Here is a 56,079-nt window from a genome sequence, read left to right on the forward strand (position 1 = left end):
AGTGCCCGTCGAGCGTGGTTCCGGGCGCTCTGGTGGCGCCCTCCGGGGCGCGGTGGCGCCCCGCGGGGGCCCCCCCCCGCGGGGGGGCCCGGGCTCGCTGCTGCGAGCCGGGCCCCATCGGCGTGTCCGTCCGGGTGCCTGTCGGCGTGTCCGGGTCCTCTAGGAGACGATGAAGGCCGCCAGCTTCGCCACTCCGTCGATGATCTGGGCCTGCGTCAACGAGCTGATCGAGAGGCGCAGCAGCCGCTCGCCGCCGCCCGCCGGGTAGAACGGCGCCATCGGCGTCCACAGCACCCCGTAGTCGCGCGCGCAGCGCTCCATCGCCGCGTCGTCGGCGGCGAACGGCACGGTCAGCACGGCGAAGAAGCCGCCGTCCGGCCGGTTCCAGGAGACGCCCAGCCGGCGCCGCTCGGAGGCCGGGAAGTGCCGGTCCAGCTCCCGCAGCAGGGTGTCCATGCCGGCCGCGTAGTGGGCCGTGGCGCGGGTGTTGGCGGCGCGCAGGCGGCAGTCGTGCGCGAGCAGCATGCCGCCGATGACGGCCTGGCTGAGCGCGGGCGTGTTGACCGTCGTCATGCTCTTCAGCTTGGCCAGCTCGTCCGCGAGCAGGCCGCGCCGCCCGCCGGGCCCGGTGACCTCCTGGTCGGCGACGACGTAGCCGAGCCGGGCGCCGGGGAAGCAGGTCTTCGCGAAGGAGCCCAGGTGGACGACCCGGCCCCGGCGGTCGAGCGCCTTGAGGGTGGGCCGCAGGCCCGGCGTGCGGGCGAAGAAGCCGTACGGGTTGTCCTCGATGACGAGGAAGCCCTCCTCCTCGGCCACCTCCAGCAGCCGGGTGCGCGCGTCGACCGGCATGCTGGTGCCGGACGGGTTGGCGAAGTCCGGGACGACATAGAGGGCGCGCGGGCGGCGCCCCTCGGCGCGGACGGCCCGGGCGGCGGCGCGGACCGCCTCCGGGTCGGGGCCGCCGTCCGGGCCCTCGGGGACCGGCCGGGTGGTCAGGTCGAGCAGCCGGGCGGCGCCGGTGACGCCGACGTAGCAGGGCGAGCTGACCAGCAGGACGTCGTCCGGACCGGCGCACAGCGCGCGCAGGGTGAGCAGCATGCCCTCCTGGGCGCCGACGGTGAGCACCAGCGCCTCGGGGGCGACGGTCAGGCCCTCGTCGTTGGCGAGGGTGCGGGCGACCAGGTCGGCGATGATGCCCTTGGTGGGGCCGTACTGGAACAGCGCGGTGCGGACGGCGTCCCGGCCGAGGCCGCGGTCCGCGAGGTGGGCCAGGAAGCGGTCCAGGTGGGCCGGGACGTCCTCGGGCTCGAAGAAGCCCTCGTAGGGGCGGCCGGGGGCGAAGGAGACGGCGTCCGGGTAGCGGGTGGTCGCCTCGTTCAGGAAGGTCATCGCGTCCAGCAGCGGATCGGCGAGGGAGGCGTGCAGGTCGTCCAGTGCGAGCATCACCGCAGGGCCTCCCGGAGCCGCGCGGCGGCGTACGCCTGGGCCTCGGCGGCCGCGTCCAGGGTGCCGGTCATGGCGAAGAAGCCGTGCGGTACGCCCTCGAAGCGGCGCAGCTCCACCGGGACCCCGGCCGCGCGCAGCGCCTCGGCGTACTGCTCGCCCTCGTCGCGCAGCGGGTCGTACTCGGCGGTCAGGACGGTCGCGGGCGGCAGGCCGGCCAGGGTGGCGGCGCGCAGCGGGGAGGCGTACGGGCTCTCGCCGTCGGCCGGGTCGGCCAGGTAGTGGCCCCAGTACCAGTCGACCGAGCGGCGGTTGAAGAACGCCGGGTCGTCGTGCTCACGCAGCGAGGGGGTGTCGGCGCCGTGGTCGGTGTTGGGGTAGACGAGCAGCTGGTGGCGCAGGGCCGGGCCGCCGTCGGCGCGCAGCAGCAGGGTCAGGGCGGCGGTGAGGTTGCCGCCGGCGCTGTCGCCGCCGAGCGCGAGCCGGTCCGGGTCGATGCCGAACTCCGCGGCCCGGTCGACGAGCGCCAGGAGGGCGGCGCGGCAGTCGTGCAGGGCGGCGGGGAAGGGGTGTTCGGGGGCCGGGCGGTAGCCGACGGACACGGTGACGCAGCCGACGGTGTTGGTGAGCCGGCGGCAGACCGCGTCGCTGGTGTCGGGCGAGCCGAGGGTCCAGCCGCCGCCGAACAGGTAGAGCAGGGCGGGCAGTCGGCGGCCGGGCGGTTCGGGCCGGTAGAGCCGCAGGGCGAGTTCGCCGCCGGGGCCGGCGACGCGGTGTTCCTCGACGGCGGCGACCGGCTCGGGGGTGCCGGCCGCGGCGCGGATGTCGGCCAGGTCGGCGGCGCGGGCCTCGGCGAGGGTGAGGGTGTAGAGCGGCGGTGCGCCGCTGCTCGCGCGCCGGGCGCGCAGGGCCTCGGCCTGGGGGTGCAGGGGCATGGGTGGTCCCGTTCTGGAGCGGCGGGGTTCAACGGTCGGGCGTGGTGCGGCGGTACGTGGTGCGGTGGCACGTGGCACGCGGTGCGGCGGTGCCGGTGGTGCGTGGTCGGGCGGTCGGGGCGTCAGGCGCTCAGCGGTCGGCCTCGACGTACACGGTCTCGTCGGTGCGGAAGGCCGTGTCGAGGTCGGCGACGTCCGGGCGGACGCCCTGGCGGTAGGCGCAGTGGCGGATCTGCTCGGGCGCGAAGCCGGCCAGGGCGAGGACGTGCCGCAGCTCGTCCAGGTCGTAGATCCACTGGTGGCCGTAGTACCGGAAGATCTGGTTGACCAGGAACGCCGGGCGGTCCGGCATCGGCGGGCCGAAGCCGAGGGTGGTCAGCCGCCGTCTGTGCTTGGCGAGGAAGCCGTCGCCGGTGGCGTAGCCGGCCAGGTAGCGGGCGAGGTCGGGGGTGGTCACGCGCAGGACGCCGCCGGGGCGCAGCACCCGCCGGGCCTCGCGCAGCCAGCCGACCGCGACGGGCATGGTGACGTGCTCGATCAGGTGCTCGGCGTACACCCAGTCGACGCTGGCGTCGGCGAAGGGCAGCGGCTCGGAGATGTCGAGCTGGGTGAACCAGCGGTCGCCGTCGACCCGGTAGAGGGTGCCGGGCTCCGTGACGGCTCCGGGCTCCGTGACGGCTCCGGGGTCGGTGCCGCCACCGGATCCGGTGCCGGCGCCGGGACCGCGCAGGGCGGTGAGGTCGGTGCCGAGGCCTTCCGGGTGGGCGGTCCGGAACGCCGCGAACTCGATGCCGGTCAGGCCGAGTTCGCGGAAGTCCGCGTGGTCGCGGGGCAGTCCGCCGGGGCGTGCTTCGAGCGTGTCGCAGGTGGCGACCTGCGCGCTGAAGCCGTCCAGGCGGGTGGCCAGGTCGTCGGGGTCGTCCCAGTCCCAGCCGGGGAATCTCTCGGTCTGTGCGGTCATCTCGGGTTCTCTTTCTCGGAAGTACGTGCCGCGGGGGCCGCGCGGTTCACCCGCCGGCGCCGGGTGCGCCGGCCGGGCGGTTCAACCGGTGGCGCAGGGCCAGGGGGCGAGGGCCGTACGGTCCAGGTCGGCGAGCCGGGGACGGCCCAACAGGGCCATGGTGTGTTCGAGTTCGTCGCGCAGCAGGTCGAGCACCCGGTGCACCCCGGTCTCGCCGCCGGTGGCGAGGCCCCAGAACACCGGACGGCCGACCAGGACGGCCCGGGCGCCGAGGGCGAGGGCGACGGCGATGTCCGCGCCGGTGCGCACGCCGCCGTCGAGCAGCACCGGCAGTGCGGCCGGGACGGCCTCGACCACCTCGGGCAGCGCGTACAGGGCCGGTACCGCCCCGTCGAGTTGACGGCCGCCGTGGTTGGAGACCACGACGGCGTCGGCGCCGTGCTCGACGGCCAGTCGGGCGTCCTCGGCGGTGAGGATGCCCTTGAGGACCAGCGGGAGCCGGGTGCGTTCGCGCAGCCAGGCGAGGTCGGCCCAGGTCAGCGTGGGGTCGAACTGTTCGCGGGCGTGTTCGGCGATCCCGGAGGCGCCGTCGGTGGAGCGGTGGCTGGCGGACATCAGGGCCGGGTCCAGGTTGACGGCGCGGACGGCGGGCGGGATGGCGAAGCCGTTGCGCAGGTCGCGCAGCCGGCGGCCGATCCTGGGGGCGTCCACGGTCAGGACGAGGGCGCGGAAGCCGGCCGCCTCGGCGCGTTCCACCAGGGCGGCGAGGGCGGCGCGTTGGCGCAGCCAGTAGAGCTGGAGCCAGAGGGGGCCGGCGGAGGCCTCGGCGATCTCCTCCAGGGTGCGGCTGGCGAACATCCCGGCGACCAGCAGGGCGCCGGCCCGGCCGGCCGCGCGCGCGGTGGCGGTCTCGCCCTCCGGGTCGACCAGCCGGTGGTAGGCCATCGGGGCGATGCCGAGCGGGAGGCCGAGCGGTGCACCGAGCAGGGTCAGCGCCGGATCGCAGGCGGATACGTCGACCAGGGTGCGCGGGCGCAACGCATAGCGTCCGAACATCTCCCGGTTCGCCGCCATGGTGCGTTCGGCACCGCTGCCGCCTTCGATGAAATCCCAGATTTCCGGGGAAAGTTGTGCGCGTGCCGCGCGCTCGATCCCGGCCAGCGTGAGGGCTCCCACGGGCATTCCTCGTTCCCGGACGGCCACGCGCGGGCCAGTCCCGGTTCGGCAGCGTAGGAGCAATGACCACATTGGTATAGACCTTGATTTGACCAAACGTCTGTGCCATGGTCTGGCAACGGAATTGACCGTTTTGGTTGAGAACGGCGTTCATGTCAAATCCCTTCACTTGTGTGGAGCCGCGTTGACCGGCTTTTCCCTCCCCTCACTTCCGCCTTCCGCACCGCCGCACTCCGACGCCCCGGACGCCTGGGTCGACCGGCTGCTGCTGGCCGGGCCCGGGGGCGAGGAGTGCCTCCACCTCGGCACGCCGATCGACCGGGACGCCCTGCGCGCCCTGGTCGAGGAGCAGTCCGTACGACTGGCGGCCGCCGGGCTCGGCCCCGGCGGGACGGCCGCACTGCGGCTGCCGCCCTCGGTGGCGTTCGTCGCCGTGCTGCTGGCATGCTGGCGGCTCGGCGCCCAAGTCACCCTGCTCGACCACCGGTTGACCGACCATGAGGTCGACGCGGCGGTGGCGCGGCTCGCCCCGCAGGTGCTGGTAGGCTCCGCCCATCGGCCCGCGGCGGCACTGCGCGGATTCTCCGAGGTGGATCCGGTGGCCGTCCCGCTCGCGGACGGGCGACCGGCCCGCAGCGGACACGCGCTGATCCAGCTCAGCTCCGGATCCACCGGTCCGGCCAAGGTCATCGCCCGAACCGCGACCGACCTGCTGCGCGAACTCGACTGCTACCACAGGCTGGTGGAGTTCCCGGGCGAGGGCGAGCGGGTCGTGCTGCTGTCCTCCGTGGTGCACGTGCTCGGACTGGTCGGCGGGCTGCTCAACGGCCTGTACTCCCGTGCCGCGCTCACCGTGCCGGAGCGGATGACGGCGGCGGGCATCCTCGCCGCGGTCGCCGGCTCCGACCGGCCGACCACGGTCGTCGGGGTGCCGTTCCACGCCGAGCTGCTGGCGGGGACGGTCGCTCCCCCGCCGCTGCCACGACTGCGACGGATGATCGTCGCGGGCGAACTGGTCCGCCCGGGCCTGCCCGCGCTGTTCACCGAACGGTACGGCGTCCCGCTCGGCACCATGTACGGCATGACCGAGACCGGGGTCATCGCCACCGACCTCGACGGCACCCTCCACCCGGCCAAGCGCCCCGTCCACGGGATGCGGATGCGCCTGGTGAAGGGCGAGCTGCAACTCGGCTCGGCGTCCTCCCCGTACCCCGGGCTGGACGACCCGAGCCGCTGGTCGGACGGCTGGCTGCACACCCGCGACGCGGCCGAGCTGGTCGCGGCCACCCCGGACGCCACCGGGCAGGGCGCCACCGGCCCGGACGCCACCGGGCAGGACGGCAGCGAGTCCGACGGCACCGTCGGCCTGGTCACCGTGCTCGGCCGGCTGGACTCCCAGGTCTCGATCGGCGGTCTGAAGGTCGACCTCACCGAGGTCGAGCAGACCCTCACCACGCTTCCCGAGGTCCGCGAGGCCGTGGTCGTCTTCGACGGCGGCGCGATCGAGGCCTACCTGGCCACCGAACCCGACGCCGACCTCGCCCTCCTCCAGGCCGGGCTGACCCGCCGCCTCGCCGCCTACAAGCGGCCCCGCAGGCTCGCCCTGCTCCCCGTCCTCCCCCGCACCGCCACCGGAAAGCTGCTGCGCGACCCGGCCGCCCTGCGCGACTCCGCCGCGGCCGCCACGGTCCCCGCACGCTGACCGCGCGCGCCGGACCGACTCCCCTCGCACCACATCGCGAACACCCCGACAAGGAGCCACCACCATGCACGACCGCATCCGCGTGTTCGTCCTCGCCGCCCTCACCGAGATGCAGTACGACGTCTCCGAGGTCACCGGCGACACCGACCTCGGCCCGGCCGGCCTGGACCTCGAATCGCTCGCGCTGGCCGACCTGTCGGTGCAGGTCGAGGACGAGTTCGGGATCAAGTTCGACCTGGACGAGATGGAGACCACCGCGCTGATGACGCTGGACGAGTTCACCGCGGACGTCGCCCGCCGGGTCGACGCCCTCGCCACCGCCTCCGGCAGCGCCGCGTGACCAGCGCCGCCCCCGGCCCCGGTTCCGCTCCTGGCCCCGAGGACCTGCCCGACCGGGCCGAGGTCCTGACGATGCTGGCGGCGTTCGGGCAGCGCGCCGTCGACACCGTTCCCGAGGAGCTCGGCTCACTCGAACTCACCTGGCTGGTCGCCGAGTTCGAGCAGCGCTACGGGCTTCAGCTGGACCTGGACGACGACAGCTTCGGCGCGGTGCGGACGGTCGACGACGCGACCGTGCTGCTGCGCGGCGCCGTCCTGGCCGAGCGCGCGGGCACCCGGCCGTGACCGCCACCGCCACGGGCGCCGGGCCGCCCGAACCGCCGGGCCCGCCCGGTCGGGTCGGTGCGGTGGTCACCGGTGTCGGCGTGCTCAGCGCCGCCGGGCGCGGGCTCGCCGCGCTCACCGAGGCCGCCGCGCACGGCAAGGCCGCGTTCGGCCCGGTCACCCGCTTCGACGTCAGCGCCCGCCGGACCACCCGGGCCGCCCTGCTGGCGGACTCCCTGCTCACCGACTCCCCGTCCACCGACTCCCTATCGGCCGACTCCCGGCCGGCCGACGCCCTTGTGACCGGAGCGGCACGTACCGCCGGGACGGTCCTCGACGCGATCGCCCAGGCCTGCCTCCAGGCCGGACTGACCGCCGCCGAGGGCGCCGCGCTGCCCGTCCTGCTGGCCCTGCACAGCGACGAGCGCACCCGCGCCGTCACCGACGCGGTGGCCTCCGGCGTCCGCGCGCGGCACGGCGCCCCGGGCGTGACCCGGGTGTACACCGGAGCCTGCGTGGCCGCCGCGACCGCCGTCGCCGACGCCGCCGCCCTGGTGGCCGCCGGACGGCACGAGCGGGTCCTGGTCGCGGCCGGGCACCTGGTCGGACCGGGCGTGTTCGCCGTCTTCGACGCCGGGCGCGCGCTCGCCCGCGACGGCGAGCTGCGCCCGTTCAGCGCCGGCCGCAGCGGCACACTGCTCGGCGACGCGGCCGCCGCCGTCGTGGTCGAGGCCGCCCCGGCCGCCGAGCGGCGCGGTGCGTCCGCGCTGGCCCGGCTGGCCGGCTGGGGCCGCTCCGGGGACGCCCACCACGTCTGCCGCCCCGAACCGGACGGCACCGGGGTGTCCCGGGCGATCGAGGCCGCACTGGCCCGCGCGGGCGTCGCGCCGGCCGAGGTCGGCTACGTCAACGCCAACGGCACCGGCTCCACCCTGTCCGACCACGCCGAGGCACGCGCCCTGCGGCGGGTGTTCGGCCCGCACACCGACCGCCTGCCGGTCAGCTCCAGCAAGTCCGTGCACGGCCACGCCCTGGAGGCCTCCGCGCTGCTCGAACTCGCCGTCACCATCGGCGCGTTGGGTACCGGTCTGCTCCCGGTCAACGCCGGCTGGCTCGGCCCCGACCCGGACCTCGGCCCGGACCTCGCCCTGGACCTCGTCCTGGACGGCCCGCGCGCCGCCCGCCCCGCCTACGCCCTCAGCCTCAACTCCGCCTTCGGCGGCGCCAACACCGCGCTGCTGCTGGCCCCTGGATGACACCGACACCACCATGAGCACCCCTGACGACGACACCCACGGCCTGCGGATCCTCGCCCGGGCCCGCCGCCCCGCCCCCGGCCTGGACGGACCGCCGCCACCGCTGCCCGGCTTCGCCGCCTCCGGCTTCAACCCGCTGGTCGCCGACACCGCCGACCGCTGCCTGCGCGAGCTCCACGGCGAGCCGCCCGCCCCCGGGCGGACCGCCCTGCTGCTGGCCAGCGCGAGCGGCGACCTCGCCACCGCGCGGGCCATCGAGCAGAGCGCCGAACCCGGCCGACGGACCGGACCGCTGCTGTTCTTCCAGTCCAACCCCAACGCCGTCCTCGGGCACATCGCCGCCCGCTGGGGCCTGACCGGCCCCGTCGTGGCGATCCGCCCCGCCGAGGCCGAACCCGGCCGCGTACCGGCGGACGCGTACGGACTCGCCGCACTGCTGCTCGCCGACGGCGACGCCGACCGCGTCCTGGTCATCGCCGCCGAGCAGACGCCCGACGGCGACCACGCGGCCGCCGTCCTGCTCGCGGGCCCCCCGGCCTGACGACCACCGGAAGCCGCCGACCGCGACGCACCCGACCGCGACGTACCCGACCGCGACGCACCCGCCGACCGAGCTGAACCCGCCGACCGCCCCCGGCCGTACCCATCACCGAGGCCCGGCGCCTGACGCAGCCGCACCCGGCACACCAGCCGCCTCCGCCCGCCTCCCACCCGACACCGCCACGCACTGCCACGCACCGCCACGCCGCAAGCCGCGCGGCCGACCGACCCCTGCCACCCGATCAGCCGCCCGGGCCGTCCACCGGCCCCGATGGAGGGATCCACCCCCGTGACCATCCGCAGTCTCCGCACCCTGCTCGCGGACGACCCCGACGTCGGCGCCGGCAACGTCCTGACCGCCCGGATCGCACTCGGGCTGGACGTCGACGAGCCGCTGCTCAGCTTCGACACCCCGGTGGACGACCACCCCGCCTGGCAGCCGCTCACCCTGCGCGAGCTGGACCGCGCCGTCCGGGCCCGCGCCGCCGCCCTGCACGCGCTCGGCGTCACCCGGCGCGACCCGGTCGTGGTCTACGCGAGCGACGCCGCCGACCACGTGCTCGCCTTCCTCGCCCTGGCCCGGCTCGGCGCCGTCCCCGCCCTGCTCAATCCCAACCTGGACGGTGAGCGCGCCGCGCGCTACATCGCCCGCCTGGGCGCGGTCGGCGTCCTCGCCGACCCGGCCCACCTGGCCGCCCTGGCCGGCCACGACCCCGGCGCGCCGCTGCTGCCCGAGATCGCCACCCTCGGCGCGGGCGACCCGGACGACGCGCCGGAGCCCTACCGGCACTGGTCCGGCGACCCGGTGGCGATCACCCACTCCTCCGGCACCACCGGGATGCCCAAGGCCGTCGTCCACTCCCACGCGAGCCTGTACGCGGCGATCCGCCACCGGCTGCGGCTGCCCCGCCCGCAGGGCCAGGACCGGATGCTCAGCGCCCTGCCCGCCCCGCACGCCGCGACCCTGATCGCGCTCAACCTCGCGCTCAGCTCGCACACCCGGCTCGCCTTCCTCTCCCGGCAGTCCGGCGACGGCGTGCTGGCGGCGATCGAGCAGTGGCAGCCCACCGGCGTGGTCGGCTTCGCCGCCACCTGGGCCGACCTCGCCCGCCACGACCTCGCCGCCCGGGACCTCGACTCCGTCGCCCTGTGGTGGAACACCGGCGACTGCGCGCACGAGGTGCACATCCGCCGCCTGATCGCCACCGGCAGCCGGGAGACCGTCACCCGCGCGGGCCGCTCCCGCGTCCCCGGCTCGCTGTTCGTGGACGGCCTCGGCTCCACCGAGATGGGCCACTCGCACTTCTTCATCACCCACGGCCCCGGCACCGAGCGCTACGGCCGCTGCGTCGGCCGCCCGCACGCCTTCGTCGACTGCGAGGTGGTCGGCCCGGACGGCGAGCCGCTCGGCCCCGGCGAGGTCGGCGAACTCGCCACCGCCTCCCCGACCCTGGCACTCGGCTACTGGAACGACTCGGCCACCACCTTCCGCACCCGGATCCGCGGCCGCTTCCTCACCGGGGACCTGATGTACCGGGACGAGGAGGGCTACTACTACCACGTCGACCGGGCCGTCGACTCGGTCGAACTCGGCGGCGGCGCAAGGCTGTTCACCGCGATGTCGGAGGAGCGGGTGCTGGCCGCCTGCCCGGACGTGCTGGACTGCACGGTGGTGGCCGTACGGGACGGCGAGCAGGTGGTCACCGACGTCCTGCTGCTCCTCACCGAGGGCGCCGACCAGGCCGCGGACCGTACCAAGGCGGTCGTCGCCGCGCTGGACGAGGCCGCCGCGGCGACCGTGCGACGGGTCCTGGTGGTCTCCCCCGAGGACATCCCGCTCGGCCCGACCGGCAAGGTCCGCAAGGTCCTGCTGCGCGAACGCCACCTCGCGGCGGTGGGCGCGTGAGCGAGCGAAGCGAGCGAAGCGGACGCGCGCGCCGCGGCGCCGTCGTCACCGGCATCGGCCTGGTCTCCCCGCTCGGCCGCAAGCCCGCCGAGGTGTTCGAGGCGCTGACCGCCGGACGCTCCGGCGTCCGCGCCGTCCCCGAGGACCACGCCGCGCACGGGTGGCTGCCCGCCGCCGGGATCGCCCCCGCCGTGGACGGCCGGGAGGTGCTGCCGCCGACCGAGACCCGCTGCGTGGACCGCTTCGTGCTGCTCGGCCTGGCCGCCGCCGACGACGCGCTGGCCGACGCCGGCCTGGTGGTCGGCCGGGACGCCGACCCGCACCGCACCGCCGTGGTGTTGGCGACCGGCGGCGGCGGGCTGGAGACCTTCGAGCAGCAGTCGCACCGCCGGCTGGACCGCGGGCGCCCGGGCGTCAGCCCGTACCTGCTGCCCGGCATGCTCTCCAACATGGCCGCCGCCCGGGTCGCCATCAAGCACGGCATCCGGGGCTACAGCTCCGCCGTCGTGACGGCCTGCGCGGCCGGCGCCCAGGCGATCGCCGAAGGGCTGCGGCTGATCCGGGCCGGCGACGCGGACGTGGTGGTGTGCGGCGGCACCGAGTCCTCGCTGCACCCCACCATCGCCGCCGCCTTCACCAACGCCCGTGCCCTAGCCCAGGGTTGGGACGAGCCCGAGCAGGCGAGCCGGCCCTTCGACAGCCGGCGCAACGGCTTCGTGCTGGGCGAGGGCAGCGCCGTCCTGGTCCTGGAGAGTGCCGAGCACGCCGAGGCGCGCGGCGCCGCCGGCTACGCCGAGGTCCTCGGCTGGGGCGCCTCCACCGACGCCCACCACCCGACCATGCCCCGGCCCGACGGCACCGGCGCCGCCGACGCGATGCGCTCCGCGCTCGCCAACGCGGGCCTGGCCCCGGCCGACATCGACTACGTGAACGCCCACGGCACCGGCACCAAGCTCGGCGACGTGGCGGAGACCGCGGCCCTGCGCGCCGTGTTCGGCGCGCACCCGCCCGCGGTCAGCTCCACCAAGGGCGCCACCGGCCACCTCCTGGGCGCCGCGGGCGCGTTGGAGGCCGCCGTGACCGCCCTGGCGGTGGCGAGGGGGACGCTGCCGCCCACGCTCAACCTGACCGACCCCGACCCGGCCTGCGACCTGGACCACGTCCGCGGCACCGCCCGGTCCACCCCGGTGCGCGCCGCGCTGAGCAACGCCTTCGCCTTCGGCGGCCACAACCTGAGCCTCATCCTCGGCCCGGCCGGCACCCGGGCCACCAGGTAGCCGTCCGTCCGAGGCCCTCACCGTCCGCCCGGAGCCCCGACCGGCCACCGAAGCCCGACCTGCGGCCCCGGACCAGCGGACACTCCCAGCAGCGCGCCGATCCACGACCTGCCATCCCTCCCGGGGGGAGATCCCGATGTCCATCCAGACCATCACCCACACCGAGCTCCACTGCGCCGACGCCGACAAGACCGCGGCCGGACTCTGCGCCGACTACGGCTTCACCGCCGCCGAACCGGCCACCGCGCCCGACGGCAGCCGCACCATCGAGCTGCGCCAGGGCACCATCCGGCTGCACCTGGCCTCCGCCGCCGACCCCGAGCACCCCGTCGCCGACTACGTCGCCCGGCACGGGGACGGCGTCGCCGTCCTCGCCCTCGGCTGCACCGACCCGCAGGCCGCGCTGGAGCGGGCCGAGCGGCACGGCGCCCGGGTACTGGACCGCGACGGCGCCCTGGTCGCCGGCTTCGGCGACACCGCGCTGCGCTTCGTCCCGCTGCGCACCGCCGAGCCCGTCCCGGAGCCGCGCCTGCTCGACCACCTCGACCACGTCGCGATCTGCCTTCCGGCCGGCGGACTCGCCACCTCTGTACGGTTCTGCGAGGCCGCGCTGGGCTTCCACACCATCTTCGAGGAGTACATCGAGGTCGGTGAGCAGGCCATGGACTCCAAGGTGGTGCAGAGCCCGTCCGGCGGGGTCACCTTCACCCTGATCGAGCCCGACACCAGCCGCCGGCCCGGCCAGATCGACGACTTCCTCACCGCCCACGGCGGCGCCGGCGTGCAGCACCTCGCCTTCAGCACCGGCGACATCGCCACCGCCGTCCGGACCATCCGGGCCCGCGGCGTGGAGTTCCTGACCACCCCGGGCGCCTACTTCGACGTCCTGGCCGAGCGCTTCGGCGAGACGGCCATCCCGGTGGAGGTCCTGCGCGACCTGAACGTCCTGGTCGACCAGGACCACGGCGGCCAGCTGTTCCAGATCTTCGCCCGCTCGACCCACCCCCGGCGCACCTACTTCCTCGAACTGATCGAGCGCCAGGGCGCCGGGACCTTCGGCACCGCGAACATCAAGGCGCTGTACGAGGCCATCAAGCGGCACAGCTCCGCCGCCTCCCTCTGACCACCCCCGCACATCCGAAGGAGGCCCGCGCCATGACCACGACCGCCGAGTTCCGGCTCACCGAGGCCGAGCACGACCTGCTGCCCACCCCCGACGAGGTGGCCCACTACCGCGAGCACGGCTGGTACCTGTCCCGCCGGCTGTTCAGTGACGAGGAGCTGGACACCCTCCAGGCCGCCACCGAGCTGTACTACGCCGGCCGCCGGGACCGCGAACTGCCCGTCCGGCCGCCCCGGTTGGCCGCCTGGCAGCCCTCGGACGGACCCGTCCAGCGGCACAACGACTACGTCCACCACGAGAGCGACGCGATCGGCGCGATCCTGCGCAAGCCGCTGGTCGGCGCGGTGGCCGCGCTGCTGGCCGGCACCGAGGAGATCCGGATCTTCCAGTCGACCCTGATCTACAAGCCGCCGGTGCCCGGCGAGCCCAGCAACCAGGTGCCGTGGCACTTCGACAAGCACTACTGGCAGACCACCTCCTCGAACGAGATGCTCACCGCGTTCATCCCGTTCCACGACTGCCGCGAGGAGAACGGCACCATCACCATGGTCGACGGCAGCCACCGCTGGCAGGAACTGCCCTCCGGCGAGGACTCCACCCGGCACTTCGCCGACCGCGACCGCTCCGAACTGGACGCCATCCTGGACGCCAACGCGGCCCACAACGGGCAGCGGGTGACCAAAGTGCCGATGCTGATCCCGCGCGGCCACATGTCCTTCCACCACTGCCGCACCTACCACGGCAGCGGGCCCAACCTGGCCTCCTTCCCGCGCCGCGCCGTCTCGCTGCACCTCCAGGACGGCGCCAACGAGTATCGCCGACACGACAAGGCGGACGGCAGCCCGGTGGTGTACAACCACGACGTGCTGGTGCGCCGCACCACCGACGGCCGACCGGACTACGCCGACCCGGAGTTCTGCCCCGCGGTCTGGCGGGGACGGCCGTGACGGCTCCGCCGCGCCCGGCGGCCGGCGGCGGGGCGGGTGTGCCCGGTGACACGGGCACGCCCACCCCGCCGGGAACACCCGCACCGCTGGGCACGGCCGCCGAGCGCTACCGGATGCTGCGGCTGATCCGCGGCTTCGAGGAGCTCGCGCTCGCCCTGGTGAAGGCCGGCGCGATCCCCGGCGGCATCCACCCGTACATCGGGCAGGAGGCCGTCGCGGTCGGCGTCTGCTCGGCGCTGCTCCCGGCCGACCGGCTCACCAGCACCCACCGCGGCCACGGCCACGTGCTCGCCCGGGGCGTCGCACCGCACCGGCTGCTGGCCGAACTGCTCGGCCGGGTCGACGGGTTGAACGGCGGGCGGGGCGGCTCCATGCACGCCGCCGACCTCTCGCTGGGCATCCTCGGCGCCAACGGCATGGTCGGCGCCGGCGCCCCGATCGCGGTCGGCGCCGCCTGGGCGGCCCAGCAGGAACAGGCCGGGCAGGAACAGGCCGGGCATTCGTCGGCCGGACCGTCCCCGGTCGCGGTGGCCTTCTTCGGCGACGGCGCGCTCAACCAGGGCGTCCTGCTGGAGTCGCTCAACCTCGCCGCGATGTGGCGCCTGCCGGTGCTGTTCGTCTGCGAGAACAACGGCTACGCCACCACCCTGCCCGCCGCGACCGCCGTCGCGGGCAGCGCCACCGGGCGGGCCGCCGCCTTCGGCATCCCCGCCGAGGAGGTGGACGGCATGGACACCGAGGCCGTCCGCGCCGCCGCCCTGCGCGCGGTCGAGCGGGCCCGCGAGGGCGGCGGGCCCGGCTTCCTGGAGTGCCGCACCTACCGCTACGAGGGCCACCACACCATGGAACGCCGGATGAAGCTGCGCTACCGCACCCCCGAGGAGGTGGAGGCCTGGCGCGAGCGCGACCCGCTCTCCCGCGCCGCCGCCCTGCTCGCCCCCGGGGCGGCCGCCGCACTGGACCTCTCGGTCGCCGAACAGCTCAGCGCCGCCGAGGACTTCGCGCTCGCCTCCGAACACCCGGACCCGGCGGGCGCGTTGGACCACCTGTACGCGGACGGGCTCCGGCCCCGGGCGGGAGTGACACCGTGACCAGGCTCTCGTACACCAAGGCGCTCAACCGGGCGCTGGCCGACGAACTCGCCGCCGACCCGGCGGTGTGCGTCTTCGGCGAGGACATCGGCGCCGGGATGGCCGGGCCCACGCTCGGCCTGCTGGACCGCTTCGGCCCGGGGCGGATCGTCGACACCCCACTGTCCGAGCAGGCCTTCACCTCGATGGCGGTCGGCGCCGCGCTGGCCGGCCGGCGTCCGGTGCTGGAGTTCCAGATCCCCTCGCTGCTGTTCCTGGTGTTCGAGCAACTCGTCAACCAGGCCCATAAGTTCTCGCTGATGACCGGCGGACAGGCTACCGTGCCGCTGACCTGCCTGGTGCCCGGCTCGGGCTCCCGGGACGGCTGGGCCGGACAGCACTCCGACCACCCGTACAGCCTGTTCGCGCACGCCGGGATGAAGACCGTGGTGCCCGCCACCCCGACCGACGCGTACGGGCTGCTGCGCTCGGCGATCCGGGACCCGGACCCGGTCGTGGTGTTCGCGCCGGCCGCCGCCATGCCGGTGCGCGAGACCGTCACCTGGGACCTCGTCCCGGTCCCGCTCGGCCGGGCCCGGATCCACCGCCCGGGCACCGACGTCACCGTGGTCGCGGTCGGGCACCTGGTGCACGACGCGCTCGCCGTGGCCGAGGAGGTCGCGGCGGACATCTCGGTCGAGGTGTTCGACCCGCGCACCGTCCACCCCTTCGACTGGGAGGCGCTCGCCGCCTCGCTGGAGCGCACCGGCCGGCTGGTCGTCGTGGACGACTCCAACCGCAGCTGCGGCTTCGGCGCGGAGGTGCTCGCCACCGCCGCCGAGGAACTGCGGCTGATCGCCCCGCCGCGCCGGATCACCCGGCCCGACGGCGCCGTCCTGCCCTTCGCCCCGGCCCTCGACCGGGCCGTCCAGCCGAACCGCGAGCAGCTGCGGAACGCGCTGTACGGCGTCATGAAGCAGTCCTGAAGCACCCCCTGAAGAACCGCTGAGGAAACCCCCCGGCGCACGCACCGCCGAAACGCCCCTGACCGAGAAGGAGCCCGCATGTCCACCAACCGCTACCACTGGGACCGTTCGCACCCCGGCCTGACCAGCCTGCAGCAGGCCATCGACCCGCTGCGCCGCGAGGTCGTCGGCCACTCCGTCTACCACCGGCTCACCAGCATCGAGCGGGTCCGCACCTTCCTGGACAGCCACGTCTTCGCCGTCTGGGACTTCATGTCGCTGCTGAAGAGCCTCCAGCGCGACCTGACCTGCGTCGAGGTCCCGTGGGTCCCCAAGGGCCCGACCGCCAGCCGCCGGCTGATCAACGACATCGTGCTGGTCGAGGAGAGCGACGAGCTCGGCGAGGGCTACACCAGCCACTTCGAGCTGTACCTGGAGGGCATGCGCCAGGCCGGCGCCGACGCCCGCCCGGTGGAGGCGTTCCTGGCCCTCCTGGGCACCGGCACGGCCGTGCCGGAGGCCCTGAAGGATGCCGACGTCCCGCAGGCCGCCGTCGACTTCACCGGCACGACCTGGTCGATCATCGAGAACGCCCCGGTGCACTGCCGGGCCGCCGCCTTCGCCTTCGGCCGCGAGGACCTGATCCCGGACATGTTCACCCAGGTGATCGCGATCGACGACCCGGACGGCGTCCTCACCGTCTTCAAGGACTACCTGGCCCGGCACATCGAGGTCGACGGCGAGCAGCACACCCCGATGGCGATGCAGATGCTGATCGACCTGTGCGGCGACGACCAGGCCAAGTGGGACTCCTGCGCCGAGACCGTCCGCACCGCGCTCCAGGCCCGCGTCGCGCTGTGGACCGCCATCGAGCGGTCCTTCGAGACCGCCCCCCTCCAGGCCGCCGCGCAGGGCTGACACGCCCGGCAGGGCCGACCGGGCCGGGCCCTCCCGTACGGGCCCTGCCGGTCAGACCACCTTCGGCAGGACGGCCGACGACGCGGGCAGCGCGTCGGCCGCCGCCCGGTACCGGTGCAGCGCCGCCCGGCCCTCCGTCCCGCGGACCCGGGCGGCGAGCCGGGCGGGCAGCACCACGGTGGTCAGGTACCCCTCGCCCCGGAACCCCTCGACCGACCAACTGACCCACGGAAGCGGATAGTTCGCGGCCGGGCTGAAGAACACCGGGTGCTGCCCCTGGAAGCTGACCCGGTACGCGCCGAAGCGGCTCCAGTTGGAGAAGCTGAACCGGCGCGCCTGCGGCTCGAAGCCCAGCGGCACGCACTCGCGCAGCCGCGAGCGGCCGAGCGCGGCCAGGAAGCCCAGGTTGGAGCGGAGGTTGAGGTGCGCGGTCGGGAACTCCTCGACCGCCACCCGCAGCGCGCCCGCCAGCGCCGCCGGCCCGTCCTTGGGCCGGTGCGGCACGTGGACCTCGCTCAGCAGGTTGCCCACCAGCGCGGGCGGGAGGCCCAGCCAGCGGCGCGCGTTGACCGGGACGGTGAGCATCCGATCGGCGTCGTCCCCGTCCAACTCCCGCAAGGTGGAGAGCAGATGGGCGCAGAGCACGTCCCCGGAGGAGAGCCTCCGCCCGGCCGCCGCCCCGAACTCCTCCCGCATCCGGGAGACTTCGGCATCGGTGAAGGCGATCTGGACGGTCCGGTTGGCCCTCGGCCCGGCCGCCACCTCGCGGGCCAGCTGCTCCGCCTCGTCCGCCGAGGGCACCCGGAAGCCGGGCCGCCCGCAGTCCTCGACCGGGAGCACCCCGTCCAGCAACACGTCCTGGTCGTCGACGAGTTCGGCCTCCGGCAGCGGCTCGCCCTCGACCGCCGCCGACCAGATCCGGAGCAGCAGCATGAAGCTGTGCAGATCACCGATCGCGTGGTGCCAGGAGCAGCCGAGCACCGTCCCGCCGTCGGCGGTGCGGGTGACCCGGACGGTGAACAGCGGGGCGCCGCCGGTCCGCGCGGCCAGGGCGTCCACCCGGTCGACCAGGTCGGAGCCGGCCGCCGTCACCCGGCCCATCGCCTCGACCAGCGTGCCGTCCACGGTGTAGACGTCGAGCGGGACGCCGGAGTCGTCGCAGACCGCCTCCAGGACGCCGTCGACGGTACGGAGCCGCCCGGCGAAGACCGGCACCCGCTCCAGGGCGCGGGCCAGACCGGCGGCGATCCGGTCGTCGTCCAGCGGCCGCTCGAAGCAGAGGACGACCGAGACCGCAAGGTCGGCGAGCATGGTGTCCATCAGGCCGCAGCGCAGCACCCGTCCGGTCGGGTGGCCGGCTCGGACGGTCCGGGATCGGCGCAACTGGGGCCAGATGCTCATGGGTTCCGTTCCGAAGCACTCGATGACGACCGGCGGCGCTCGCTGCGCGGGGCACGCCGAACGATAGTGCCGCGCCCGGCAGTGGTCCAGTCCAATCCAGCACCTGGTCGGGCAGCGGTCGGACACCCGGGCGCGCGCCCGGACCAGCGGTCCGGAAAGCGCCGCCCGGCCCGGCGGCGATAGAATGCGCACCATGGGAGAGCGCCCCGGCGCGCTCACCGCGCCGCCCCTCGTCCTGGTCACCGACACCGGCTCCCGGCTGATCGACCCGGCCCGGGCCTATCACCTCGGCCGCGACCCGACCAGCGAGATCGTGCTGGACGACCCCCGGGTCTCCTGGCACCACGCGGTCCTGCGCGCCACCGACGGCCACTGGCTGCTGGAGGACGTCGGCAGCACCAACGGCACCTACGACGAGGGCCGACGGGTCGGCCAGGAGGACGTCGGCCCGGGCACCCGGCTGCGCTTCGGCGATCCGGCCGACGGCCCGTCCGCGACCCTCGCCGGCCTGCCCGCCCCCGCCCGGGACGAGCGGCCGTCCCTGGTCGCCCCGCGGACCTCCGCCACCTTCCGCAACCCCAGCTCCGTGCTGCGACTGCCCGGCCGCACCGTACGGATCGGCCGCTTCCCCGACAACGACCTGGTCCTGGACGACCTCGTCGTCTCCCGGCACCACGCCGAACTGCGCGAACTGCCCGACGGCGGCCACGAGATCGTCGACCTGGCCAGCCACAACGGCACCTACCTCAACGGCCGGCCGGTCCGACGGGCCCCGGTCGGCCCGGCCGACATCATCGGCATCGGCCACTCCGCGCTCTGCCTCGCCGACGGCCACCTGGTCGAGTACACCGACACCGGCGAGATCTCCCTGGACGTCCGCGACCTGGTGGTCCGGGTCGGCCCCGACCACCGGGTCCTGCTGGACGGCGTCGGCTTCCCGCTCGCCGAGAAGTCGCTGCTCGCGGTGGCCGGGCCCAGCGGCGCGGGCAAGTCCACCCTGCTCAACGCGCTGACCGGGCTGCGCCCCGCCGACGAGGGCACCGTGCTGTACGACGGACGCGACCTCTACCGCGACTACGCCGAGCTGCGCCGCCGGATCGGCCTGGTGCCGCAGGACGACATCCTGCACACCCAGCTCACCGTCCGGCGCGCGCTGTCCTACGCCGCCGAACTGCGCTTCCCCGGCGACACCGACCGGCAGGAGCGGGAGGCCCGGGTCCGGGAGGTGATCCACGAACTCGGCCTGGACGGCCGGGCCGACCAGGTGATCTCCAGCCTCTCCGGCGGCCAGCGCAAACGGGTCAGCGTGGCCCTGGAGCTGCTCACCAAGCCGTCCCTGCTCTTCCTCGACGAGCCGACCTCCGGCCTGGACCCGGGCATGGAGCGCTCGGTGATGCAGATGCTGCGCGGGCTCGCCGACGACGGCCGCACGGTGGTCGTGGTGACGCACAGCGTGCTGAGCCTGAACGTCTGCGACCGCCTGCTGGTACTCGCCCCGGGCGGGCGGACGGCGTACTACGGGCCGCCCGGCGAGGCGCTCGGCTACTTCGGCTACGAGGAGTGGCCGGAGGCCTTCGAGGCCTTCGAGAACGAGGACCGGGCCGACTGGCAGCGCCGCTTCCTGGCCTCCCCGCAGTACGGGCGGTACGTGACGGCCGAGGCCGCGCCCGTCGTGCCCGCCGTCGCCGGCCCGCGGACAGCCGAACCGCCCTCCGGCGGGCCGGCGGCCGCGCTCGGACGGGAGAAGCCGCAGGGCTGGTTCTCCCAACTGGGCACCCTGGTGCGCCGGTACGCGTCGGTCCTGGCCGCCGACCGGCTGTTCCTCACGATCATGGTGGTGCTGCCGTTCGTCATCGGCCTGATGTGCCGGGCGATGGCCGGCTCCCGCCTCACCCCGGTCAACGCCGTCAACTGCCTGCTCACCCTCTGCATCGGCAGCCTGCTGACCGGCTCCGCCAATTCGGTGCGCGAACTGGTCAAGGAGCGTGCGCTCTACCGGCGCGAGCGGGTGGTCGGGCTGTCCAGATCGGCCTACCTGGTCTCGAAGGTGGTGGTCCTCGGTGTCGTCACGGTGGGTCAGGCCGCGGTGCTCACCGTGGTCGGCCTGGCCGGGGTGGACCTGTCCGCGGCGGTGCCGACCGGCGTGGTGATGCCCCAGCTCCCCGAACTGATCATCGCCGTCGCGCTGCTCGCGTTCTCGGCGATGATGCTCGGCCTGGTGGTCTCCGCGCTCGTGGACAAGGAGGAGGCCACCATGCCGCTGCTGGTGCTCCTCTCCGTCGTCCAGATCGTCTTCAGCGGCCTGATGCTCAAGCTGCACGGCGTCCCGGGGCTGGAGCAGTTCGCCTGGCTGGTCCCGTCGCGCTGGGGCATGTCGGCGATGGCCCGCACGGTGGAACTGCACACGCTCTTCCCGAACGACATCACCGCCGACCCGATGTTCCGGCACGAGCGGTCCGGCTGGGAGTTCAGCATGGTCGTGCTGCCGGTGCTGTCGGCCTTCTACGGGCTGCTGGTGCTGGCGCTGCTGCGACGGCACGAGCCCGCGATCATGCGCAAGTAGCCCCGTGACCGCGCGGCCCCTCCCCGCCGTACCCGACCGTGCCCCGCTGTACCCCGCCGTACCCTGCTGTGCCCGGCCGCCCGGGTCCTGCCCGGTCGGACCCGGGCGCCGACGCCGGGTCGGGCCGGGCCGCCGCCGGTAGAGTGGGAACAGACCTGCGGTGCGAGTCGTGCCGCGCGCGGCGGGGGTCGCGCGGCGGAGGAAATGTAGCCGCCCATGGACGAGTTCGCGTTCCGCCCCACCCACATCGCCCCGCCCGGCGGAATGGCCTCCTGGACGGCCCCGGACCCGGCACGGCCCTCCGCCCGCCTGGACGCGCTGCTCCCGCTGCGGCTGCTCGCCCGCCAGGGCGACTGGGCGCAGGTCCTCTGCTCCAACGGCTGGACCGCCTGGGTGGACGGACGCCTGCTGGTCACCCTCCCGCAGCCGCCGCCCGCAGCCGGGGGCCCGCCCGCCCGGACCGCCGATCCGCGCCCGGCACTCGCCGAGGCCGAGGCCTCACTGGCCCGCTACCGCGCCCTGCTGGAGGACCTCGCGGCGGGCAGCATCGACCTGGAGGCCTTCCGGGAGCGCTCGCGCGGCCGGCGGGTCGGCCTGGTGGTCGACGGGGAGGCCCTGTGGGTGTTCGACCCGGTGCACGACCGCTGGTGCTACTGCGACGGGCTCCAGCTCCAGACGTACGCGGCGACCGACCGTCCCGTCCCGCCCTCCGTGCCGTCGCCCATCCCCTCCGCCGGGGCGACGCCCTCGCCCTCGCCGTCGGACCCGCCCCGGCCCTCGGACGCGCCCACGGACGCGCCCGGGCCCTCGCCCTCGCCGGCGCGCGGCCCGTACGCCCCCACCCAGGCCGGCGAGCCGTGACCCCCGCCGACCGGCCGTCCGCCCCCAGCCTGCCCGCCGGCCTGGTCGGGCGGCGGGTCGCGGGCTACCGGCTGGAGGGCGAGATCGGACGCGGCGGGATGGCGGTGGTCTACCGGGCCAAGGACCTGCGGCTCGGCCGGACCGTCGCGGTCAAGCTGCTGGCCCCCGAGCTGGCCCGCAACGAGGTGTTCCGGCAGCGCTTCATGCACGAGTCGGAGGCCGCCGCCGCGATCGACCACCCGCACATCATCCCGGTGTTCGAGGCGGGCGAGCAGGACGGCATCCTGTTCATCGCGATGCGCTACGTCGAGGGCGGCGACCTGCGCGCCCTGCTCGACCGCAGCGGCCCCTTCCCCGTCGAGCGGGCCACCCGGCTGGCCCTGCAGATCGCCTCCGCGCTGGACGCCGCGCACGGTCACGACCTGGTGCACCGGGACGTCAAACCGGGAAACGTGCTGGTCGCCGCCGGGACGGACAGCGAGCACCCCGAGCACCTGTACCTGGCGGACTTCGGGCTCACCAAGAAGTCCCTCTCGCTGAGCGGGCTGACCAGCGTCGGCCAGATCGTCGGAACGCTGGACTACGCGGCGCCCGAGCAGATCTCCGGCCGGCCGCTGGACGGGCGGTGCGACCAGTACAGCCTCGGCTGCGTGGTGTTCGAGATGCTCGCGGGTGCCCCGCCGTTCCGCCGGGAGAGCGACCTCGCGCTGCTGTGGGCCCACCTCAACGACCCGCCGCCCGCGCTCGACGAGCACCGGCCCGACCTGCCGCCCGCCCTGGCGGCGGTGGTCGCCCGGGCGCTCGCCAAGACGCCCGGCGAGCGGTACCCCGACTGCCTCCGGTTCGTCGCCGAACTGCGCGCGGCGGCCGGGACCGCCGCCGTGCCCGTATCCGGCCCGTGGGGCGGCGGCGGGCCGCCCACCCAGGTCGTCCCGGCGGTCTCCGCCGGCCCGGCCAGAGCGGTGCCGGAGCCGCCGCCCTGGGCCGCACCGGCCGTCCGCCCGCCGCGGTGGTGAGCGTGGTCGCGCGAGCGGTCGGCAGCGCGGGGGCGGGCACGGTCGTGGGCCCGGCGGTGGACGCGGTCGGGAGCGCGGGGGCGGGGGCCGTGCGAACAGCCGTCGAAGGGAGCCGCCCGCCATGGACGCCGTGAGCCAGGTCTTCGCCATGGTCGCCGCCGCGGTCCACCTCATGGCCTGGCCGCTGGAGAGCTTCCTCTACGGGCACCCCCGGGTCCGCTACCTGCTCACCGGCAACACGGCGGACGCCCCCGAGGTCCGGCTGTGGCGTTTCAACGTGGGCTTCTACAACCTGTTCCTGGCCCTCGGCCTGGTCGCCGGACTGGTCCTGCTGCACACCGGGCACCCGGCCTCGGGCCGGCCGGTGATCCTCTACATCGGCGCGTTCCTGGTCGCGGGCGGGACCACCCTGTTCGTCTCGGAGCCCAGACTGTGGCGCGTCGCGCTCTGCCAGGCCGTCCCGGCCGCGATCATCCTTGCCACCGAAGCGTTCTGATGGGTCGTCAGTGGTTTCGCCGCCCTCCGGCAGGGCAACAATCCGCCCTAACCCGCGAGGGTCGCGGCGGCTGGGGGTGGCGACGATGGCCAGGTTCCCGATCGACGACCGGTACGTCGTCGGTCTCGGTTGCAGGGTGAGCGTCGAGCACGGGCCCACCGTGACGAAGGTCCGGTGGAGCATCGCGCACCTGCCGGAGGGCGGCGCGGCCCGGCCCGCCGACCGGGACCGGGAGATCGGCCTGACCTGCCCGCGGTGCATGCGGGCCTTCTCGGTCCGGGTGGAGACCGCCGGCAAGGCGCGGGTGAAGCAGCGGATCCAGCGGGCGCTGGGCTGGCTGCTGCTGCTCTCGCTCCTGGCCACCGTTCCCATGCTGATCCACCTGGGCGGCCAGACCGTCGAGGAGGGCGACGACCAGGCGGTCGGCAACATCGGGCTGCTCTTCACCCTGGCCGCCGTGGCCGGGATCGTGGGCCCGTCGCTGCTGGCCACGGCGGGTCTGCACGACGGGGTCAAGAAGCTCCGGTTCGTCGGTGCCGACGGCCGCAAGTCCGTCTGGGTGAAGGGCCACCGGCTGTTCTGAGCGGTCCGGGGCCCGGTCGCAACGCGTCCACGGGCGGCGGGACGCCGGCGTCACGCCTCTCGCGGGCTCACTGCGCCACCGCGCCCGGGCGGCGTACCCGGGCGGCGAGCAGCGCACCGAGGGCGCCGGTGAGCAGGCCCCAGCCGGCCGCGAGCGGGACGGCGGTCCACAGGGCCGGGCGCAGCGTGAGGCTGCCCCCGCCGAGGCCGGCCAGCGGGTCGGCGCCGCCGAGGACGGAGCCCAGCAGGTCGCCGAGGCCGCCCTGACCGAGGCCGACACCGAGCACGGAGAGCCCGTAGCCGGCGTCCATCCGGGTCCACAGCCCCACCAGCAGGACGGTGACGGCGGTGGCGAGCGCGAACCGTACGGCGTGCTGCCAGAGCCGGACGGTGCGGGGCGACCGACGGGCCGCCAGGAACGCGGCCGCGAGCAGCAGGACGGCGGCCAGCGGCAGCAGCCACCAGGCGCGCGCGTCCTGCCCGGCCAGGGTGCCGAGGTCGACCGTCGCCTGCTGCCCCTTCGGCGCGCGCAGCACCTCGGCGAGCGGCTTGGGGACGGGCAGGCCGAGCGCGCCGACCAGCCGCCCGTGCCACTCGGCGCCGAGGCCGACGCCGAAGGCCAGCCAGACCAGGTCGGGCAGCGCGAGCAGCACCACGGCCAGGGTCTGCCGGGCGTTGCCGTGCACGATCGCGGTCAGCACCCCGGCCACCGCGCCGATCGCCAGGTACGCCAGCAGCACCAGCCAGAGCGCGAACGCGGCTGGTCGGACGGCGAGTTGGTAGCGCACCAGGCCGGCCGGCAGCGGCGCGCGCCGGGACACCGCGAAGACCGCCGCGAGCACCAGCAGCAGCCAGGCGAGCCCGATCCCGATCGTGCTCACGCCCTCCGCGTGGAAGCCGACCTCCGGGGTGAGGCCGAGCGCGCCGCTGATCGACTGCGCGAGGTCACCGCCCAGCGGGACGACGAAGCTGTGCCTGGCCCCGAGGGTGAGCAGCACCAGGGCGAGCACCCAGAGCACCACCGTCCGGACGATCCGGCCGAGCAGTTCGCCGCCGGACGCCACCGCGCGGAAGCGCAGTTGGCGCAGGAACACCTCGGCCATCGCGACCGCGCCGACCAGCGAGACGGTCAGCGGCATGGCACTGATCCCGGCGTCCACGGCGGCGAAGTCGCCCGCGCCGCCGTCGAGTTGGACGGCCCCGCCGACGGCGAGCGCGAGCGTCGCGGCCACCACCGAGGGGAAGCCGCCGTCCGGGAGGTCGCCGGCGCCCGCCAGCCAGAGGCCGAGCGCGGCCACCGCCGCCATCGCGACCAGGCCGGCCAGCACGACGGCCAGCGCGTCCAGCCAGCCGCGGACGGCGCCGGGCGGGCCCGCGGGCCGGGTCGTGGGCTGCTGCATGCCGCCTCCTGGTTGTTCGACGGGACGTTCACCGGACGGCCCGGGCCGGTCGCCCGGTCGCGCACCGGGTCTCACGCCGGGTCGTGCACCGGGCCTTACGCCGGCCACCCGCCGGCCCGCCCGCTCGGGCTGTCCGCTCGGGCCGTCCGATCGGCTTCCAGAGTCGCCGACGGCCGGTCCGCACGCTCGGCGACGGATCGGCGACCTGCTGTTGCGGCGAACCGGGCCCGGGGGGAGAAATGGAAGCCAGTGGCAGGAGCTTCCCATGCCGGTCGTGAGCACCGGCCGCCTGCGAAACGGAGCCTCGATGACCTCCCAACCGCCTCCGTCCGGCCCGCCGGGCGAGCCGCCGTACGGCCCTCCCTCGGGCCCCCCGTCCGGGCCGCTGGCCGGCCCGCCGTCCTCGGGGCCCCCCGGGGGGCCCGGGCCGTCCGGACCCTCCGGACCGACGTCCGGCGGCTCCGGTGGCTCCGGTGGCTCCAACGGTTCCAGTGGCTCCGGCGGCAGACCGCGCACGCCGTGGTGGCGCTCCGGGAAGGGGCTGGCCCTGGCGGCCGGCACCGTGGCGGTGGCCGTGGTGGCCACCGTGCTGATCGTCAACAACCAGGGCAGCCACAACGAGGCCGTCCCGGCCGCGAACGAGGTCGCCCTCCAGGCCCCGGCGGACCCCGGACCGGCCCCGTTCACCCCATCGGTGGAAACCCAGGGGGTGAGTGCCCCCGCGCCCGCCACCTCGCCGGCCCAGCAGCCCGGCGCCACCTCGAAGACCGGCTCGACCGCCGCCCTGCACAGCGTCGAGGGCAGCTCCGCCGGGCTCTACGCCGGGACGATGAGCAAGCCCAGCTGCGACACCGAACGGCTGATCGGGATGGTCTCGGCCGGGGACACCGGGCGCGCCTGGGCCTCGGCGGCAGGCATCGCACAGGCCGACATCCCCGGCTACCTGCGCTCCCTGACCTCCGCCTACCTGCGGGTGGACACCCGGGTGACCAACCACAACTACAAGAGCGGCGTGGTCGTCGAGTACCAGTCCGCGCTGCAGGCGGGCACCGCCGTGCTGGTGGACGCCCAGGGCGTTCCCCGGGTGCGCTGCTCCTGCGGCAACCCGCTGAAGGCGCCGCAGCTGGTGAGCAACGCCAAATACACCGGGAAGACCTGGACGGGGTTCCAGCCGAGCACGCTGATCGTGGTGGTGCCGGCACCGCAGCCGGTGACCCAGATCATCCTGGTGAACATCGAGACCGGCGACTGGTTCTCCCGGATGACCGGGCGGATCGAGATCGTGGACAAGCATGTCGAACCGCCCAAGGGCCCGATGGTGCCCGGCATCCCGCCGCCGGCGCCGTGGAAGCCGTCCACGCCGTCCGCGGGGCCCGGAACCACCCCGCCGCCCTCCGGGTCCTCCTCGGCCACGACCTCGGGTGCCACCACGTCAGGCAGCACGACGTCAGGCTCGACGACCTCGGGTTCGACGACCTCCGGGTCCACGACCTCCGGCTCGACCACGTCGGGCTCCACGACCTCGGGCTCGACGACCTCCGGTTCGACCACGTCGGGTTCCACCACATCGGGATCCACGACCTCCGGCTCCACGACGTCCGGCTCGACCAGCGCGGGCCCGACCAGTTCCTCTCCGGGCGGGCCGTCGTCCGCCACACCCGCCACGGGCACCGCCGCCACGACGAGCACCGGTACCACGAGCACCGGGACGACGACGAGCACCGGCACCACCACGAGCGCCGGTAAGCCGACCGTCACCACCACGTCGGCCGCGGGCACGACCGTCACCCCACCGCCGGCGACCGCGACCTGCGCGACCACGGCACCGTCGACCCTGCCACCGTGTCCGACCGTGGGGAACGCCACGACGGGCTGACCCGGCACCCGGCCCCGACCCCCGCCCACCCCGCTGCCACCGCCGCCCCCCGGCCGGTGGCAGCGGCGCGTCTCAGGGCAGCAGCACCCTCGCGTCGCCCGGCCCGAGCACCCGGCCGTCCGCGGCCCGCACTTCCATCGGGGTGATCGCCCGGCCGGACGCACGGTCCACCAGCCTGGCCCGGGGCTCGCCCTCGGCGAAGAACCAGTGCTCGCCCCACTGGCGCAGCGCGGTGATCACCGGGAACAGCGCACGGCCCTTCTCCGTCAGCACGTACTCCTGGTACGGGCTGCCGTCGGTGGCCGGGGCGAGTTCGAACACGCCGTTGGCGACCAGATTGGTCAGGCGGGCCGAGAGGATGTTCTTGGCGAGGCCGAGGCTCTTCTGGAACTGCCCGAAGCGGCACAGCCCGTCGAAGGCGTCGCGGACGATCAGCAGTGTCCAGCCGTCACCGACGACGTCGAGCGGACGGGCGACCGGACAGCTCGACTCCTCGTGCGTGGTGCGTTTCGGCATCTCTCCCACCTCTCAGCTCTCACTGGACGGCGACCAGCGTACCGACCGGACGCGGCCACCCACTGACGCGGTTGCTTATTGAAACCATGGTATGCCAGGGTGAAGCAGTAGCACTTTGAAACCAGCCGGGCCGCCTACGGCCTCCGGCCCGCTGCCCGCTGCCCGCTGCCCGCTGCCCGAGGGAGTACCGCCCATGGCCTCGCCCACCCGTACGACCGCCCCCGCCACCGCAGCACCCCCGCGCGGCCTGCCACCGACCGTCGCCTGGCTGCTGTCCGTGGCCTGCGGCCTCGCCGTGGCCAACGTCTACTACTCGCAGCCGCTGCTCGACCTGATCGCCCGGGACTACGGCATCGACCCGGCCGCCATCGGCCTGGTCGGCACCCTCACCCAGATCGGCTACGCCCTCGGCCTGCTGCTGCTCGTACCGCTCGGCGACCACGTCAACCGCCGCACCCTGATCACCTCCCAGCTCGGCCTGTCCGTCCTCGCCCTCGCCGCTGTCGCCCTCGCTCCCTCCGCGCCGCTGATGCTCGCCGCGATGGCCCTCGTCGGCGTGCTCGCGGTCGTCGCCCAGGTCGTCGTCGCCTACTCCGCCTCGCTCGCCGCGCCGGGCGACCAGGGCCGGGTGGTCGGCACGGTGACCAGCGGCATCGTGGTCGGCATCCTGCTCGCCCGCACCATCGCCGGCACCATCGGCGACCTGGCCGGGTGGCGCGCCGTCTACATCGCCTCCGCCGTGGCGACCGCCGCCATGGCCCTCGCCGTCGCGGCCGCCGTCCCGTCCGAACGGCGACGCACCGCCGAACGGATCGGCTACCTCCGGCTGGTCGGCTCGGTGTTCACGCTCTTCGCCCAGGAGCGGGTGCTCCGCGTCCGGGCCGTCCTCGCCCTGCTCACCTTCACCTCCATCACCGTCCTGCTCACCCCGATGGTCCTCCCGCTCGCCGCGCCCCCCTTCGAACTCAGCCACACCCAGATCGGCCTCTTCGGCCTCGCCGGCGCCGCCGGAGCCCTCGGCGCCGGGTACGCGGGCCGGCAGGCCGACCACGGCCGGGCCGAACGCACCGCGGGCCTCGGCCTGGTGGCGATGCTGGCCGGCTGGCTGCCGGCCGCGCTGCTGCCGCACTCGGTGTGGTGGCTGGTGCTCGCCATGGTGGTGGTCGACTACGGCCTGCAGTCCGTGCACGTCGTCAACCAGCACCTCCTCTACCAGGTCCGCCCCGAGGCCCAGAGCCGCCTGACCGCCGGCTACATGCTGCTCTACTCCGCCGGGTGCGCCGTCGGCGCGATCCTCTCCACCGTCGTCTACGACCACGGCGGCTGGACAGCCGTCTGCCTCCTCGGCGCCGCCACCAGCCTCGCGGCGCTCGTCACCTGGTGGGCGGCCACCCGCCGCTGACCGCCGCTCAGGCCGTCGCTCGGGCCGGCCCTCAGGCCTCGAACAGCGGCACGTCCGCCGTCGGCGGCACCGGCTCGAGGACGTCGCGCAGGGACCGTATGCCCTGCCGCCAGGCCGCCGCCTCCCCCGTTTCGTCCCACAGCTCCGCCAGCTCCGACTCCTCCGCCACCACCCGGTCGAGCGCCTCCACCGCGAGCGCCCGCAGCTCGGCGGCCAACGGCGGCAGCGCCTCCTTGGGACCGTAGGCGGTCGTCACCGCCGCACCGCCCGGGCACTGCGCCGCCACCAGGGCCGCCGCCGCCACCGCCTGGGCGCCCTCACTGTCGTCCAGGAACTCCCCCGCCCGGGCGGCGCGCAGCAGCACCTCCCGGAGGAGCGCCTCGCGCTCGCCCTGCGCCGTGTCGTCGAGGTCGCCCCCGAAGTCCGCCGCCGTGTCGTTGTCGAAGTGCCCGATGTCCCAGGTACCCATGCCGATCCCCTCGCCTCCCCACGCCCGCCCTTCGCGTTCGTGTGCGACGGATGCTTGCACACAGGACTGACAACCGGCCCCGGCCGCGAATATTCGCTGGTCAACGAGGCGCCGACGGGGCACAGTGCCGCCATGACCACCAATCAGGGCAGCAGTCGGGGCAGCAGTCAGGGCACCGACCGGGGGCTGGACCGGGACGGGTACATCGCACGGGAGGGCTCGCTCGACCGGGTGCCCGCGGAGTTCGCGCCGGTGGTCCAGGCCGCCCGGGAGCGGATCGCCGGAGCCTTCGGCCCCGAGCGGCTGCACAGCGCCTACCTCTACGGCAGCATCCCGCGCGGCACCGCCGTCCCCGGCACCTCCGACCTCGACCTGCTGCTCGCCCTGCACCACGGCCCCACGGCGGCGGACCGGGCCGACGCCGACGCCCTGGAGGCGGCGCTCGACGCCGGGTTCGCGCAGGTCGACGGGGTCGGCGTGCTGCTCTTCGACACCGGCACCCTGCTCGGCGACCTCGAACGCCACGACCTGGGCTGGTTCGTCGCCTGCCTCTGCACACCGCTGCTCGGCGAGGACCTCGCCGCACGGCTCCCCCGCTACCGCCCCACCTCCCTGCTCGCCCGGGAGACCAACGGCGACCTGGGCCTCGCCCTCCCGGGCTGGCGCGAACGCGCGAGCGCCGCCGCCACGGACGCCGAACTCCGCGCCCTCACCCACGTGGTGGCCCGCCGCGTCGTCCGCACCGGCTTCACCCTGGTGATGCCCGGCTGGGGCGGCTGGACCAGCGACCTCACCGCCTCCGCCGAGGTCTTCGCCGCCCACTACCCCGGCCGGGCCGACCAGATGCGCCGCGCCGCCGCCACCGCCCGCACCCCCGGCGCGGACCGGGCCGCCCTCGCCGTGCTCATCGACGACCTCGGCCCGTGGCTGGCGGCGGAGTACGCCGCCGTCCACGGCCCGAAGGCCCCTCGCCCCTGACCCGCCGGCTGACCGGCCCGACCTGCCCGACCTGCCCGACCTGCGACCGCGACCCGCGGACCGGCTGGACCGGCTGGACCGGCTGGACCGGCCTCAGTCCACGCAGGGGATCCCCCCCGCCTTCACGGCGGGCCCCTGCATCGGCAGGCCCGCCGCCGGGTCCGCCGACGGGTCAGCCGACGCGGCGGCGCCGCTCGGCGCGGTGGGGCTCGGAGTGCGGGTCACGGCGAGGGTGAGCAGGATGCGCCCGGCCGGAACGGCGCCGGAGGCGGTGGCGTTGACGCCGTAGCGGGTGGCGAGCTGCTGGGCGTCGGACTTCGCCCCGGTGCCGTAGGCCACCGTGGTGGCCCGGGTCCTGGCGGGGGCGTCGCCGATCCTGCCCGCCTGGTAGCCGAGTTCGGCCAGGGCCTTGGACTCGTTGGACGCGGCGCCCGCGCCGGCCGCCGCGTTGACGTCGACCACCGCCTTCGGCGGCCCGGTCGGCGAGGCCGGGGCGGAGGCGGCGGCGGAGGGAGAGGGGCCGGGGTCGGTCGGGGCGTCTCCGGACGGCGCCGGGGCGGCCGGGGCCGGCTCGTGGTTGAACAGCTGGCGGACGATCTTCTTGATCAGGTCCGGGTTGACGGTGTTGACCTCCTGCCCGCCGACCGTCTTGAACCCGGCGATCGGCAGGGTGTTGAACTCGACGTTGCCGCCCGTCAGGTTGGGCGCCTGCTGGGCGAAGTCGAGGATGTTCCACTCGTTGTCGATGACGACGTCCTTCTTCACCACCCCGAACAGCTTCTGCATCTGCCCGAAGTCGTTCAGGATCCCCTGCTGTTTGAGCCGGTACTCGACGGAGGAGATGAATGCCTGCTGCCGGTGGGTGCGGTCGAGGTCGCCGTTGGTGAGGTGGTGGCGCTGGCGGACGAAGGAGAGCGCCTGGGCTGCGTTGAGGGAGCTGATCCCGGCCGGGAGCTTGAGTCCGGTGCCGCCGCCCTCGTGGGTGGCGGTCCGGGCGATGATCGGGTCGTCCACCGGGTGGTTGAGGCAGACCTGGATCGGCTCGACCGCCTTGGCGATGTCGTAGAAGCCGATCAGGTTCACCTCCGCGAAGTGGTCGATCGGGACGTCCAGGAAGCTCTGCACGGTCTGGATGGTGGCCGAGCGCCCGGCCTCCCGGCTCTGCCGCTCCAGGTCCGCCTTGGAGAGCCCCTTGCCGGACAGTTTCTGCTCGGCGGCCTCCTTGGCGATGCCGTAGGCCTCCTTGATCTTGTGCATCCGGCCGTCGGCGCCGACGGTCTGCACGTAGTCGTCGCGCGGGACGGACAGCGCGGTGACCTTGCCGCCGTTGGCCGGGATGTGCAGCACGATCAGGGCGTTGGTGTTGTAGCCGCCGATCTCGCTGGAGCCGGCGTGCAGTTCGTCCTCCACGAACTGCTTGGGCAGGTCGTTGCCGTCCATGTCCTTGCGGCTGTCGAGGCCGATCAGCAGCAGGTTGACGGACTTGTCGAGGTGCGGGGGGGCGTTCTTCTTGGCCTCGCTCAGCGCCGTGGACTTGATCATGCCGTCGTCCAGGCTGCGGTACTCGTACCAGGTGAAGCCGCTGGCCCCGAGGACCGCGATCGAGACGGTGCAGGCCAGGGTGCGCCCGGCGAGCGTCAGCGGGGCCGCGCCGCGGCGCGGGGCCCGGCCGCGCCCGGTGCCGGGCCGGCCCGGGCGCCCCCGGCTCCGGCCCGCCTCACGGCCTCCGTCACGGCCTCCGTAGCGCTCAGCCACGACGGCTCCTTCCGGCCGGTGTGCCCGCACCGCCGGGTCGTCGGCGGGCGAGCACGGCCCGTCGGCGGTCGGCGACCGCCCGGCCCACGGCCACCGCCAGCGCCACGCCCACCGCGGCGGCCATGACCGGGAACGCCCCGACCACCCAGCGCAGTGCGCCGGTGCCGAGGTTCTTGCCCTGGTACGCGTCGGGGTGCGCCGCGTACTCGATGCCCGCGGTGAGGAGCAGCACCACGACCGGAGCGGCCGTCACCACCCACCAGCGGCCCGCGCGGCTGCACACCGCGGCCGCGCCGGCCGTCCCGAGCACCGAGCCCACCGCGAAGAGGATGCCGACGCCGGGCCCGCCGAGTTCGTCCGCGATGCCGCCCAAGGCGGGCAGCCCGACCGCCGAGACCGCCGCCACCACCGCGCCGCGCCGCCGCGCCTGCTGCCTGCGGCGTGCCGTCCCGGGCCGCGGCGCGCGGGCCGGCCGCTCCGCGTGGTCCGCCCCGGTTTCCGCCGCGTCGCCCTGGCCGCCGGTCGCGTGGGAGCGCTGGGCGGGGAAGGCACGGTCCTCGGTGCGCGGTCCCGCGTCCTGGTACGGCGTTCTCGCCCGCTGGCCGGCCATGCGCACTTCCCTCGATCGTTGCGGCTGCGGCGGCGCGATCGCACTGCCGCGAGTGCCGGGACGTCGTCGGTCCCGGCGGCGGTCCCGTCCTCTACACCCCTGTAGAAGATGGGCTGGAGCATACAAACCCATTTCAGCAAAGTCACCCGCCGCCGTCCGGCAGCAGGCGAACCGTCCGGCGGACCGTCGTTAGGATGGTCATGATCCCCGCCACGTCGGCACACCATCAGGAACGCATCAGAGGAGCAGAGCGTCACCATGTTTGAGAGTCTGAAGAACCTCGCGGACAAGGCCACCGACCTCGCCCGCGACCACGGCGACGTGATCGGACAGGGCCTGGAGAAGGTCGGCGACGCCATCGACGACCGCACGGACGGCAAGTACAGCGGGCAGATCGACACCGGCGTCGAGAAGGCGAAGGACTTCCTGCGCAACCTCGACGGCGACCAGAAGCCCGCCGAGTAGCCTGCCGCAGGACACGGTCAGCCGCACGACGGCCGAACGGACGCGCGAACGAACGGGGAGGGGGCGGCAGCGGTGAGCAAGGAGAACAAGGGGCCGGGCTGGGGGCAGTGGCTGGTGCTCACCGTCGCGGTCGTGGTCGGCCTGGGCCTCCTGCGCGGCAACGGCCACGACGACGCGGCCTCCGCCGGCCCCTCCCCGACCGCCGCCGCCACCGCCCCCTCCGGCGGCCCGTCCGCCGGTGCCGCGCCGTCGGCCGGCCCCGGCGCCAAGCCGTCGAAGCCCTCGGGGCCCTACGACCCGGCCGACTACGCGGCTCCGGTCCGCCAGTACGCCGCCGAGGCCGGGGTCTCCCCCCAACTGCTGATGGCGATCCTCTACAACGAGTCGTACAAGCCGCACGACCCCGAGCTCGAACGGGCCTGGCAGCGCAGCAAGCCGGACGCCTCCTTCGGCATCGCCAACATGCACCGGGCCGCCTTCGACGACACCAAGCCCGGCCGGCCCTTCGCCTCCCGCGAGTGGGAGGAGCTCCCGGACGACCGCGGCCTCGCCGTCCAGGCCGCCGCCTGGCACCTGCACGACCTCGCCGCACAGCTCCCCGCCCGCCCGAGCGTGCCGCTGACCCGCGAGGAGCTGATGGCCCTCGGCTACAACGCGGGCGCGGGCAACATGCTGGCCTTCGCCCGGGGCGTCAAGATCGGCCCCCAGGCCCAGTCCTACCTGGACCGCCTGCGCGACAACTGGACGAAGTCCGGCGACGCCGTGAAGTAACGGCGCGCCGTGACGGCATGACGTGACGGCGCGATGTGGCGATGTGGCGACGCGACATGACGGTCCGGAGGCTCCGGGCCCGCGCCGCACGGTCGCGGCGGCGGCAGGCCCGGGCCCGGCCGGTCAGGCCCCCAGGTGGGCCGCCCACTTGGCGCGCCAGGCGAGCGCGTCGGCGACGCCCTCGGCGATCCCGCGCTCGGGCTTCCAGCCGAGGAGTTCGCGGGCGGTGTCGACGGCGGCGTAGCAACCGATCACGTCACCGGGGCGCGGGCCCGCCTCCCGGACGTCGAGCTTGGCACCGACGGCCTGTTCGAAGGCGGCGATCAGCTCGCGGACGGTGGTGCCGTCGCCGGTCCCCAGGTTGATCACCCGGTAGCGGTCCGCCGCGTCCGGGGCGAGCACCCCGTCGAACCGGAGCAGCGCCGCGACGTGCGCCTCGGCGAGGTCCTGGACGTGGATGTAGTCGCGGATCCCGGAGCCGTCGCGGGTCGGCCAGTCGACGCCGGTCACGGTGAACGGGGCGCCGGTGCCGTGCGCCTCGATCAGCTTCCCGAGGGCGTGGGTGGGGTTGAGGTCCTGGAGGCCGGTACGCAGCTGCGGGTCGGCGCCGATCGGGTTGAAGTACCGCAGGGTGATGACCCGCTGGCGTTCGGCGCCCTCGCCCCGGGTCCAGTCCTGGAGCACCTGCTCCATCATCTGCTTGGTGCGCGCGTACGGGCTGTTGGCCTCGACCGGGCTGCTCTCGTCGACCAGGGCATCGGGGGTGGGCGCGTAGATGGAGGCGGAGCTGCTGAAGACGACGCGGGTGCAGCCGTTCCGCTGGAGGGAGTCCAGCAGTTCGACGGTCTTGGCGACGTTCTCCCGGTAGTAGTGGAGCGGCCTGGCCACCGACTCCGGCACGACGATCTTCGCGGCACAGTGCACGGTGGCGTCGATCTCCGGGTGCTCCGCGAAGATCCGGTCGACCAGGGCGGCGTCCGCGATGTCGCCCCGGTAGAAGACCCGGCCCTCGACGAACTCCGCCCGGCCCTTGGAGAGGTCGTCCAGCACCACCGGGACGATCCCCCGGTCGAGCAGGGCGGACGCCACCGTGCTGCCGATGAACCCGGCACCGCCGGTGATCAGGACCTTCTTCATACGCGGCTGCTCCCTTGCGTCGGCCGGGCACCGGATGGAGCCCGATGACCGTAAGGGACGCCCGTTCGTGCCGGACCGGTTCCCCGCCGATGCCCCGGAGGCGCGCCGCTCAGGCCCGACGGCGGCGCAGCCAGAGGCCGGTGCCGACCAGGAGGACGGCCGCGGCGGCGGTGCCGATCGCCGCCCACGTCGTGGCGTCGGAGGTGGTGGCACCGCCGGGTTCGGCCGTGGTCCGGCGCGCCGGGCCGACGGTGGCCTCCTGCCCCACGGAGGCCGCCTGCTCGGGCGCGGGCGCCCGCTCGGGCACGGGTGCGACGCCCGCCGTCACCTCGGGGACCGGCGCCGTGCCCGCGGGCGCGGGATCGTCGATGACGGCGTCCGCGACGTCGAGTTCGCGCTGGGCGTGGCCCAGCGAGGGGAAGGCGCAGTCCACGGTCACCTGCCAGTGGCCGGCCGGGAGGATCTCCCGGGTGGTGTAGGTCCCCGGCCGGTCCTGGACGGTGACCAGCCGCCAGGGGCCGACCGTCCGGCCGTCGGCCGCGGTGGCGGAGAGCGTGCCGGCGAAGTCCTCGGTGACCGGGTCGTGGTCGTTCTCCCAGGTGGCCACGGTGCTGACGTGGCCGTTCCGCTGGCCGGTGACATCGAGGTGGACGCTGTCGCCGTGGGCGGCGGCGGGTACGGCGGCGGGCAGGACGGCGGCTGCGGCGAGGGCGGCGACGGCAAGGAGCGGACGGGTTCTCATGGGGCATTCCTCGAGCGGTGTGGGGGCAGGGCACGGGGTGCGTCCGCGGGGCCTCACGCCCTCACGGGCCGGGGCGACTCACGGACTCGGGCTTGCGGACGTGCGGGCTTGCGGGCCTGCGGACATACGGGCTTGCGGTATCTGCCGGCCTACGAGGTCTTCAGCAGCGACCAGTTCTGGTCCGGCCGGCCGTTCGCCTGCTGAAGTTCCAGCAGCCAACCACCGTAGTACCAGCGGTCGCTGAGCCCCAGCAGAAGCGAGCCACCGTCCGTCGAAATGGTGAACCCGCCTTCGTTCGCGGCGAGTTGCCACTTCTGGGCGGTCGCGTCGGAGCACGACTGCTGGGCGACGTACTGCCCGGCCACCGGGGCGCCGCCGAGTTGCAGGCACTTGCCGGAGCGCGCGGACCTGATCCGCACCGCGCCGTTCCCGGCGTCCTCGAACTGCCACTTCTGGTTGGCGTACCCGGTGCGCTGGTAGGCGATGGCCACGGTGCCGTCGTTCGTCGAGCTGCCCCACAGGTCGGCGGCCTGGCCGGTCAGCCCGTTGACCATGGTGTACCGCGCGCCCGGCTGCGGGCGTCCGGCGTCGGCGGCGGTACGGAAGGTCGCGGACCGGCCGGCCTTGCCGACGGCCCCGGTGGCGTCGCGGACGGCCACGGCCACGGTGTACGAGGTGCCGGGAGCGAGCCGGACCACGCCGACCACGGTCGAACGGACGGTGCCGATGGTCTGGCCGTTCAGCAGGACGTCGTAGCCGGCCGCCCCCGGGACGGCCTTCCAGCTCAACACGGCCGAGTTCTGGGTGACTTGGGTGACGCCCACCTCGGGGCCCGCACTGCCCGGGCCCGGGGTCGGGGTCGGAGTCGGGGTCGGCGTGTGGGTCGGCGTGTGGGTCGGGGTCGGCGAGGCGGTCGGGCTCGCGGTCGGCGACGGGGAGCCGGTCGGCGTGGCGGTGGAACCGCCGGTGGGCGTCGGGGAGGGCGAGGGCGTGCGGGTCGCGGTGGGCGACGCGGTCGGGCCGGGAGTCGGGTCCGGCCCGGTGCCGCCGCCGGCGATGAGGAAGCGGTTGCCGGCGACGTTCCAGTGCGTGGCCAGGTAGCTTCCGGGCGAGGGAGCGGTGTTGTAGTAGTCGTCGTGGTTGCAGTCGAGCCGGTCGTCATGGGCGCGGTCCGGGCAGACGATCCGCATCTGTGGGTAGTCGGGGGCGTCCGAGTAGCACATGATGTCCCACTCGTCGGTGCAGTGCCCGGCCTTGCTGGAGTTCGGCGCGCTGTTGTTCACCGCGCCCAGGTTGTGGCCGAGTTCGTGCGCGGCGGTGCTGCCGCTCCAGCACCCGGAGTCGGTCCGGCCGTACGAGGGCCCGAAGTTGCTGAGGTTGTCCTGCCCGGGGCGCTCGTCCCCGGCGAAGGTGCCGATGCCGCAGTACACCTTGGCGTCGGTGAACATCATGTACTTGCGGTCCTTGCGGTTGAACCCCTGCGCGGCGAGCGCGCGGTTGCTCGCGCTGAAGTCCCGGATCTCGGCGTCGGAGATCTGCACGTTCAGCACCGAGGCACTGCAGTCCGCCTCGGTGACGAAGCGGACGTGCCGCTCGCCGCCGGTCTCCGCGGCGCTGGCGTTGTAGATCACGTCGACGTCGGCGGCCCACTTCTTGAACGAGGGCAGGTACTGGGCGAACCGGTCGTTGCCCGGGGTGTGCACGTACACCACCTGGACGCGGTTGCCGCCGCTGCCGTCACCCTCGCAGACCAGCGCCGACCCGGCGGGCGCGGCCGGGGCGGGATCCGCGGCGGCGCTGCCGGAACCACCGAGCAGCGCCTTCCGCGTGGCGTCCAGGACGGGTGCGGCGCCCTTCAGCAGATCGGCGGCGGCGGGCGGCCGGGCGCCGGGTGCCGGGGTGAGTACGGGCGCGGCGACGGCCGGGGCCGCGACGGGTGCGACGTCCTGCCGGATGTCCACGCCCTTGGGCGGCACGTCCGGGCCGTGGCTGCACTGGCTGCTGCCGGTGACCTCCAGCGTGCCGGCGCAGCGGTCGCCGCTCGGCAGGCTCAACCCCGCGTAGACCAGGCCGCGTTCGGGCTGGTCCTTGGGTATCGCCGTCAGCGGGACGGGCTTCTCGTCCCGCTTCGGGGCGGGTGCCCGGGTGGCCCCTTCGGCGGTGCCGGTGTCCCCTGCGCCGCCGTCGTCGCCGCCCTGCCCGGCCTGCGACCCCGAGTGGTCGGCCGCGCCCTCCGCCGCCGTCACGGCGCTGTGCACGGCCGTCGGCTCCAGCGCGGTGCGGATGCCGAGCGTCCCCGCCACCAGCCCGGCCGCCACCGCCGCGGCGACCAGGGCGCTCCTGCGGGTGAGCCTGCGGCGCTTGCGCCGGCGAAGCTCGCTGCTCCGGTGTCCCATCGCGTTCCTCTCCTCGTGCGACGGCCCGTGCCCTGTGGTGGGGGGCTCGGGCCTTCCGACACTCCGGAGAGCGGAGGGGGCGTCCGGGAATAACAGAAACCGCTTGCGAAATTCCTCGACGCGTTCGACCGGTTCGACGCGTTCGTCCGGCGCGGCCACGGCAGGCGACGGGCGGCAGGCAACGGGCGGCGGACGGCAGGCAGCGGTCGGCGAGCGGCGGGAACGCGGCGACCTCGCGCCACGGGCGGACGCGGGCAGGAGTGGGCCGGGGAGCACACGCGCGAAGCGCGCACTCCCCGGCACGGGGTGGTGGCGGCCACCCGGACGGAGCCCCGGGGCCGGAGGGCCTTGGTGGCTCCGTCTGCCGTGACGGAATGCTAGACCTGTCCGGGAGCGTCGGCCAGAGCCCTGACCAGGAGATTTTCCGCCCCGGACATGCCATCGCCATCCGGCATATGACGGACCGTCACACATCCCGCGCGAGCCGGCACGGGCCCGGGGGGCACACGGCCGACGGTCAGGCCGCGACCGTCACCGCCCGGGCGTCCAGGGCGGCCGCCCCGGCGGCACCGCAGCCGCCGTGCAGCCGGGCCAGCGCGCCCGCCAGCGCGGCGCGGTCCCCGGCGAGCCACAGGCGCAGGGCGGCGGACAGCGCGGCACTGGCCGGCCCGGCCGCCGGCCCGCCGGTCCGGGCGAGCCGCTCGCCGAGCAGCGGCAGCAGGTCCGCGACCGGCGCGGGCAGCCACAGGGTCAGCGCGAAGGGCGCCGGCCGGGACAGGACGAGCAGCAGCGGCAGGACGGACGTGTCGTCATGCAGCGCGGGGATGACCTCCAGCAGGCCGTCCACCGCCACGTCGGAGACGTCGCCGCCGTGCCCGCGCGCGAGCTCGCGCAGCAGTGCCCGCTCGGCGGCGGTGATCCGGACGGTCAGCATGACTTCGTCGCAGTCCATGGTCCCGGCCCCTGTCGTGGAGTTCGTGGAGTACTGGAGTTTCGTGGGAGTGCTGGAGTTCCTGGGCGTACTGGAATTCCTGGGCGTGCCGCAGTTCGTGGAGTGCCGGAGTTCACGGCACCCCCGCGTGCGCGGGGAGTGCCGGCGTGCAGTCGTCTCGTAGCCGTGTCAGTCCCGTTCCACCAGGGTTCCTGCCCCGATCCGGCTGCCCGACACCGGTTCGATCAAGCCGTAATGGCCGTCGTAGCGCCGGTAGAGCACCCGGATCCGGCCGTCGCCCGGGTCGGTGTGGCCCAGGAAGGGGCGGCCGGTGAGCCAGAGCCGGCGGGCCGCCTCGGCGAGGTCGAGCGGCGGCAGCGCGTCGGTGCCCGCCGCGCACGGCTCGACGACTCCGCCCGGCCGGCCGCGCTGCACCAGGCTGTCCCGGCCGGTCGCGAGGTCCACGAAGAGCTGGAACCGCCGGTCCAGCGCGAGGAGTTCGCGGGTGGCCTGGCCGGGGGTGCGGCGGGCGAGCGCGACGGCCTTGTGCCGGGCGATCCGCCGCTGGGCCAGCGGGCGGAAGGCGAACTGCGGGCGGTACGCGCTCTCGTACGTGACGGCGAAGCCGATGTCGCCCTGCTCGCGGAGCCGGACGGCGCGCCCAGCGAGCGTCCCGAGCACCAGGTCGACGGATTCCTGCGGGGTCCTGGTGGCCAGTTGCACCCGGACCGGCCCGACGCCGGCCAGTTCGACGTCCGCCTGGGCGAGCGCGGACCTGGTGACCGACCGGTCGCGCACCCGGGTGAGCCGCAGGCGCAGCGCGTGGGCGTCGGGGCCGAGGGCCGTGGCCGTGTCGAGCGCCCGGGCCCGGGCGTACTCGGCGTCCTCGCGCGGCAGCTCGCCGCGGATCTCCACCCGGACGTCGAGCGCGGGCCGGTGGCGCAAACGGGTCATCGGGATCCTCCTTCTCCGCCACCATGCTCGCGTTCGCACGGCCGTGCGGCGAGGGTCCAAAGACCCTGCGCACGGGGCCGGTCGGGCTCCTTCCGGCCGATGGCATCCGCGCAGGTCAACCCGGCTCTCCGAAGAGGCACGGAAGGGTCACCGCGATCGGCCGTTGGAGTGATCCACCGGCATTCGGCGGAACGCCCGTGGACCCGGCGCGTTTGCCATGGAGTGCGCCCTCCTGCGGGGGTGCGCGCGGGACCCGCGCTGGCCGGTCCCCCGCCTCGCGGCCGACCCGCCGGTGCCCCTCCCGGTACCGCCGCGTCGCCCCCCTGTGAGAGGTAGTGTCATGACCCTGACGACCGAGACCCGGAAGCGGATCGTCCCCCCGAGAACCGCCCCGCGCCCTTCCCCGCTGGCCCGCTCCGCCGTACCACCGCTCGCCCCCGGCGCGCTCCCCGGCCTCGGGCACGCCACCGCCCTGCTCCGCGACCCGCTGGGCTTCCTCGGCTCCCTCGCCCGCCACGGCGGCGTGGTCCGGATCCGCCTCGGCCCGCGCACCGTCTGCGTGGTGACCGACGCCCGGCTGGTCCACACCCTGCTCGTCGCACTCGCCTACGACTGCCCGCGCGGCGCCGTCCAGGACACCCTCAAGACGGCCTTCGGCGACGGCCTGCTGATGTCCGAGGGCCAGGCCCACCGCGACCGGCGCCGGATCATCCAGCCCGCCTTCGCCCCGGACCGGATGGGCGAGTACCTGGCCGTCATGCACCAGGTCACCGAGGAGCGGGCCGGGCGCTGGCGAGCCGGCCAGGTGCTCGACGTGGCCAAGGAGATGAACCACCTCGCGCTGGAGATCGTCACCCGCTCGCTCTTCGACGCCCGGCTCAGCGAGGACGCCACCGTCGCCTTCCACCAGGCGCTGCCGGACCTGGTGAAGGGCCAGATCGTCCAGTCCCTCTACCCGCACCCGGCGCTCGCCCGGGTGCCGCTGCCCGTCAACCGGCGCTTCGAGTCCGCCGTGCGGGTGCTCAACCAGGTCGTCGACCAGGCCGTCAACGGCCGTGCGCCGGGCCCGCGTTCCGAGACCGCCCGGCACACCCTGCCCGCCCTGCTGCGCGCCGCGACCGACCCGGCCACCGGCCTTCCGCTGACCGAGGCCGACGTCCGGTCCGAGGCAATCACCATGTTCGGCGCGGGCACCGAGACCGTCTCCACCACACTGACCTGGCTGCTCGACGAACTGCTGCGCCACCCCGGGGTGGAGGCCCGGGTCCTGGCCGAGCTCGACGAGCACCTGCCCGCCGGCACCGCCCCCACCCCCGAGGCGCTGGCCCGCCTCACGTACACCCGCAGCGTCACCCAGGAGGTGGTGCGGCTGCACGCGCCGAACGCCTTCCTGATGCGCACCGCCGAGGCCCCGGTCGAGCTCGGCCCGTACCGGATCCCGGCCGGCACCGAGCTGCTGTACAGCCTCACCGCGCTCCACCGCGACCCGGTGCGCTACCCGGAGCCGCTCGCCTTCCGGCCCGAGCGCTGGCAGGACGGCGGCGGCAGCGGGCGGCCGTCCTTCCTGCCCTTCGGGGCGGGCAAGCACAAGTGCATCGGCGAGGCCTTCGCCTGGGCGGAACTGACGGTCGCGGCGGCGGCGATCCTGCGCCGCTGGCGTCCGGCGGCGGTGCCGGGGTCACGGGCCCGGGAGGTGGTCTGGACCACCGTCCAGGCGCAGGGGCTGCGGGTCCGGCTGGCCCCGCGCGAGCCGCGGGCGGCCGGCCGGGAGCGCGCCTCCGGCGGGCAGCGGAAGGCCGCCGGGGAGTGCGCACCCGGCGGCGAGCGGAGATCGGGCGACGAGCGCACGGCACCCGGGGGCGGTCCGACCCCCTCGCCCGGCGGCACCGGGCCCGGCACCGAACGGCCCGGAGCCGAACGACGCGGCACCGAATGGCTCGGAGCCGAACGGCCCGGCACCGAACGGCCCGCGCCGGGGTGCCCGTTCGCCGCCGCCGCACGGCCCTCCGACCTGCCCGCCACCGGCCCCGCGACCACCCCCACGTCCCCGCCCGTGCCGGCGCGCCTGCCGGGCGAACTGCGCGCCGCCGCCGACCGGCACGCCGACTGGGCGGTCCGCCACGGCCTGCTCGCCCCGTCCGAGCTGCCCGGCTACCGGGCCTACGCCCTGCACGAGCTGATCGGCCACTCCTTCCCCCGGGTCCGGGGCGCCGAACTCGACCTGCTGGTCGACATGCTGGGCTGGTTCACCATCCTCGACGACCGGTTCGACGGCCCGCCCGGACGCCGCCCCGCCGAGGCCCACGCCCTGGTCGACCCACTGATCGCCCTCCTCGACGGCAACCGCACCCCGCCGGAGAGCCGGCTCCTCGCCTCCTGGCGGGAACTGTGGGACCGCCAGACCGCCTCGATGTCCCCGGCCTGGCGCGCCCGGGCGGCCCGCGAGTGGCAGTCCTGTCTGGCCACCTTCCCCGCCGAGGCCGACCACCGCGCCCGCGGTACCGTGCCCGCCCACGGCCTCGGCCTGACCGACACCATGCGACTGCGCCGACACGGCAGCTGCCTCTACCCGTTCATGAACATACTGGAACGGGTCCACGGCACCGACGCCCCGGCCGCCCTGCACGCGGAGCCCGCTCTGCACCGCCTGCGCGCCAACACCGCCGACGCCGCGACGCTGATCAACGACCTCTACTCACTGGACCGGGAGGAGCGGCAGACCGCGGCCGCCTTCAACACCGTGCTCACCCTCCAGCGGGCCCGTCACTGCACCCGTAGCCGGGCCGTACGGGCCGTCCGGGAGCGGGTGGCGCGACTGCGCCAGGAGAGCGAGGAGCTGCGCCTCGAACTCCAGCGCCGCCACCCGGCGGGGCGGTGGTACCTGGACGGCACCCGGGAGCTCGTCGCCGGCGTGCAGGCGTGGACCAGTACCAGCGACCGCTACCTGGTCCGGGACGACGACGGGCGGCGGCGCTGAGCCGGACGGCAGCGGACGGCGGGCGGCGCCGGGCCTCGCGCCCCCGCCGTCCCCGGCCGGGCCGCCTCCGGCCGGGTTGCGTGCCGTCGGGCTACTTGCGGCCGCCGAGCGCGAACAGCAGCAGCACGAAGCCGGCGAAGAGGTGCGTGGCGAAGATGTAGATGCCCGCGCGGATCATCATCGCCTTGCGGCGCCGCTTCTCCTCGCTCGTGCTGTCGCTCATGGCGGGTTGTTCTCCTCGGGTCGGGCAGGCGGGCCGGGGCGCGGCTCAGCGGGGCAGCCGACCACCGGGGGCGCGCAGCTCGGTGAGCAGCGCGCCCTGGTCGGTGATCAGTTCGGTCAGGATCCGGCGCGCCGCGCGCAGCAGGTCGGCGACGTCCGGGGTGCTGAGCGCGTACACCACCGTGTTGCCCTCGCGGGTGGCGGTGACCAGCCGGGTGCGGCGCAGCACCGCGAGCTGCTGGGAGAGGTTGGACGGCTCGATCTCGATCTCCGCCAGCAGCTCGCGCACCGGCCGGGGTCCGTCCTGGAGCAGTTCCAGGACCCGGATCCGCACGGGGTGGCCGAGGGTGCGGAAGAACTCGGCCTTGGCCTGGTACAGCGGGACCGGCATCGTCCGCGTCTCTCCCTCGGGTCCGGTTCGGTGGTCGTTCCGGCCGGCGGGCTTCGTGCCGCGGCCGGTAGGCATCATCGCGACAGATGAAGATTTCTTCAAGTCGTCACCCCGCTGCCGCACCCCCGCCCACCCCCGGCGGGCGGCCCGCCGCACCCCGGGAAGCACCCCCGGGACCCGGCCCGGGCCCACCCGGACCTGCGTCCGGACCTGCATCCGAACCTGCGTCCGGACATGCCAAGCGCCGAGCCCGGGACGCTGCCAACTCCCGGGCTCGGCAGTCACGGTGACGAGCCGTCAGCAGCCTACAGGCACATCGACCGTCACCGGGGACGGACCCCATCCAAGAGCCTCGACCGAGAAGGATGCGTGCACGGTCGAACCGCACGGGACGGTGGCCGTGGGGCCGTCGACCCGAACCGTGCTGATCTGGAAGACCGTGCGGCCGTTCACCGCGCCGAGCGAGTTGCCACCGGTCACGTCGGCCGAGAGCCGGGTGAGCAGCTCCTTCGGCGCCGGCGGCCACGGGGTGCCGGGGGACGGCGGACCGGCCATCCCGATCTGCCCGTAGATGACGACGCTGTCGCCGGTGACGTCGGCGCAGACCTTGGTGGACAGGCCGGCCTGGAGGCCGGACCAGCCGCAGGTGGTGACCGTGGTGGTGGCAGTCGTCGAGGCCGCGGCGAACGCGGGCACGGGCGCCGCGAGCAGAGCGACGGCACCGGTGGCGCCGGCCGCGATCCTGGCGATGCGGTTCATGAGCTCCTCCTTGGGAGGGTACGAGGACGATCAGAGACAGGTGACGTGGCACATATGACATTTCATAGGTCCACGACAGAAACTGTCCCATGGGATTCCTATGCCCAGACCGGCTTTTACCCTTGGAACTGTCGCCTCGACCGAAAGCAGACCTTCAATGGCGCAATCCCCTCAGAGCAGCCGAACCCCCGTGCCCTGACAGGCGACGCTCGTATGGAGCCCAGGTGAACGGCCGCCCCCGGGCATCCCCGACCGCCCCCGGGCACCCCCGACCACCCGGCGCCGCCCCCGGCGGCCGCGCCGTCAGCCGAGCGAGGAGCGCAGGGCGTCGACGCGGTCGACGGCGGCGGTGAAGGTGCGGCGGTCCAGGCGCCCGGAGTCGAGCGCGGCGGCCAGCGCCTCGGCGGCGTCCTCGGCCTGCTGCGGGTCGCGGGCGGAGCAGAGCAGCAGGTCCATGCCCGCCTCGGCGGCAGCCACCGCGCGGTCGCCGGTATCGCCGTACGGGGCGAGCGCCTCGGCCTCCATCGCGTCGGTGACGGTCACGCCGTCGAAGCCGAGCCGGTCGCGGAGCTCGCCCTGGATCACGGTGGGCGACAGCCCGGCCGGACGCTCCGGGTCCAGCGCCGGGTAGACCGCCCAGGAGGCCATCACCAGGCGTACGCCCGCCGCGATGGCGGCACGGTAGGGGGCCTCGCCACGGGCCCGGATCTGCTCCAGCGGGACGGTGAGGGTGACCGGGCGCTCGTCGGTGTTCGCGCCGCGGGGGGCGGCACCGAGGCCCGGGAAGTGCTTGGCGGTCGCGGCCACCCCGAGGCCCTGCTGGGCGGCGAGGAACGCGGTGCCCAGCTCCGCCACCGTGGCGGGGTCCTGGCCGTACGAGCGCTCGAAGTGGTCGATGAAGTTGTCCGGGGTGTCGTAGACGTCGAGCACCGGGGCGAGGTTGACGTTGAGCCCGGCGTCGGCGAGGGTCCCGGCGGCGCCGGTTCCGGAGGCCGCCGCCGCGGCGAGCGGGTCCGGGGCGGTCCCGGTGCGGCGGGCGGAGAGTTCGGGCGCGCCGGGCAGCCGGCGGACCTTCCCGCCCTCCTGGTCGGTCATCAGCAGCAGGGCGCGCGGGTTCGGCGCCTCGGCCGCCGCCTGCTTCAACTCTCCGACCGCCTGAGCGAGTTGCTCGGGGCTGATGACGTTCTCCCCGAACAGGATCACCCCGGCCGCCCGGCCCTCGCGGATCGTCTGCAGCACCCCGGCCGGGGGTGTCGGGCCCGCGTAGGAGAGCACGATCCGCCGTCCGGCGAGCTCCCGGGCGTCCTCCTGCTCGTGCACGGCCATGACGACGGTCCTCTCGGGCTCGATGCGGCGCGGCTCGGAGGCCGAGCCGAGCGGGACCGGCCCGAGCACGGCCCCGAGGACCGCCAGCACCGCCCCGAACCGGGCGACCCGCCGGAACCCGGCCATCGCGCCTCCTTGTCAGCAGTGGACTACGGCCCGTCAGCGTACCCAGGACCCCGATCCGCCAGTCCGCCCCGCATCAGATTCATCCGATAATCCGATCCAACTGGCGCCCGGGGGCGCCCCGGCCACCCGGGGTGTCCGGCTGCCCGACCGGCCTGAGCTCCGGAACCCGCCACCGCGCCCGCACACCCCCGCCGAGCCCCCGGCCCCGAACCCCCGGCCCCGAGCCCCCAGCCCCCGGGCGCCCGCCGCCTCCGCCACCCCCGTCGCCGCCCCCCTCAGCGGGCAACCACCTCAGCCCGGCCGGCCGACCAACCCGCCCAGCACGGCGATGCCTTCGGCGATCTCCGGCGGCGAGCCCGCCGCGTAGCCGAGGACCAGCCCGGGCCGGTAGGGCAGGCGGGCGTGCCAGGAGAGGGGGTGCGTCTTCACCCCCCGCGCCAGCGCCGCGGCGGCCAGCTCGGTGTCGGTGCAGCCCATGCCCTCCGGCAGGGTCAGCATCAGGTGGAGGCCGGCCGCCGCGCCGTGGACCGTGGCCCCGGGCAGGTGGGCGCGGATGGCGGCGGTCATCGCGTCCCGGCGGCGGCGGTGGCGCCGGCGCAGCAGCCGCAGGTGCCGTTCGAGTTCGCCGGTCTCCATCAGCCGCGCGAGGACGAGCTGGGGCAGGGCCGGGTTCCCGAGGTCCGCGAAGCGCTTGGCGTCGAGCACGGCGTCCCGCAGCCGATCGGGCACCAGCAGCCAGCCGGTGCGCAGGGCGGGGGCGAGCAGTTTGGAGACGCTGCCCGCGTAGCAGACCCGGTCCGGCAGGACAGCCCGGAGCGCGGGGAGCGGCGGGCGGTCGTAGCGGTGCTCGGCGTCGTAGTCGTCCTCGATGACCAGGCCGCCCTCGCCCGCCCAGCGCAGCAGTTCGCGGCGCCGGTCGCCGCCGAGGACGACGCCGGTCGGGTACTGGTGGGCCGGGGTGAGCAGGACGGCCGGGGCGCCGGTGGCGCGCAGCGCGTCGACCCGGATTCCCTCGGCGTCGACCGGAACGGGCGGCGTGGCGGCGAGCCAGTGGGCGAGGTGCTGCCGTGCGCCGAGCGAGCCCGGGTCCTCCACCGCGACCTCGGTGATGCCCGCCTGTCGCAGGGCGCGGCCGAGCAGGGCGAGCGCCTGGGCCGTGCCCGCGGTGACGAGCACCTCGTCGGGGTCGGCGCGGATCCCCCGGTTGCGGGCGAGCCAGTGGGCGACGGCCCGGCGCAGCGCGGGGGTGCCGCGGACGTCGCCGTAGCCGAGGTCGTGCGCGGCGAGGCCGTCGAGGACGGCGCGTTCGGCGCGCAGCCAGGCGGCACGGGGGAAGGCGGCGAGGTCGGGTACGCCGGGGGTGAGGTCGATCCGGGCGGGGGTGCCGCGCAGGAGGTCGAACACCTCCGGGCCGGGGGCCGCCCCGAAGAGGGCGGGCCCGTCGGCGACCGGGCGGGGCGCCGCGCGGGCGGCGGCCGCCGGGGCAGCCCGGACGACCGGAGCGGCGGGGACGGTCGGGGCGGGGACGGCGACCACGACCGTGCCGCCCCGGCCCCGCCCGGCGACCTGGCCCTCCTCGGCGAGGCGCCGGTAGGCGTCGGTCACCACCCCTCGGGAGACGCCGAGTTCGGCCGCCAGCACCCGCCCGGCGGGCAGTCGGCTGCCGGGCGGGAGGCGACCGTCGGCGACGGCCTCACGCAGCCGGCGGGCGAGCCAGTCGGTGAGGCCGCCGGGCGGGGCGTCGGCGGTGTCGAGCTGGAGGAAGTCGGCACCGGCCTCTTTGGACCTGTCGGGTGCGTCGCCTTTGGACCTGTTCACCGGACCATAGTGGCGCGAGGGTGGGGCCATGACCACAGAGACGGCACAGCCGGAACAGACCGACGCCTACGTCCACGGCTACTCGGACGCCGAGGCGCAGCGCCTCGGCGACCAGGCGGACACCCTTGCCGACCTGCTGCACGCGGGCACGGCGTACCCGGCGGGCAGCCGGGTGCTGGAGGCGGGCTGCGGGGTGGGGGCGCAGACGGTGCACCTGCTGGCCGCCAGTCCGGACGTCCTGCTGACCTCGATCGACCTCTCGACGGAGTCGCTGGCCCAGGCCCGCGCCCGGGTGTCCGCGCAGGCCCCGGCCGCGAACGTCACCTGGCACCGCGCCGACCTGCACCGGCTGCCGTTCCCGGACGGCGCGTTCGACCACGTCTTCCTCTGCTTCGTCCTGGAGCACCTGCCCGATCCGGCGGCCGGGCTGGCCGCGCTGCGGCGGGTGCTGCGCCCGGGCGGGACGATCACGGTGGTCGAGGGCGACCACGGCTCGGCCTTCTTCCACCCGGAGACCCCGGCGGCCCGGCGGACGATCGACCACCTGGTCCGGCTCCAGGCGCGGGCGGGCGGCGACGGGCTGCTCGGCCGCCGGCTGCACCCGCTGCTGACGGCGGCCGGGTTCACCGACGTGACGGTCCGCCCGAGGACGGTGTACGCCGACGGCAGCCGTCCGGCGCTGGCGGAGGCCTTCACCCTGCGGACCTTCGTCGCGATGGTCGAAGCCGTCCGCGCCGACGCGCTGGCCGCCGGGCTGGCCACGCCGGAGGCCTTCGACCGGGGCGTCGCGGAGCTGCGCCGCGCGGCCGGGCCGGGCGGGACGTTCCACTACACCTTCTTCAAGGCGGTCGCGGTCAACCCGTGAGGCCGGTGCCGCCGGGGACGTCTACGGGCGGGGCCGGGCCGGCTGGTCCGGACCGTCCCCGAGGGAGGCCAGCAGGACCCGCATGGTGTCGACCAGTGCGGCGGTCCGGGCGTCGTCCAGCCCTTCGAGGAGGCCGACCTCGGTGGCGAGGTGGTCGGGCAGCGCGCGGTCGATCAGGGCGTGGCCCTCGGGGGTGAGGGCGACCTCGCGACTGCGGCCGTCCTGGTCGCTGCGGGTCCGGGTGACCAGGCCGCGGCCTTCCAGCCGGTCGAGGCGCTGGGTGATGGCGCCGGAGGTGACCATGGCGGACTGCATCAGGCCGGTGGGGGTGAGGCGGTAGGGCGGGCCGCTGCGCTTGAGGGTGGCGAGGACGTCGAAGGAGGCGGCGTCCAGGCCGTGCTCGGCGAAGGTGCGGTCGAGCGCCGCGTCCACCAGGCGGTAGAGGCGTTTGAGCCGGCCGAACACCTCCATCGGGGAGACGTCCAGGTCGGGCCGCTCGGCGGCCCATTGCGCGACGACGCGGTCCACATGATCTGCCACGGCTCCAGGGTAGGCGATCCCGGGCGAATCCCTTAGCGCTGAGGTAACTGTGAGCCACGTCACGCTCGCCCGGCGGCGAAGAATGTCTTAGCACTGAGATACATTGGCTTAGTGCTAAGACATCGCCTCGCCATCGTGCTGATGACGGCCCTCGCCCCCGCCATCTGGGGCACGACCTACCTCGTCACCACGGAACTGCTCCCACCCCACCGCCCGCTCCTCGCCGCCGTCATCCGCTGCCTGCCCGCCGGCCTGCTGCTGGTCGCCCTCACCCGCCGGCTGCCGCAGGGCGGCTGGTGGTGGCGCTCCCTCGTCCTCGGCGCGCTCAACATCGGAGCCTTCCAAGCCCTGCTCTTCATCGCCGCCTACCGCCTCCCCGGCGGCATCGCGGCCACCGTCGGCGCCGTCCAGCCGCTGATCACCGCCGGACTCTCGGCCGCCGTCCTCGGCGACCGGCTAACCCTGCGCACCGCGCTGTCCGGCATCGCGGGCGTGGCGGGCGTGAGCCTGCTCGTCCTCCGGGCCGGCGCGAAGCCGGACGCGCTCGGCCTGGCCGCCGCGCTCGGCGGCGCGGTGGTCATGTCGGCCGGCGTCGTCCTCGCCAAGCGCTGGGTGTCCCCCGCCCCGCTGCTCGCCACCACCGGCTGGCAACTCACCGCCGGCGGACTGATGCTGGTGCCGGTCACCCTCCTCACCGAAGGCGCGCCGCCGTCCCACTACAGCGCCGCCAACGTGCTCGGCTACACCTACCTCTGCCTGATCGGCGCGGCCCTCACCTACGCGCTCTGGTTCCGCGGGGTCCGGGCGCTGCCGCCGACCTCGGTGTCCTTCCTCTCCCTGCTCAGCCCGGTGGTCGCCACCGTGCTCGGCTGGCTCGCGCTCGGACAGGACCTCAGCCCGCTCCAGGCGCTCGGCGCACTGGTCGTGCTCGGCGCGCTCATCGCCGCCCAGACCCGGCGGCCCGGCCCGGCCACCCCGTCCGCGCCCGTCGCCCGGTCGGCCTCCACGCCGCCGGGGCAGCCGGGGCAGCCCGTACAGCCCGTACGCGAGAACGTCTGACACCCGGACCACCAGGCCCGGATCCCGCTCCACCCCACAGCCCAGGAGAACCCCATGCGCATCACCGTGTTCGGCGCCACCGGCAACGTCGGCAGCCGGATCGTCGCCGAGGCCGTCGCCCGAGGCCACCAGGTCACCGCCGTCGTACGGGACCCTGCCAAGCCGCACCGCCTGCCCTCCTCCGTCGCCCTCGCCGTCGGCGACGCCCGCGACCCGGAGGACGTCGCCCGCAACGCCGCCGGGCAGGACGCGGTGATCACCGCCACCCGCCCGGTGCCCGGCAGCGAACACGAACTGGCCGCCGCCACCGAGGGGTTGCTGGCGGGCATCGCCGGTACGGGCGTACGGCTGCTGGCCGTCGGCGGCGCGGGCAGCCTCACCGTCCCCGGCGGGACGACCCTCGTGGAGTCCCCCGGCTTCCCCGACGGGATCCGGGCGATCGCACTGGCCTGCGGCCGACAGCTGGACCTCTACCGCGCGGCCGGCGGCGACGTCGACTGGACCTACCTGAGCCCGGCCGCGCTGCTCGAACCGGGCGTGCGCACCGGCCGCTTCCGGCTCGGCCGGGACGAACTGCTGGTCGACGCCGACGGCAACTCCGCGATCTCCATGGAGGACCTCGCCATCGCGCTCCTCGACGAGGTCGAACGGCCCGCCCACCGCCGGGCCCGGTTCACCGCCGCCTACTGACCGCCGCGGGGCGGCCCCGCCCGGGCCGCCCCGGAGCACGGGCTGGAGCCCCCGCCCCGGCGGGGGTGAAGCCAGCACCACCCCGAAGACGGCAGCGGGCATGATCGATCGTCAGCGGCGCCTCGGACAGGATCGTTCCCGTGACCGACACCGACAGCACGACCACCGCAGGCACGACCACCGCGCGCACGACCGCCGCAGGCACGACCACCGCAGGCACAAGCGGCTCAGGCGCGACCACCGCCGCGAGCGCGACCGCCCCGCACCGCACCCGGCGCGCCGCGCTCGCCCTGGCCGCCGCCCTCCTCGCCGGACTCGCCGCGCCCGCCACCGCGAGCGCCGACACCGGCCGCAACCCCGGCGACGCCGACCCGGCACCCGCCCGCTACACCCACCAGGTCCTCAACTGGCAGCCCTGCGCCAACCGGCCCGCCCTGGACTGCGCCACCATGGCCGCCCCCCGCGACTGGCACCACCCCGGCACCGGAGCCGACCTCACCATCGCCGTCTCCCGGCACCGCGCCACCGACCCCGCCAAGCGCAAGGGCACCCTGCTGATGGCGGCCGGCGGCCCCGGCGCCTCGGGCCTGCTGCGCCCGGCCGGGCTGGCCAACGCGGCACCGGCCGTCGGCGCCGCGTACGACATCGTCGGCTTCGACCAGCGCGGGGTCGGCCAGAGCACCAAGGCCGTGTGCCAGACGCAGGAGGAGTTCCGGGACTTCCTGGCCGGCGACTACCGCGACCAGTCCCCCGCCGCGATCGACCGCGTCATCGACCGGTCCGAGAAGCTGGCAGCCGGCTGCCAGGAGCGCAGCGGCGACCTCATCCCCTACCTGAACACCGAGCAGACCGCGCACGACATCGACCTGTTCCGCTCGCTGCTCGGCGAGCGCAAGCTCAGCTACTTCGGCCCGTCCTACGCCTCGATGATCGGCGCCTACTACGGGGCGCTCTTCCCGCACCGGGTCGAACGGATGGTGCTGGACAGCAACATCGGCTTCGAGGGCACCTGGGAGACGTTCGAACTCGGCCAGCCGATGAGCTTCCAGCGCCGTTTCGACGAGGACTTCGTGCCCTGGCTCGCGGCCCGGGACGCCACCTACCACTGGGGCACGACCCCGGAGCAGGTCCAGGCCCGCTGGGAGCAGCGGCGCGCCGCGCTGCACGACTCCCCCATCGTCGAGGGCCCGCTGACGATCGGCCCCAACCAACTGGACAACGTCGCGATCTCGGCGATCTACCAGGCCTCCAACTTCCCCGACCTCGCCCGGCTCCTGGTCACCCTCGACACCTGGGACAGTGCCGACGCCGCGACCCGGACGGCGACCGCGACCATGTTCAACAGCTACCTCAGCCCGGACTTCCTCGCCGAGTACTTCTCGGTGACCTGCAACGACACCCCGTGGACCCGGGACCTGGACACCTGGGTGCGGCGCGGCGCCGAGAACACCGCCCGCTTCCCGCTGGCCGGCTCCCGGACGCTCGCCTTCAGCGCGGTCTGCGCCGCCTGGCCGGTCGCGCCGGCGCCCAAGGTCAAGGTCACCGGCGCCCACCTGCCGACCACGCTGATGCTCAACTCGGTCCACGACCCGGCGACGTACTACGAGGCGGCGCTCGGCGCCCACCGCGCGCTGCGAGGCTCGAAGCTGGTCACCGTCACCGGCAGCGGGGACCACGGCCAGTACCCGACGTCCAACACCTGTGTGACGGACGTGGTCGAGCGCTACCTGCTGGACGACCGGGCGCCCTCGCACGACCTCACCTGCGCCACGCCGCAGTCGAGTTGATTCGAGCCGAGCCGAGCCGGTCGTAGCCCCGGCCCGGCCGCCGCTCCGGTCAGCTCCGGTCGGCTCGGGGCCGGGCCCGCAGCCGGGCCCGGAGCCAGGCGAGGCCGACCGCCAGCCCGGCGAAGCCGCCGACGGCGAGCTTGATCCCGGCCTTGGCGACGATCCAGCCGACCCCCGGGACGGTCCAGCCCAGCCAGTGGAACACGGCCAGCAGCACCGCCGCACCGCACAGCGTGGCCAGGACGGTAGCCGCGATTGCGGCACCCCGGGAGAGCTCCCGCGGGCCGTCGGCACCGTCCGCACCGTTCGCCGAGCCCTTACCCGAGCCCGTACCCGAGCCCGCTCCCGTGCCCGTACCCGAGCCCGTGTCGGCAGCCGTTCCGTTCACCGCGTCGTTCGTATCCCCCATATCCATGCGGGCGATGATACGACCTCAGCGGCGGGCGTGGTGGGTGTCCCCGAGGTGCTCGCCGGTCTCGCCGTCGGGGAAGCTGACGGCCATGGTGACGCGGTACTCGTGGACGTCCTCCCGGTGCCCCGGCACCCGGGCCCAGGCCAGCGAGTGCACCTCGGCCTCGGGGGCCTGGCGGCACCAGGCGGCCGCCTCCTCCAGGGCCCGGGCCGCCGACAGTCCGGTGCACACCACGGCGGTGTACGCGGCGACCGCGACGTCCCCGCCGGAACGACAGGTGCGCGACACCGCCCGGACGGCGGCGGCGGCCTGGGTCAGGTCACGGGCCAGGTCGTCCACGACCCGAGGGGGCGCCGGCAGGACGACCGCTCCCTCTGCCACGGTCTCCGGCAGGTTCGCGCTCACGGTCTGGACCTCCATCCGCATCATCACGCGGCACAGCATGCCGGGCGGTGATTCCTGGCATGCCCACTTTCACCAGAACGTCACCCGTCCAGGGGCGAGTTGGGAACGCACCCTGGCGCCGGCAGGCCCGTCCTGCTAGGGGAGGCCGGGCCCCCGCCGGACGTTCCGGCAGGTCAGAGGGGGCGGTCGCGGGCGCGGCCGGGGAGCCCGAAGGACCGCGCACGTACCACCCCCGTGCTCCGAACCGCCGGTCCGGGCCCGGAGCGCGCGTCCCACCGTTGTTCGACCGATGGCCAACTCCCGTTACCGGCACCGGAGATGACGACGTACGCGGCCGGGGGCCGGGCCGACCGGTCGGGGCGGGACGGCCACGGCCGCTCGTACGGCGCTCCGTCCGCCTCGGCCGCACCCCTGCTGAGGTGCCGAGTTAACCCCTCGGTGGGCACCGGGCCGCCTCCCGGTCACCCTGTCCCTGTCAGATCGTCGTGATACTAATCGTCGGATGGCGGGTGCCGTCTTCGGACGGCCGGGCACGATGACGAAGGCTCAACCGTTCCGGGAACGTCCGGGGCGGCGACGGGGAGGGAAAGCGGATGGCGGCGAGGTTCGGCAGCACCCAGGGCGGGCGGAAGGTCCGGATCGGCAAGCGGGTCACAGGGACGGCGGCGACCTTCGCCGCACTGGCCGCGCTGACCGGCTCCCAGGTGACGGGCCTCGGGCTCGCGCCGGTCGCGGTCGCCGACACCGGTGCCACGAACGGTACCGCCCAGGGCGCCGACCGCCTGCCGGGCGCCGACTCACCGCTCGGCACCCCCTCGCCGGGCATCCCCGGCACCGGCACCCCGGTCGACGGCGGCGGCACCGTGCTGTTCCCGCAGCCGCCCGGCACCCTGCCCGGCACGCCCGACGCCGGCCCGTTCGCGGCCACCGGGCCCGCCCTGCCCGCCACGGTGCTCGCCGCCTACCGCCAGGCCGAGGCCTCGCTGGCGCAGCGCTCCCCCACCTGCCACCTGCCCTGGCAACTGCTGGCCGCGATCGGCCAGGTGGAGTCCGGCCAGGCCAACGGCGGCCGGGTGGACGCCGCCGGCACGACCCTCACCCCGATCCTCGGCCCGGCCCTGGACGGCAACGGCTTCGCCGCGATACCCGACACCGACGGCGGCCGTTACGACGGCGACTCCCGCTGGGACCGCGCCGTCGGGCCGATGCAGTTCATCCCGTCCACCTGGGCCGCCTGGGGTGTGGACGCCAACGGCGACGGCAAGGCCGACCCGAACAACATCTTCGACGCCGCCGAGGCCGCCGGGCGCTACCTGTGCGCGGGCGGCCGCGACCTCGCCGACCCGGCGCAGCTCGACCGGGCGGTGCTCAGCTACAACAACTCGGGCGAGTACCTGCGGACGGTCCGCAACTGGATGGCGCACTACGGCAGCGGCACGGTGACCACCGTCCCGAACCGCCCCGGGTCCTCGGTGCCGTCCTCCTCGCTGCCCTCGCCGTACCTCCCGGGCTTCGGCGGTGCGACGGCCGGCGGCCCGGCCGGCACGGGCTCCGGCGCCGGTTCCGGCACGACTCCGGCTCCGACTCCGACTCCGACCCAGGAGCCGACCACGCCGGCCACGCCCGTCCCGGACCCGTCGCCGACGGCCCAGCCGACCGGCACGCCCAGTCCCACCGCGACGCCCACGCCCACCGGTTCGCCGTCGCCGACCGCCCAGCCGACCGGCACCCCGACGACGACGCCGACCGGCACGCCCACGGGCACCCCGACCGGCACGCCGACCACCTGCCCGGACCCGACGGCCACGGCCACCCCGACCGGCACGCCCTCCGGCACGCCCACCCCGACGGGCACCCCGTCCCCCACCGCGACGCCCACCGGCACGCCCACCGGCACGCCCACCGAGACTCCCACCGGCGCCCCCGGCTGCCCGACGCCCGCCCCGACGGCGACGGGCACCCCGAGCGCGACCGCCGGCGCCACTCCCAGCGCCTCGTTCTCGCCCTCGGCCGCCCCGAAGAAGTGAGCCGACGCCCGAAGAAGTGAATACGACGAGGGCGGGGGTGCGGTTCCCACACCGGGAACCGCACCCCCGCCCTCCGGCGTACCCGCCCGCTTCGCCTCAGAGGTGCTTGACGAGCTCCGGCATCAGGTCCTGGAAGGTCCGCCCACTGGCCGGCTGGCCGATCGCGGTCATCTGCCAACCGTCCGCCGTGCGCTGCACCTTGGCCATGATCTGCGCGGTGTACGGGCCGCCGCCGGTGAGCGTGTAGCGGGCCAGTTCGGCGCCGGTGGTCTCGTCCACGAGCCGGCAGAAGGCCGCTTCGACCTCCTGGAAGGTCTGCCCGGTGAAGGAGTTGACCGTGAAGAGGATCTGATCGACCTCGGCCGAGACCGTCGTCAGGTTGACGGTGATCGACTCGTCGTCGGCCGCGCCGCCCGAGCCGCCGACCAGGTTGTCCCCGCTGTGCCGCACCGAGCCGTCGTTGCTGGTGAGGTGCTGGAAGAAGACCACGTCCACCGGCCGCCCCTGGGCGAACAGCACCGCCGAGGCGTCC

At 75.1% G+C, this 56,079-nt stretch carries 52 protein-coding genes (1 of these 52 only partly in view); 28 read left to right on the forward strand and 24 right to left on the reverse strand.

Annotated elements, in window-relative coordinates; translation table 11 throughout:
* Positions 1-159: 159 nt before the first annotated feature.
* The 4 genes from ACFQ6N_RS26610 to ACFQ6N_RS26625 form a co-directional block, all read right to left on the reverse strand.
* On the reverse strand, positions 160-1,443 hold the full coding sequence (locus ACFQ6N_RS26610) for a PLP-dependent aminotransferase family protein (protein ID WP_380654078.1): 1,284 nt from the start codon (positions 1,441-1,443) through the stop codon (positions 160-162).
* The gene (locus tag ACFQ6N_RS26615) at positions 1,443-2,378 is read right to left on the reverse strand and encodes an alpha/beta hydrolase (protein ID WP_380653918.1); all 936 of its coding nucleotides are present in this window, start codon (positions 2,376-2,378) and stop codon (positions 1,443-1,445) included. The genes ACFQ6N_RS26610 and ACFQ6N_RS26615 overlap by 1 nt, the downstream gene beginning before the upstream one ends.
* Before the next feature lie 130 nt (positions 2,379-2,508).
* On the reverse strand, positions 2,509-3,339 hold the full coding sequence (locus ACFQ6N_RS26620; protein ID WP_380653921.1) for a class I SAM-dependent methyltransferase: 831 nt from the start codon (positions 3,337-3,339) through the stop codon (positions 2,509-2,511).
* An 81-nt stretch (positions 3,340-3,420) separates the two neighbouring features.
* Positions 3,421-4,521, reverse strand: coding sequence for an alpha-hydroxy acid oxidase (locus ACFQ6N_RS26625; protein ID WP_380653924.1), 1,101 nt, complete (start codon positions 4,519-4,521; stop codon positions 3,421-3,423).
* A 178-nt stretch (positions 4,522-4,699) separates the two neighbouring features.
* Between ACFQ6N_RS26625 and ACFQ6N_RS26630 the strand changes: the two genes are divergently transcribed.
* The 12 genes from ACFQ6N_RS26630 to ACFQ6N_RS26685 all read left to right on the forward strand — a co-directional run bounded on the left by ACFQ6N_RS26630 (position 4,700) and on the right by ACFQ6N_RS26685 (position 16,822).
* Positions 4,700-6,217 (forward strand): class I adenylate-forming enzyme family protein, encoded by a 1,518-nt coding sequence (locus tag ACFQ6N_RS26630; protein WP_380653927.1) that lies wholly within the window; start codon positions 4,700-4,702, stop codon positions 6,215-6,217.
* A 64-nt stretch (positions 6,218-6,281) separates the two neighbouring features.
* Positions 6,282-6,557 (forward strand): phosphopantetheine-binding protein, encoded by a 276-nt coding sequence (locus ACFQ6N_RS26635; protein WP_380653930.1) that lies wholly within the window; start codon positions 6,282-6,284, stop codon positions 6,555-6,557.
* Complete coding sequence (locus ACFQ6N_RS26640) at positions 6,554-6,841, forward strand: acyl carrier protein (protein ID WP_380653933.1); 288 nt, start codon at positions 6,554-6,556, stop codon at positions 6,839-6,841. The genes ACFQ6N_RS26635 and ACFQ6N_RS26640 overlap by 4 nt, the downstream gene beginning before the upstream one ends.
* Positions 6,838-8,076, forward strand: a complete 1,239-nt coding sequence (locus ACFQ6N_RS26645; RefSeq protein WP_380653936.1) for a beta-ketoacyl synthase N-terminal-like domain-containing protein — start codon at positions 6,838-6,840, stop codon at positions 8,074-8,076. Before ACFQ6N_RS26640 ends, ACFQ6N_RS26645 begins: the two co-directional genes overlap by 4 nt.
* 13 nt (positions 8,077-8,089) lie before the next feature.
* The gene (locus ACFQ6N_RS26650; RefSeq protein WP_380653939.1) at positions 8,090-8,617 is read left to right on the forward strand and encodes a hypothetical protein; all 528 of its coding nucleotides are present in this window, start codon (positions 8,090-8,092) and stop codon (positions 8,615-8,617) included.
* A 288-nt stretch (positions 8,618-8,905) separates the two neighbouring features.
* Positions 8,906-10,522 carry a class I adenylate-forming enzyme family protein gene (locus ACFQ6N_RS26655; RefSeq protein WP_380653941.1) on the forward strand — a complete coding sequence of 539 codons (1,617 nt, stop codon included), beginning with the start codon at positions 8,906-8,908 and terminating at the stop codon, positions 10,520-10,522.
* Positions 10,519-11,799, forward strand: a complete 1,281-nt coding sequence (locus ACFQ6N_RS26660) for a beta-ketoacyl-[acyl-carrier-protein] synthase family protein (protein WP_380653944.1) — start codon at positions 10,519-10,521, stop codon at positions 11,797-11,799. Before ACFQ6N_RS26655 ends, ACFQ6N_RS26660 begins: the two co-directional genes overlap by 4 nt.
* Positions 11,800-11,935: 136 nt before the next feature.
* Complete coding sequence (gene hppD / locus ACFQ6N_RS26665) at positions 11,936-12,922, forward strand: 4-hydroxyphenylpyruvate dioxygenase (protein ID WP_380653947.1); 987 nt, start codon at positions 11,936-11,938, stop codon at positions 12,920-12,922.
* Positions 12,923-12,954: 32 nt separating this feature from the next.
* Entirely contained in the window at positions 12,955-13,869 is a 915-nt protein-coding gene (locus tag ACFQ6N_RS26670; protein ID WP_380653950.1) for a phytanoyl-CoA dioxygenase family protein, read from the forward strand.
* A gap of 38 nt (positions 13,870-13,907) precedes the next feature.
* Positions 13,908-14,960 (forward strand): thiamine pyrophosphate-dependent dehydrogenase E1 component subunit alpha, encoded by a 1,053-nt coding sequence (locus ACFQ6N_RS26675; protein WP_380653953.1) that lies wholly within the window; start codon positions 13,908-13,910, stop codon positions 14,958-14,960.
* A complete protein-coding gene (locus ACFQ6N_RS26680; RefSeq protein WP_380653956.1) occupies positions 14,957-15,925 on the forward strand; it encodes an alpha-ketoacid dehydrogenase subunit beta in 969 nt (322 codons plus the stop codon). Before ACFQ6N_RS26675 ends, ACFQ6N_RS26680 begins: the two co-directional genes overlap by 4 nt.
* A gap of 78 nt (positions 15,926-16,003) precedes the next feature.
* Positions 16,004-16,822 carry a DUF3050 domain-containing protein gene (locus ACFQ6N_RS26685; protein ID WP_380653959.1) on the forward strand — a complete coding sequence of 273 codons (819 nt, stop codon included), beginning with the start codon at positions 16,004-16,006 and terminating at the stop codon, positions 16,820-16,822.
* Positions 16,823-16,873: 51 nt separating this feature from the next.
* Here the strand turns inward: ACFQ6N_RS26685 and ACFQ6N_RS26690 are convergent, their stop codons facing one another.
* The gene (locus ACFQ6N_RS26690; protein ID WP_380653961.1) at positions 16,874-18,223 is read right to left on the reverse strand and encodes an acyltransferase; all 1,350 of its coding nucleotides are present in this window, start codon (positions 18,221-18,223) and stop codon (positions 16,874-16,876) included.
* A gap of 193 nt (positions 18,224-18,416) precedes the next feature.
* Here ACFQ6N_RS26690 and ACFQ6N_RS26695 point away from each other — a divergent pair, with 193 nt between their 5' ends.
* The 5 genes from ACFQ6N_RS26695 (at position 18,417) to ACFQ6N_RS26715 (ending at position 23,742) form a co-directional block, all read left to right on the forward strand.
* Positions 18,417-20,786 (forward strand): FHA domain-containing protein, encoded by a 2,370-nt coding sequence (locus ACFQ6N_RS26695; protein WP_380653964.1) that lies wholly within the window; start codon positions 18,417-18,419, stop codon positions 20,784-20,786.
* Between the two features lie 216 nt (positions 20,787-21,002).
* Entirely contained in the window at positions 21,003-21,647 is a 645-nt protein-coding gene (locus ACFQ6N_RS26700; protein WP_380653967.1) for a hypothetical protein, read from the forward strand.
* Positions 21,644-22,663: a serine/threonine-protein kinase gene (locus tag ACFQ6N_RS26705; protein ID WP_380653970.1), complete on the forward strand. Its 1,020-nt coding sequence runs from the start codon at positions 21,644-21,646 to the stop codon at positions 22,661-22,663. Before ACFQ6N_RS26700 ends, ACFQ6N_RS26705 begins: the two co-directional genes overlap by 4 nt.
* Before the next feature lie 121 nt (positions 22,664-22,784).
* Positions 22,785-23,159 carry a DUF1304 family protein gene (locus ACFQ6N_RS26710; RefSeq protein ID WP_380653973.1) on the forward strand — a complete coding sequence of 125 codons (375 nt, stop codon included), beginning with the start codon at positions 22,785-22,787 and terminating at the stop codon, positions 23,157-23,159.
* 85 nt (positions 23,160-23,244) lie between these two features.
* Positions 23,245-23,742, forward strand: a complete 498-nt coding sequence (locus ACFQ6N_RS26715; protein WP_380653975.1) for a hypothetical protein — start codon at positions 23,245-23,247, stop codon at positions 23,740-23,742.
* Positions 23,743-23,809: 67 nt separating this feature from the next.
* On the opposite strand, the gene ACFQ6N_RS26720 is transcribed toward ACFQ6N_RS26715, so the two are convergent.
* Positions 23,810-25,141 carry a streptophobe family protein gene (locus ACFQ6N_RS26720; RefSeq protein WP_380653977.1) on the reverse strand — a complete coding sequence of 444 codons (1,332 nt, stop codon included), beginning with the start codon at positions 25,139-25,141 and terminating at the stop codon, positions 23,810-23,812.
* Positions 25,142-25,718: 577 nt separating this feature from the next.
* Here ACFQ6N_RS26720 and ACFQ6N_RS26725 point away from each other — a divergent pair.
* Positions 25,719-27,017, forward strand: coding sequence for a DUF6777 domain-containing protein (locus ACFQ6N_RS26725; protein WP_380653980.1), 1,299 nt, complete (start codon positions 25,719-25,721; stop codon positions 27,015-27,017).
* Positions 27,018-27,089: 72 nt separating this feature from the next.
* Here ACFQ6N_RS26725 and ACFQ6N_RS26730 read toward each other — a convergent pair whose 3' ends face one another.
* Positions 27,090-27,533, reverse strand: coding sequence for a winged helix-turn-helix transcriptional regulator (locus tag ACFQ6N_RS26730; protein ID WP_380653982.1), 444 nt, complete (start codon positions 27,531-27,533; stop codon positions 27,090-27,092).
* A gap of 193 nt (positions 27,534-27,726) precedes the next feature.
* Between ACFQ6N_RS26730 and ACFQ6N_RS26735 the strand changes: the two genes are divergently transcribed.
* Complete coding sequence (locus tag ACFQ6N_RS26735; RefSeq protein ID WP_380653985.1) at positions 27,727-28,935, forward strand: MFS transporter; 1,209 nt, start codon at positions 27,727-27,729, stop codon at positions 28,933-28,935.
* A gap of 31 nt (positions 28,936-28,966) precedes the next feature.
* Here the strand turns inward: ACFQ6N_RS26735 and ACFQ6N_RS26740 are convergent, their stop codons facing one another.
* Positions 28,967-29,404, reverse strand: a complete 438-nt coding sequence (locus ACFQ6N_RS26740) for a DUF4259 domain-containing protein (RefSeq protein ID WP_380653988.1) — start codon at positions 29,402-29,404, stop codon at positions 28,967-28,969.
* A 132-nt stretch (positions 29,405-29,536) separates the two neighbouring features.
* Between ACFQ6N_RS26740 and ACFQ6N_RS26745 the strand changes: the two genes are divergently transcribed.
* On the forward strand, positions 29,537-30,382 hold the full coding sequence (locus ACFQ6N_RS26745) for a nucleotidyltransferase (protein ID WP_380653990.1): 846 nt from the start codon (positions 29,537-29,539) through the stop codon (positions 30,380-30,382).
* A 93-nt stretch (positions 30,383-30,475) separates the two neighbouring features.
* On the opposite strand, the gene ACFQ6N_RS26750 is transcribed toward ACFQ6N_RS26745, so the two are convergent.
* Positions 30,476-32,137, reverse strand: a complete 1,662-nt coding sequence (locus ACFQ6N_RS26750; RefSeq protein WP_380653993.1) for an LCP family protein — start codon at positions 32,135-32,137, stop codon at positions 30,476-30,478.
* A complete protein-coding gene (locus ACFQ6N_RS26755; protein WP_380653996.1) occupies positions 32,130-32,747 on the reverse strand; it encodes a DUF6542 domain-containing protein in 618 nt (205 codons plus the stop codon). The genes ACFQ6N_RS26750 and ACFQ6N_RS26755 overlap by 8 nt, the downstream gene beginning before the upstream one ends.
* Positions 32,748-33,005: 258 nt before the next feature.
* Between ACFQ6N_RS26755 and ACFQ6N_RS26760 the strand changes: the two genes are divergently transcribed.
* Together ACFQ6N_RS26760 and ACFQ6N_RS26765 are read left to right on the forward strand one after the other, a co-directional pair.
* Positions 33,006-33,212 (forward strand): antitoxin, encoded by a 207-nt coding sequence (locus tag ACFQ6N_RS26760; protein WP_380653998.1) that lies wholly within the window; start codon positions 33,006-33,008, stop codon positions 33,210-33,212.
* A 72-nt stretch (positions 33,213-33,284) separates the two neighbouring features.
* Positions 33,285-33,983 carry a transglycosylase SLT domain-containing protein gene (locus ACFQ6N_RS26765; RefSeq protein WP_380654000.1) on the forward strand — a complete coding sequence of 233 codons (699 nt, stop codon included), beginning with the start codon at positions 33,285-33,287 and terminating at the stop codon, positions 33,981-33,983.
* Positions 33,984-34,106: 123 nt separating this feature from the next.
* Here the strand turns inward: ACFQ6N_RS26765 and galE are convergent, their stop codons facing one another.
* From galE to ACFQ6N_RS26790, 5 genes are all read right to left on the reverse strand, one after another.
* On the reverse strand, positions 34,107-35,120 hold the full coding sequence (gene galE / locus ACFQ6N_RS26770) for a UDP-glucose 4-epimerase GalE (protein WP_380654003.1): 1,014 nt from the start codon (positions 35,118-35,120) through the stop codon (positions 34,107-34,109).
* Positions 35,121-35,229: 109 nt separating this feature from the next.
* Positions 35,230-35,862: a hypothetical protein gene (locus tag ACFQ6N_RS26775; RefSeq protein WP_380654006.1), complete on the reverse strand. Its 633-nt coding sequence runs from the start codon at positions 35,860-35,862 to the stop codon at positions 35,230-35,232.
* Between the two features lie 149 nt (positions 35,863-36,011).
* Positions 36,012-38,258 carry an RICIN domain-containing protein gene (locus tag ACFQ6N_RS26780; RefSeq protein ID WP_380654009.1) on the reverse strand — a complete coding sequence of 749 codons (2,247 nt, stop codon included), beginning with the start codon at positions 38,256-38,258 and terminating at the stop codon, positions 36,012-36,014.
* A 517-nt stretch (positions 38,259-38,775) separates the two neighbouring features.
* Complete coding sequence (locus tag ACFQ6N_RS26785; RefSeq protein ID WP_380654011.1) at positions 38,776-39,210, reverse strand: hypothetical protein; 435 nt, start codon at positions 39,208-39,210, stop codon at positions 38,776-38,778.
* A 168-nt stretch (positions 39,211-39,378) separates the two neighbouring features.
* Complete coding sequence (locus ACFQ6N_RS26790) at positions 39,379-40,143, reverse strand: sigma 54 modulation/S30EA ribosomal C-terminal domain-containing protein (RefSeq protein ID WP_380654013.1); 765 nt, start codon at positions 40,141-40,143, stop codon at positions 39,379-39,381.
* Between the two features lie 340 nt (positions 40,144-40,483).
* Between ACFQ6N_RS26790 and ACFQ6N_RS26795 the strand changes: the two genes are divergently transcribed.
* Complete coding sequence (locus tag ACFQ6N_RS26795) at positions 40,484-43,120, forward strand: cytochrome P450 (RefSeq protein ID WP_380654016.1); 2,637 nt, start codon at positions 40,484-40,486, stop codon at positions 43,118-43,120.
* Between the two features lie 91 nt (positions 43,121-43,211).
* Here ACFQ6N_RS26795 and ACFQ6N_RS26800 read toward each other — a convergent pair whose 3' ends face one another.
* The 5 genes from ACFQ6N_RS26800 to ACFQ6N_RS26820 all read right to left on the reverse strand — a co-directional run bounded on the left by ACFQ6N_RS26800 (position 43,212) and on the right by ACFQ6N_RS26820 (position 47,762).
* On the reverse strand, positions 43,212-43,343 hold the full coding sequence (locus ACFQ6N_RS26800) for a DUF6126 family protein (RefSeq protein WP_380654019.1): 132 nt from the start codon (positions 43,341-43,343) through the stop codon (positions 43,212-43,214).
* A gap of 45 nt (positions 43,344-43,388) precedes the next feature.
* Positions 43,389-43,733 (reverse strand): ArsR/SmtB family transcription factor, encoded by a 345-nt coding sequence (locus ACFQ6N_RS26805; protein WP_380654021.1) that lies wholly within the window; start codon positions 43,731-43,733, stop codon positions 43,389-43,391.
* Positions 43,734-44,030: 297 nt separating this feature from the next.
* Positions 44,031-44,492, reverse strand: coding sequence for a hypothetical protein (locus tag ACFQ6N_RS26810; protein ID WP_380654024.1), 462 nt, complete (start codon positions 44,490-44,492; stop codon positions 44,031-44,033).
* Positions 44,493-44,795: 303 nt separating this feature from the next.
* A complete protein-coding gene (locus tag ACFQ6N_RS26815; protein ID WP_380654027.1) occupies positions 44,796-45,944 on the reverse strand; it encodes a glycoside hydrolase family 3 N-terminal domain-containing protein in 1,149 nt (382 codons plus the stop codon).
* A gap of 291 nt (positions 45,945-46,235) precedes the next feature.
* Positions 46,236-47,762 carry a PLP-dependent aminotransferase family protein gene (locus tag ACFQ6N_RS26820; protein WP_380654030.1) on the reverse strand — a complete coding sequence of 509 codons (1,527 nt, stop codon included), beginning with the start codon at positions 47,760-47,762 and terminating at the stop codon, positions 46,236-46,238.
* A 28-nt stretch (positions 47,763-47,790) separates the two neighbouring features.
* Here ACFQ6N_RS26820 and ACFQ6N_RS26825 point away from each other — a divergent pair, with 28 nt between their 5' ends.
* Positions 47,791-48,627: a methyltransferase domain-containing protein gene (locus tag ACFQ6N_RS26825; RefSeq protein WP_380654033.1), complete on the forward strand. Its 837-nt coding sequence runs from the start codon at positions 47,791-47,793 to the stop codon at positions 48,625-48,627.
* Positions 48,628-48,648: 21 nt separating this feature from the next.
* Here the strand turns inward: ACFQ6N_RS26825 and ACFQ6N_RS26830 are convergent, their stop codons facing one another.
* Positions 48,649-49,167: a MarR family winged helix-turn-helix transcriptional regulator gene (locus ACFQ6N_RS26830; RefSeq protein ID WP_380654036.1), complete on the reverse strand. Its 519-nt coding sequence runs from the start codon at positions 49,165-49,167 to the stop codon at positions 48,649-48,651.
* A 111-nt stretch (positions 49,168-49,278) separates the two neighbouring features.
* On the opposite strand from ACFQ6N_RS26830, the gene ACFQ6N_RS26835 reads away from it, so the two are divergent.
* The 3 genes from ACFQ6N_RS26835 (at position 49,279) to ACFQ6N_RS26845 (ending at position 52,703) form a co-directional block, all read left to right on the forward strand.
* Complete coding sequence (locus ACFQ6N_RS26835; RefSeq protein WP_380654039.1) at positions 49,279-50,226, forward strand: EamA family transporter; 948 nt, start codon at positions 49,279-49,281, stop codon at positions 50,224-50,226.
* A gap of 54 nt (positions 50,227-50,280) precedes the next feature.
* Complete coding sequence (locus ACFQ6N_RS26840) at positions 50,281-50,916, forward strand: NAD(P)-dependent oxidoreductase (protein WP_380654042.1); 636 nt, start codon at positions 50,281-50,283, stop codon at positions 50,914-50,916.
* Positions 50,917-51,056: 140 nt separating this feature from the next.
* Positions 51,057-52,703: an alpha/beta hydrolase gene (locus ACFQ6N_RS26845; protein ID WP_380654044.1), complete on the forward strand. Its 1,647-nt coding sequence runs from the start codon at positions 51,057-51,059 to the stop codon at positions 52,701-52,703.
* 49 nt (positions 52,704-52,752) lie between these two features.
* Here the strand turns inward: ACFQ6N_RS26845 and ACFQ6N_RS26850 are convergent, their stop codons facing one another.
* Entirely contained in the window at positions 52,753-53,118 is a 366-nt protein-coding gene (locus ACFQ6N_RS26850; RefSeq protein ID WP_380654047.1) for a hypothetical protein, read from the reverse strand.
* A gap of 18 nt (positions 53,119-53,136) precedes the next feature.
* Positions 53,137-53,520 (reverse strand): hypothetical protein, encoded by a 384-nt coding sequence (locus tag ACFQ6N_RS26855; protein ID WP_380654049.1) that lies wholly within the window; start codon positions 53,518-53,520, stop codon positions 53,137-53,139.
* Between the two features lie 593 nt (positions 53,521-54,113).
* Between ACFQ6N_RS26855 and ACFQ6N_RS26860 the strand changes: the two genes are divergently transcribed.
* Positions 54,114-55,547, forward strand: a complete 1,434-nt coding sequence (locus ACFQ6N_RS26860; protein ID WP_380654052.1) for a lytic transglycosylase domain-containing protein — start codon at positions 54,114-54,116, stop codon at positions 55,545-55,547.
* A gap of 96 nt (positions 55,548-55,643) precedes the next feature.
* Here ACFQ6N_RS26860 and ACFQ6N_RS26865 read toward each other — a convergent pair whose 3' ends face one another.
* Positions 55,644-56,079 carry the 3' portion of a TerD family protein gene (locus ACFQ6N_RS26865; RefSeq protein WP_380654055.1) on the reverse strand. The gene runs 152 nt beyond the window's last position, so the window shows 436 of its 588 coding nt (coding positions 153-588); its start codon lies beyond the right edge, outside the window — the gene reads right to left on this strand; its stop codon occupies positions 55,644-55,646.

This window comes from Kitasatospora sp. NPDC056446, assembly GCF_042796115.1.
Taxonomy (GTDB): Bacteria; Actinomycetota; Actinomycetes; order Streptomycetales; family Streptomycetaceae; genus Kitasatospora.

Excerpts from the sequence above, each read along its gene's own strand:
- ACFQ6N_RS26610 (WP_380654078.1), bottom strand. The coding sequence starts at position 1,443 with ATGCTCGCACTGGACGACCTGCACGCCTCCCTCGCCGATCCGCTGCTG.
- ACFQ6N_RS26615 (WP_380653918.1), bottom strand. The coding sequence starts at position 2,378 with ATGCCCCTGCACCCCCAGGCCGAGGCCCTGCGCGCCCGGCGCGCGAGC.
- ACFQ6N_RS26620 (WP_380653921.1), bottom strand. The coding sequence starts at position 3,339 with ATGACCGCACAGACCGAGAGATTCCCCGGCTGGGACTGGGACGACCCC.
- ACFQ6N_RS26625 (WP_380653924.1), bottom strand. The coding sequence starts at position 4,521 with ATGCCCGTGGGAGCCCTCACGCTGGCCGGGATCGAGCGCGCGGCACGC.
- ACFQ6N_RS26635 (WP_380653930.1), top strand. The coding sequence starts at position 6,282 with ATGCACGACCGCATCCGCGTGTTCGTCCTCGCCGCCCTCACCGAGATG.
- ACFQ6N_RS26650 (WP_380653939.1), top strand. The coding sequence starts at position 8,090 with ATGAGCACCCCTGACGACGACACCCACGGCCTGCGGATCCTCGCCCGG.
- hppD (WP_380653947.1), top strand. The coding sequence starts at position 11,936 with ATGTCCATCCAGACCATCACCCACACCGAGCTCCACTGCGCCGACGCC.
- ACFQ6N_RS26670 (WP_380653950.1), top strand. The coding sequence starts at position 12,955 with ATGACCACGACCGCCGAGTTCCGGCTCACCGAGGCCGAGCACGACCTG.
- ACFQ6N_RS26685 (WP_380653959.1), top strand. The coding sequence starts at position 16,004 with ATGTCCACCAACCGCTACCACTGGGACCGTTCGCACCCCGGCCTGACC.
- ACFQ6N_RS26690 (WP_380653961.1), bottom strand. The coding sequence starts at position 18,223 with ATGAGCATCTGGCCCCAGTTGCGCCGATCCCGGACCGTCCGAGCCGGC.
- ACFQ6N_RS26695 (WP_380653964.1), top strand. The coding sequence starts at position 18,417 with ATGGGAGAGCGCCCCGGCGCGCTCACCGCGCCGCCCCTCGTCCTGGTC.
- ACFQ6N_RS26700 (WP_380653967.1), top strand. The coding sequence starts at position 21,003 with ATGGACGAGTTCGCGTTCCGCCCCACCCACATCGCCCCGCCCGGCGGA.
- ACFQ6N_RS26710 (WP_380653973.1), top strand. The coding sequence starts at position 22,785 with ATGGACGCCGTGAGCCAGGTCTTCGCCATGGTCGCCGCCGCGGTCCAC.
- ACFQ6N_RS26715 (WP_380653975.1), top strand. The coding sequence starts at position 23,245 with ATGGCCAGGTTCCCGATCGACGACCGGTACGTCGTCGGTCTCGGTTGC.
- ACFQ6N_RS26720 (WP_380653977.1), bottom strand. The coding sequence starts at position 25,141 with ATGCAGCAGCCCACGACCCGGCCCGCGGGCCCGCCCGGCGCCGTCCGC.
- ACFQ6N_RS26730 (WP_380653982.1), bottom strand. The coding sequence starts at position 27,533 with ATGCCGAAACGCACCACGCACGAGGAGTCGAGCTGTCCGGTCGCCCGT.
- ACFQ6N_RS26735 (WP_380653985.1), top strand. The coding sequence starts at position 27,727 with ATGGCCTCGCCCACCCGTACGACCGCCCCCGCCACCGCAGCACCCCCG.
- ACFQ6N_RS26740 (WP_380653988.1), bottom strand. The coding sequence starts at position 29,404 with ATGGGTACCTGGGACATCGGGCACTTCGACAACGACACGGCGGCGGAC.
- ACFQ6N_RS26745 (WP_380653990.1), top strand. The coding sequence starts at position 29,537 with ATGACCACCAATCAGGGCAGCAGTCGGGGCAGCAGTCAGGGCACCGAC.
- ACFQ6N_RS26755 (WP_380653996.1), bottom strand. The coding sequence starts at position 32,747 with ATGGCCGGCCAGCGGGCGAGAACGCCGTACCAGGACGCGGGACCGCGC.
- ACFQ6N_RS26760 (WP_380653998.1), top strand. The coding sequence starts at position 33,006 with ATGTTTGAGAGTCTGAAGAACCTCGCGGACAAGGCCACCGACCTCGCC.
- galE (WP_380654003.1), bottom strand. The coding sequence starts at position 35,120 with ATGAAGAAGGTCCTGATCACCGGCGGTGCCGGGTTCATCGGCAGCACG.
- ACFQ6N_RS26775 (WP_380654006.1), bottom strand. The coding sequence starts at position 35,862 with ATGAGAACCCGTCCGCTCCTTGCCGTCGCCGCCCTCGCCGCAGCCGCC.
- ACFQ6N_RS26780 (WP_380654009.1), bottom strand. The coding sequence starts at position 38,258 with ATGGGACACCGGAGCAGCGAGCTTCGCCGGCGCAAGCGCCGCAGGCTC.
- ACFQ6N_RS26785 (WP_380654011.1), bottom strand. The coding sequence starts at position 39,210 with ATGGACTGCGACGAAGTCATGCTGACCGTCCGGATCACCGCCGCCGAG.
- ACFQ6N_RS26790 (WP_380654013.1), bottom strand. The coding sequence starts at position 40,143 with ATGACCCGTTTGCGCCACCGGCCCGCGCTCGACGTCCGGGTGGAGATC.
- ACFQ6N_RS26795 (WP_380654016.1), top strand. The coding sequence starts at position 40,484 with ATGACCCTGACGACCGAGACCCGGAAGCGGATCGTCCCCCCGAGAACC.
- ACFQ6N_RS26800 (WP_380654019.1), bottom strand. The coding sequence starts at position 43,343 with ATGAGCGACAGCACGAGCGAGGAGAAGCGGCGCCGCAAGGCGATGATG.
- ACFQ6N_RS26805 (WP_380654021.1), bottom strand. The coding sequence starts at position 43,733 with ATGCCGGTCCCGCTGTACCAGGCCAAGGCCGAGTTCTTCCGCACCCTC.
- ACFQ6N_RS26810 (WP_380654024.1), bottom strand. The coding sequence starts at position 44,492 with ATGAACCGCATCGCCAGGATCGCGGCCGGCGCCACCGGTGCCGTCGCT.
- ACFQ6N_RS26815 (WP_380654027.1), bottom strand. The coding sequence starts at position 45,944 with ATGGCCGGGTTCCGGCGGGTCGCCCGGTTCGGGGCGGTGCTGGCGGTC.
- ACFQ6N_RS26825 (WP_380654033.1), top strand. The coding sequence starts at position 47,791 with ATGACCACAGAGACGGCACAGCCGGAACAGACCGACGCCTACGTCCAC.
- ACFQ6N_RS26840 (WP_380654042.1), top strand. The coding sequence starts at position 50,281 with ATGCGCATCACCGTGTTCGGCGCCACCGGCAACGTCGGCAGCCGGATC.
- ACFQ6N_RS26850 (WP_380654047.1), bottom strand. The coding sequence starts at position 53,118 with ATGGATATGGGGGATACGAACGACGCGGTGAACGGAACGGCTGCCGAC.
- ACFQ6N_RS26860 (WP_380654052.1), top strand. The coding sequence starts at position 54,114 with ATGGCGGCGAGGTTCGGCAGCACCCAGGGCGGGCGGAAGGTCCGGATC.